The sequence below is a fragment of the Mesorhizobium hawassense genome, assembly GCF_003289945.1.
Lineage (GTDB): Bacteria > Pseudomonadota > Alphaproteobacteria > Rhizobiales > Rhizobiaceae > Mesorhizobium > Mesorhizobium hawassense.
Genome location: NZ_QMBP01000005.1, coordinates 51841 through 101976 on the forward strand (window position 1 = coordinate 51841; position 50136 = coordinate 101976).

General features: G+C 63.1%; 73 protein-coding genes (2 of these 73 cut by a window edge). 37 read left to right on the forward strand and 36 right to left on the reverse strand.

The window, feature by feature from the left end:
- Positions 1-424 carry the 5' portion of a YciE/YciF ferroxidase family protein gene (locus DPM33_RS12690; protein ID WP_112097785.1) on the reverse strand. It extends 89 nt beyond the left edge of the window, so 424 of the gene's 513 nt are visible here — the first part of the coding sequence; it begins with the start codon at positions 422-424; its stop codon lies off the left edge, out of view.
- Positions 425-699: 275 nt separating this feature from the next.
- On the opposite strand from DPM33_RS12690, the gene DPM33_RS12695 reads away from it, so the two are divergent.
- The 3 genes from DPM33_RS12695 (at position 700) to DPM33_RS12705 (ending at position 1883) form a co-directional block, all read left to right on the forward strand.
- Positions 700-972 carry a hypothetical protein gene (locus DPM33_RS12695; RefSeq protein ID WP_342634337.1) on the forward strand — a complete coding sequence of 91 codons (273 nt, stop codon included), beginning with the start codon at positions 700-702 and terminating at the stop codon, positions 970-972.
- A gap of 384 nt (positions 973-1356) precedes the next feature.
- Complete coding sequence (locus DPM33_RS12700; protein ID WP_112097787.1) at positions 1357-1566, forward strand: cold-shock protein; 210 nt, start codon at positions 1357-1359, stop codon at positions 1564-1566.
- Positions 1567-1688: 122 nt separating this feature from the next.
- Entirely contained in the window at positions 1689-1883 is a 195-nt protein-coding gene (locus DPM33_RS12705; RefSeq protein ID WP_112097788.1) for a hypothetical protein, read from the forward strand.
- Between the two features lie 236 nt (positions 1884-2119).
- Here the strand turns inward: DPM33_RS12705 and DPM33_RS35805 are convergent, their stop codons facing one another.
- The 4 genes from DPM33_RS35805 to DPM33_RS12720 form a co-directional block, all read right to left on the reverse strand.
- Entirely contained in the window at positions 2120-2326 is a 207-nt protein-coding gene (locus DPM33_RS35805) for a hypothetical protein (protein WP_146770233.1), read from the reverse strand.
- Between the two features lie 92 nt (positions 2327-2418).
- Complete coding sequence (locus DPM33_RS12710) at positions 2419-2982, reverse strand: cysteine hydrolase family protein (protein ID WP_245442110.1); 564 nt, start codon at positions 2980-2982, stop codon at positions 2419-2421.
- 46 nt (positions 2983-3028) lie between these two features.
- A complete protein-coding gene (locus DPM33_RS12715; RefSeq protein ID WP_112097789.1) occupies positions 3029-3568 on the reverse strand; it encodes an inorganic diphosphatase in 540 nt (179 codons plus the stop codon).
- Between the two features lie 129 nt (positions 3569-3697).
- Complete coding sequence (locus DPM33_RS12720; protein ID WP_112097790.1) at positions 3698-3901, reverse strand: CsbD family protein; 204 nt, start codon at positions 3899-3901, stop codon at positions 3698-3700.
- A gap of 442 nt (positions 3902-4343) precedes the next feature.
- Between DPM33_RS12720 and DPM33_RS12725 the strand changes: the two genes are divergently transcribed.
- The gene (locus tag DPM33_RS12725; RefSeq protein WP_112097791.1) at positions 4344-4757 is read left to right on the forward strand and encodes an HD domain-containing protein; all 414 of its coding nucleotides are present in this window, start codon (positions 4344-4346) and stop codon (positions 4755-4757) included.
- 3 nt (positions 4758-4760) lie between these two features.
- On the opposite strand, the gene DPM33_RS36190 is transcribed toward DPM33_RS12725, so the two are convergent.
- The gene (locus tag DPM33_RS36190; protein WP_167449043.1) at positions 4761-4937 is read right to left on the reverse strand and encodes a hypothetical protein; all 177 of its coding nucleotides are present in this window, start codon (positions 4935-4937) and stop codon (positions 4761-4763) included.
- Positions 4938-5042: 105 nt separating this feature from the next.
- The gene (locus DPM33_RS12730; RefSeq protein WP_146770234.1) at positions 5043-5375 is read right to left on the reverse strand and encodes a hypothetical protein; all 333 of its coding nucleotides are present in this window, start codon (positions 5373-5375) and stop codon (positions 5043-5045) included.
- A gap of 274 nt (positions 5376-5649) precedes the next feature.
- Here DPM33_RS12730 and DPM33_RS12735 point away from each other — a divergent pair, with 274 nt between their 5' ends.
- Positions 5650-5895 carry a hypothetical protein gene (locus DPM33_RS12735; protein ID WP_112097793.1) on the forward strand — a complete coding sequence of 82 codons (246 nt, stop codon included), beginning with the start codon at positions 5650-5652 and terminating at the stop codon, positions 5893-5895.
- Between the two features lie 59 nt (positions 5896-5954).
- On the forward strand, positions 5955-7028 hold the full coding sequence (locus tag DPM33_RS12740; protein ID WP_112098039.1) for a sensor histidine kinase: 1074 nt from the start codon (positions 5955-5957) through the stop codon (positions 7026-7028).
- Here DPM33_RS12740 and DPM33_RS12745 read toward each other — a convergent pair.
- The gene (locus DPM33_RS12745) at positions 7018-7302 is read right to left on the reverse strand and encodes a hypothetical protein (protein WP_112097794.1); all 285 of its coding nucleotides are present in this window, start codon (positions 7300-7302) and stop codon (positions 7018-7020) included. The genes DPM33_RS12740 and DPM33_RS12745 overlap by 11 nt on opposite strands.
- Positions 7303-7454: 152 nt before the next feature.
- On the opposite strand from DPM33_RS12745, the gene DPM33_RS12750 reads away from it, so the two are divergent.
- The 3 genes from DPM33_RS12750 to DPM33_RS36195 all read left to right on the forward strand — a co-directional run bounded on the left by DPM33_RS12750 (position 7455) and on the right by DPM33_RS36195 (position 8690).
- Complete coding sequence (locus DPM33_RS12750; protein WP_112097795.1) at positions 7455-7808, forward strand: SPW repeat protein; 354 nt, start codon at positions 7455-7457, stop codon at positions 7806-7808.
- A gap of 299 nt (positions 7809-8107) precedes the next feature.
- Positions 8108-8371 carry a hypothetical protein gene (locus tag DPM33_RS12755; RefSeq protein WP_245442111.1) on the forward strand — a complete coding sequence of 88 codons (264 nt, stop codon included), beginning with the start codon at positions 8108-8110 and terminating at the stop codon, positions 8369-8371.
- 151 nt (positions 8372-8522) lie between these two features.
- On the forward strand, positions 8523-8690 hold the full coding sequence (locus tag DPM33_RS36195) for a hypothetical protein (RefSeq protein ID WP_167449044.1): 168 nt from the start codon (positions 8523-8525) through the stop codon (positions 8688-8690).
- 23 nt (positions 8691-8713) lie between these two features.
- On the opposite strand, the gene DPM33_RS12760 is transcribed toward DPM33_RS36195, so the two are convergent.
- The 3 genes from DPM33_RS12760 to DPM33_RS12770 all read right to left on the reverse strand — a co-directional run bounded on the left by DPM33_RS12760 (position 8714) and on the right by DPM33_RS12770 (position 9597).
- Positions 8714-8920, reverse strand: coding sequence for a hypothetical protein (locus DPM33_RS12760; protein ID WP_112097797.1), 207 nt, complete (start codon positions 8918-8920; stop codon positions 8714-8716).
- A 71-nt stretch (positions 8921-8991) separates the two neighbouring features.
- The gene (locus DPM33_RS12765) at positions 8992-9276 is read right to left on the reverse strand and encodes a DUF982 domain-containing protein (protein ID WP_112098040.1); all 285 of its coding nucleotides are present in this window, start codon (positions 9274-9276) and stop codon (positions 8992-8994) included.
- Positions 9277-9297: 21 nt separating this feature from the next.
- Positions 9298-9597, reverse strand: a complete 300-nt coding sequence (locus DPM33_RS12770; RefSeq protein ID WP_112097798.1) for a DUF982 domain-containing protein — start codon at positions 9595-9597, stop codon at positions 9298-9300.
- 442 nt (positions 9598-10039) lie between these two features.
- On the opposite strand from DPM33_RS12770, the gene DPM33_RS36935 reads away from it, so the two are divergent.
- Entirely contained in the window at positions 10040-10426 is a 387-nt protein-coding gene (locus tag DPM33_RS36935) for a DUF768 domain-containing protein (RefSeq protein WP_245442112.1), read from the forward strand.
- A gap of 100 nt (positions 10427-10526) precedes the next feature.
- Positions 10527-10835 (forward strand): hypothetical protein, encoded by a 309-nt coding sequence (locus tag DPM33_RS35810; protein WP_146770235.1) that lies wholly within the window; start codon positions 10527-10529, stop codon positions 10833-10835.
- A 257-nt stretch (positions 10836-11092) separates the two neighbouring features.
- Here the strand turns inward: DPM33_RS35810 and DPM33_RS12785 are convergent, their stop codons facing one another.
- Complete coding sequence (locus DPM33_RS12785; protein WP_112097800.1) at positions 11093-11644, reverse strand: DnaJ domain-containing protein; 552 nt, start codon at positions 11642-11644, stop codon at positions 11093-11095.
- Between the two features lie 255 nt (positions 11645-11899).
- On the opposite strand from DPM33_RS12785, the gene DPM33_RS12790 reads away from it, so the two are divergent.
- The 3 genes from DPM33_RS12790 to DPM33_RS12800 are packed head-to-tail and all read left to right on the forward strand — an operon-like array spanning position 11900 to position 14368.
- Positions 11900-12340 carry a hypothetical protein gene (locus tag DPM33_RS12790; RefSeq protein ID WP_112097801.1) on the forward strand — a complete coding sequence of 147 codons (441 nt, stop codon included), beginning with the start codon at positions 11900-11902 and terminating at the stop codon, positions 12338-12340.
- The gene (locus tag DPM33_RS12795; protein WP_167449045.1) at positions 12324-13205 is read left to right on the forward strand and encodes an HTTM domain-containing protein; all 882 of its coding nucleotides are present in this window, start codon (positions 12324-12326) and stop codon (positions 13203-13205) included. Before DPM33_RS12790 ends, DPM33_RS12795 begins: the two co-directional genes overlap by 17 nt.
- Positions 13202-14368 carry an SdrD B-like domain-containing protein gene (locus DPM33_RS12800; protein ID WP_112097803.1) on the forward strand — a complete coding sequence of 389 codons (1167 nt, stop codon included), beginning with the start codon at positions 13202-13204 and terminating at the stop codon, positions 14366-14368. Before DPM33_RS12795 ends, DPM33_RS12800 begins: the two co-directional genes overlap by 4 nt.
- A 39-nt stretch (positions 14369-14407) precedes the next feature.
- Here DPM33_RS12800 and DPM33_RS36200 read toward each other — a convergent pair whose 3' ends face one another.
- Together DPM33_RS36200 and DPM33_RS12810 are read right to left on the reverse strand one after the other, a co-directional pair.
- Entirely contained in the window at positions 14408-15205 is a 798-nt protein-coding gene (locus DPM33_RS36200; RefSeq protein WP_208648394.1) for a hypothetical protein, read from the reverse strand.
- A gap of 181 nt (positions 15206-15386) precedes the next feature.
- Positions 15387-15872, reverse strand: coding sequence for an Lrp/AsnC family transcriptional regulator (locus DPM33_RS12810; protein WP_245442114.1), 486 nt, complete (start codon positions 15870-15872; stop codon positions 15387-15389).
- A gap of 140 nt (positions 15873-16012) precedes the next feature.
- Between DPM33_RS12810 and DPM33_RS12815 the strand changes: the two genes are divergently transcribed.
- Both DPM33_RS12815 and DPM33_RS12820 read left to right on the forward strand, forming a co-directional pair.
- Positions 16013-16768 (forward strand): tryptophan 2,3-dioxygenase family protein, encoded by a 756-nt coding sequence (locus DPM33_RS12815; RefSeq protein ID WP_112097805.1) that lies wholly within the window; start codon positions 16013-16015, stop codon positions 16766-16768.
- A gap of 293 nt (positions 16769-17061) precedes the next feature.
- Positions 17062-17484 (forward strand): DoxX family protein, encoded by a 423-nt coding sequence (locus DPM33_RS12820; RefSeq protein ID WP_112097806.1) that lies wholly within the window; start codon positions 17062-17064, stop codon positions 17482-17484.
- Positions 17485-17584: 100 nt separating this feature from the next.
- Here DPM33_RS12820 and DPM33_RS12825 read toward each other — a convergent pair whose 3' ends face one another.
- The 7 genes from DPM33_RS12825 to DPM33_RS12855 all read right to left on the reverse strand — a co-directional run bounded on the left by DPM33_RS12825 (position 17585) and on the right by DPM33_RS12855 (position 21072).
- Entirely contained in the window at positions 17585-17890 is a 306-nt protein-coding gene (locus DPM33_RS12825; RefSeq protein ID WP_112097807.1) for a hypothetical protein, read from the reverse strand.
- Between the two features lie 86 nt (positions 17891-17976).
- Positions 17977-18732: a hypothetical protein gene (locus DPM33_RS12830; RefSeq protein ID WP_112097808.1), complete on the reverse strand. Its 756-nt coding sequence runs from the start codon at positions 18730-18732 to the stop codon at positions 17977-17979.
- A gap of 42 nt (positions 18733-18774) precedes the next feature.
- Complete coding sequence (locus tag DPM33_RS12835) at positions 18775-18975, reverse strand: hypothetical protein (protein ID WP_146770238.1); 201 nt, start codon at positions 18973-18975, stop codon at positions 18775-18777.
- 15 nt (positions 18976-18990) lie between these two features.
- Positions 18991-19344: a hypothetical protein gene (locus tag DPM33_RS12840; RefSeq protein ID WP_112097810.1), complete on the reverse strand. Its 354-nt coding sequence runs from the start codon at positions 19342-19344 to the stop codon at positions 18991-18993.
- A gap of 226 nt (positions 19345-19570) precedes the next feature.
- Positions 19571-19840: a hypothetical protein gene (locus DPM33_RS12845; protein ID WP_112097811.1), complete on the reverse strand. Its 270-nt coding sequence runs from the start codon at positions 19838-19840 to the stop codon at positions 19571-19573.
- A gap of 230 nt (positions 19841-20070) precedes the next feature.
- On the reverse strand, positions 20071-20601 hold the full coding sequence (locus tag DPM33_RS12850; RefSeq protein ID WP_112097812.1) for a hypothetical protein: 531 nt from the start codon (positions 20599-20601) through the stop codon (positions 20071-20073).
- A 147-nt stretch (positions 20602-20748) separates the two neighbouring features.
- Entirely contained in the window at positions 20749-21072 is a 324-nt protein-coding gene (locus DPM33_RS12855) for a hypothetical protein (RefSeq protein WP_112097813.1), read from the reverse strand.
- A 525-nt stretch (positions 21073-21597) separates the two neighbouring features.
- Between DPM33_RS12855 and DPM33_RS12860 the strand changes: the two genes are divergently transcribed.
- The 3 genes from DPM33_RS12860 to DPM33_RS12870 are packed head-to-tail and all read left to right on the forward strand — an operon-like array spanning position 21598 to position 23000.
- Positions 21598-21960 carry a hypothetical protein gene (locus DPM33_RS12860; protein WP_112097814.1) on the forward strand — a complete coding sequence of 121 codons (363 nt, stop codon included), beginning with the start codon at positions 21598-21600 and terminating at the stop codon, positions 21958-21960.
- Entirely contained in the window at positions 21953-22366 is a 414-nt protein-coding gene (locus DPM33_RS12865; protein ID WP_112097815.1) for a hypothetical protein, read from the forward strand. The genes DPM33_RS12860 and DPM33_RS12865 overlap by 8 nt, the downstream gene beginning before the upstream one ends.
- Positions 22314-23000, forward strand: coding sequence for a terminase large subunit domain-containing protein (locus DPM33_RS12870; protein ID WP_245442115.1), 687 nt, complete (start codon positions 22314-22316; stop codon positions 22998-23000). Before DPM33_RS12865 ends, DPM33_RS12870 begins: the two co-directional genes overlap by 53 nt.
- An 87-nt stretch (positions 23001-23087) precedes the next feature.
- On the opposite strand, the gene DPM33_RS12875 is transcribed toward DPM33_RS12870, so the two are convergent.
- Positions 23088-23909 carry a HEAT repeat domain-containing protein gene (locus DPM33_RS12875; protein ID WP_112097817.1) on the reverse strand — a complete coding sequence of 274 codons (822 nt, stop codon included), beginning with the start codon at positions 23907-23909 and terminating at the stop codon, positions 23088-23090.
- 233 nt (positions 23910-24142) lie between these two features.
- Here DPM33_RS12875 and DPM33_RS12880 point away from each other — a divergent pair, with 233 nt between their 5' ends.
- From DPM33_RS12880 to msrA, 5 genes are all read left to right on the forward strand, one after another.
- A complete protein-coding gene (locus DPM33_RS12880; RefSeq protein WP_146770239.1) occupies positions 24143-24697 on the forward strand; it encodes a hypothetical protein in 555 nt (184 codons plus the stop codon).
- A gap of 5 nt (positions 24698-24702) precedes the next feature.
- The gene (locus DPM33_RS12885; protein WP_112097819.1) at positions 24703-25056 is read left to right on the forward strand and encodes a hypothetical protein; all 354 of its coding nucleotides are present in this window, start codon (positions 24703-24705) and stop codon (positions 25054-25056) included.
- Between the two features lie 220 nt (positions 25057-25276).
- Entirely contained in the window at positions 25277-25528 is a 252-nt protein-coding gene (locus tag DPM33_RS36205) for a hypothetical protein (RefSeq protein ID WP_167449046.1), read from the forward strand.
- Positions 25525-25734: a hypothetical protein gene (locus tag DPM33_RS12895; RefSeq protein ID WP_112097820.1), complete on the forward strand. Its 210-nt coding sequence runs from the start codon at positions 25525-25527 to the stop codon at positions 25732-25734. The genes DPM33_RS36205 and DPM33_RS12895 overlap by 4 nt, the downstream gene beginning before the upstream one ends.
- Before the next feature lie 166 nt (positions 25735-25900).
- Positions 25901-26422 (forward strand): peptide-methionine (S)-S-oxide reductase MsrA, encoded by a 522-nt coding sequence (gene msrA / locus DPM33_RS12900; RefSeq protein WP_112097821.1) that lies wholly within the window; start codon positions 25901-25903, stop codon positions 26420-26422.
- A gap of 210 nt (positions 26423-26632) precedes the next feature.
- Here the strand turns inward: msrA and DPM33_RS35815 are convergent, their stop codons facing one another.
- The gene (locus tag DPM33_RS35815) at positions 26633-26827 is read right to left on the reverse strand and encodes a hypothetical protein (RefSeq protein WP_127235553.1); all 195 of its coding nucleotides are present in this window, start codon (positions 26825-26827) and stop codon (positions 26633-26635) included.
- Positions 26828-26996: 169 nt separating this feature from the next.
- On the opposite strand from DPM33_RS35815, the gene DPM33_RS12905 reads away from it, so the two are divergent.
- The gene (locus tag DPM33_RS12905) at positions 26997-27266 is read left to right on the forward strand and encodes a hypothetical protein (protein WP_146770240.1); all 270 of its coding nucleotides are present in this window, start codon (positions 26997-26999) and stop codon (positions 27264-27266) included.
- A 17-nt stretch (positions 27267-27283) separates the two neighbouring features.
- Here the strand turns inward: DPM33_RS12905 and DPM33_RS12910 are convergent, their stop codons facing one another.
- From DPM33_RS12910 to DPM33_RS12925, 4 genes are all read right to left on the reverse strand, one after another.
- Complete coding sequence (locus DPM33_RS12910) at positions 27284-27793, reverse strand: PAS domain-containing protein (RefSeq protein WP_167449047.1); 510 nt, start codon at positions 27791-27793, stop codon at positions 27284-27286.
- Between the two features lie 585 nt (positions 27794-28378).
- Entirely contained in the window at positions 28379-28822 is a 444-nt protein-coding gene (locus DPM33_RS12915; RefSeq protein ID WP_112097824.1) for a GFA family protein, read from the reverse strand.
- Between the two features lie 173 nt (positions 28823-28995).
- Positions 28996-29289 (reverse strand): hypothetical protein, encoded by a 294-nt coding sequence (locus tag DPM33_RS12920; protein ID WP_112097825.1) that lies wholly within the window; start codon positions 29287-29289, stop codon positions 28996-28998.
- A 45-nt stretch (positions 29290-29334) separates the two neighbouring features.
- Positions 29335-29496 (reverse strand): Thivi_2564 family membrane protein, encoded by a 162-nt coding sequence (locus DPM33_RS12925; RefSeq protein WP_112097826.1) that lies wholly within the window; start codon positions 29494-29496, stop codon positions 29335-29337.
- 140 nt (positions 29497-29636) lie between these two features.
- Here DPM33_RS12925 and DPM33_RS36210 point away from each other — a divergent pair, with 140 nt between their 5' ends.
- A complete protein-coding gene (locus DPM33_RS36210) occupies positions 29637-29774 on the forward strand; it encodes a hypothetical protein (RefSeq protein WP_167449048.1) in 138 nt (45 codons plus the stop codon).
- A gap of 94 nt (positions 29775-29868) precedes the next feature.
- A complete protein-coding gene (locus DPM33_RS12935) occupies positions 29869-30033 on the forward strand; it encodes a DUF3309 family protein (RefSeq protein ID WP_112097828.1) in 165 nt (54 codons plus the stop codon).
- A gap of 25 nt (positions 30034-30058) precedes the next feature.
- Here DPM33_RS12935 and DPM33_RS12940 read toward each other — a convergent pair whose 3' ends face one another.
- Positions 30059-31921, reverse strand: a complete 1863-nt coding sequence (locus tag DPM33_RS12940; protein ID WP_245442117.1) for a CHASE3 domain-containing protein — start codon at positions 31919-31921, stop codon at positions 30059-30061.
- A 639-nt stretch (positions 31922-32560) separates the two neighbouring features.
- Here DPM33_RS12940 and DPM33_RS12945 point away from each other — a divergent pair.
- The gene (locus DPM33_RS12945; RefSeq protein ID WP_112098044.1) at positions 32561-33784 is read left to right on the forward strand and encodes an anion transporter; all 1224 of its coding nucleotides are present in this window, start codon (positions 32561-32563) and stop codon (positions 33782-33784) included.
- A gap of 50 nt (positions 33785-33834) precedes the next feature.
- Here the strand turns inward: DPM33_RS12945 and DPM33_RS12950 are convergent, their stop codons facing one another.
- Positions 33835-34425, reverse strand: coding sequence for a TetR/AcrR family transcriptional regulator (locus tag DPM33_RS12950; protein WP_167449049.1), 591 nt, complete (start codon positions 34423-34425; stop codon positions 33835-33837).
- A gap of 82 nt (positions 34426-34507) precedes the next feature.
- On the opposite strand from DPM33_RS12950, the gene DPM33_RS12955 reads away from it, so the two are divergent.
- A complete protein-coding gene (locus DPM33_RS12955) occupies positions 34508-35374 on the forward strand; it encodes a crotonase/enoyl-CoA hydratase family protein (RefSeq protein WP_112097830.1) in 867 nt (288 codons plus the stop codon).
- 59 nt (positions 35375-35433) lie between these two features.
- On the opposite strand, the gene DPM33_RS12960 is transcribed toward DPM33_RS12955, so the two are convergent.
- Positions 35434-36519: an HPP family protein gene (locus DPM33_RS12960; RefSeq protein WP_112097831.1), complete on the reverse strand. Its 1086-nt coding sequence runs from the start codon at positions 36517-36519 to the stop codon at positions 35434-35436.
- On the opposite strand from DPM33_RS12960, the gene DPM33_RS35820 reads away from it, so the two are divergent.
- Entirely contained in the window at positions 36518-36709 is a 192-nt protein-coding gene (locus tag DPM33_RS35820) for a hypothetical protein (protein ID WP_146770241.1), read from the forward strand. The two genes, DPM33_RS12960 and DPM33_RS35820, sit on opposite strands and share 2 nt — an antisense overlap.
- A gap of 53 nt (positions 36710-36762) precedes the next feature.
- Here the strand turns inward: DPM33_RS35820 and DPM33_RS12965 are convergent, their stop codons facing one another.
- The 4 genes from DPM33_RS12965 to DPM33_RS12980 form a co-directional block, all read right to left on the reverse strand.
- Complete coding sequence (locus DPM33_RS12965) at positions 36763-37065, reverse strand: cupredoxin domain-containing protein (protein ID WP_112097832.1); 303 nt, start codon at positions 37063-37065, stop codon at positions 36763-36765.
- Entirely contained in the window at positions 37062-37586 is a 525-nt protein-coding gene (locus tag DPM33_RS12970) for a DUF4142 domain-containing protein (RefSeq protein WP_112097833.1), read from the reverse strand. The genes DPM33_RS12965 and DPM33_RS12970 overlap by 4 nt, the downstream gene beginning before the upstream one ends.
- 90 nt (positions 37587-37676) lie before the next feature.
- Positions 37677-38375: an RNA polymerase sigma factor gene (locus DPM33_RS12975; RefSeq protein WP_112097834.1), complete on the reverse strand. Its 699-nt coding sequence runs from the start codon at positions 38373-38375 to the stop codon at positions 37677-37679.
- A 141-nt stretch (positions 38376-38516) separates the two neighbouring features.
- Positions 38517-39689 carry a cystathionine beta-lyase gene (locus tag DPM33_RS12980; protein WP_112097835.1) on the reverse strand — a complete coding sequence of 391 codons (1173 nt, stop codon included), beginning with the start codon at positions 39687-39689 and terminating at the stop codon, positions 38517-38519.
- A 482-nt stretch (positions 39690-40171) separates the two neighbouring features.
- On the opposite strand from DPM33_RS12980, the gene DPM33_RS12985 reads away from it, so the two are divergent.
- The 5 genes from DPM33_RS12985 (at position 40172) to DPM33_RS13005 (ending at position 45205) form a co-directional block, all read left to right on the forward strand.
- Complete coding sequence (locus DPM33_RS12985; RefSeq protein ID WP_112097836.1) at positions 40172-41200, forward strand: amino acid ABC transporter substrate-binding protein; 1029 nt, start codon at positions 40172-40174, stop codon at positions 41198-41200.
- A 57-nt stretch (positions 41201-41257) separates the two neighbouring features.
- Positions 41258-42445 (forward strand): amino acid ABC transporter permease, encoded by a 1188-nt coding sequence (locus tag DPM33_RS12990; protein ID WP_112097837.1) that lies wholly within the window; start codon positions 41258-41260, stop codon positions 42443-42445.
- A gap of 4 nt (positions 42446-42449) precedes the next feature.
- Positions 42450-43607 (forward strand): amino acid ABC transporter permease, encoded by a 1158-nt coding sequence (locus DPM33_RS12995; protein WP_112097838.1) that lies wholly within the window; start codon positions 42450-42452, stop codon positions 43605-43607.
- Between the two features lie 16 nt (positions 43608-43623).
- Entirely contained in the window at positions 43624-44427 is an 804-nt protein-coding gene (locus DPM33_RS13000; protein WP_112097839.1) for an amino acid ABC transporter ATP-binding protein, read from the forward strand.
- Positions 44428-44539: 112 nt separating this feature from the next.
- The gene (locus tag DPM33_RS13005) at positions 44540-45205 is read left to right on the forward strand and encodes a TIGR02117 family protein (protein WP_112097840.1); all 666 of its coding nucleotides are present in this window, start codon (positions 44540-44542) and stop codon (positions 45203-45205) included.
- 238 nt (positions 45206-45443) lie between these two features.
- On the opposite strand, the gene DPM33_RS13015 is transcribed toward DPM33_RS13005, so the two are convergent.
- On the reverse strand, positions 45444-46676 hold the full coding sequence (locus tag DPM33_RS13015) for an FAD-dependent monooxygenase (protein ID WP_112097841.1): 1233 nt from the start codon (positions 46674-46676) through the stop codon (positions 45444-45446).
- Positions 46677-46691: 15 nt separating this feature from the next.
- Entirely contained in the window at positions 46692-46937 is a 246-nt protein-coding gene (locus tag DPM33_RS13020) for a zinc-finger domain-containing protein (protein ID WP_112097842.1), read from the reverse strand.
- Between the two features lie 249 nt (positions 46938-47186).
- On the opposite strand from DPM33_RS13020, the gene DPM33_RS13025 reads away from it, so the two are divergent.
- Positions 47187-49382, forward strand: coding sequence for an RNA degradosome polyphosphate kinase (locus DPM33_RS13025; RefSeq protein ID WP_112097843.1), 2196 nt, complete (start codon positions 47187-47189; stop codon positions 49380-49382).
- A protein-coding gene (ppx, locus tag DPM33_RS13030) for an exopolyphosphatase (protein WP_112097844.1) crosses the window boundary here: on the forward strand, positions 49379-50136 show its 5' portion. 778 nt of this gene lie beyond the right edge of the window; the window shows 758 of its 1536 coding nt (coding positions 1-758); the start codon lies at positions 49379-49381; the stop codon falls past the right edge of the window. The genes DPM33_RS13025 and ppx overlap by 4 nt, the downstream gene beginning before the upstream one ends.

Genomic DNA, 50136 nt, shown 5'->3' on the forward strand with positions numbered 1-50136 from the left:
CGAGCAAGGTGACCGCTTCGGTCAGGCCGAGCTCCTGCGCCCAGGTCCTGAGCGTGCCGTAGCGCGAAATCTCGTAATGCTCGACGGCTTGGGCGGCGGCCAGGAGACCGGCATCGAGCGAAGGCGAGCCCTTGTATTCGTCCATGATCTCGGCGCCTTCCTCGGTGATGCCCATGATGGCGGCGCAGGTCTTGCCTACCGGCTTCTTGTCGATCACCTCGAAGACCTCCTCGAGACGCGCGACATGTTCCTCGGTCTGGGTGCGATGCTTTTCGAAGGCTGCCCTCAACGCGTCGTCCTGCGCGGCCTTCGCCATCTTGGGCAGCGTGGCGAGAATCTTCTTCTCGGCGAAATAGATGTCCTTCAGCGTGTCGTGGAAAAGTTCGTTCAGGCCTTTGTTCGAGGCCGCTTTCGTCGTCGCCATTTCCGCATCTCCTGGCTGGGGTTGGATCACTACCAACACGAAGTCACGGGACTTGTTCCACCAAGAAAATCCGTGCGCGCCTGGCTGCAAATGATCAATTGGCATTTTGACCTGGGCGAAGGTTCGGACGCCGCGGATTCTCCGGTATGCGCGGAGCTGCTCGCCTTTGCATTTCTTTGATTTCGTTTGGAACTTTTTGCCAGGGCAAGCGCTGTTCAAAGCAGTTGTTTCTAAAACTGGCAGGGAGTAAGCAAATGAATACCAAAATGCTTTGCATGAGCGCGATCGTGTTTTCACTCGCCACCGGCGCGGCGATGGCCAGCAGTGCCAAGGGCACGTCGGCACTGGACGACCCGCAAAAGATGTCGCCCTTCTTCACCGACGCCGGCATGAAGACGATGAGATCCGGCGACGAGTTCAAGAAGGCCTGGCTGGCCATGACCGAGGAAGACCGCACCTCGATCAAGAAGGACTGCGGTGACGACACCATCGCCAAGCAGCACGACGATTTCTGCAAGATGACCAAGCAACTCGGGGGCGCCAACTGACGATGCCAGCCGATCGGTGGTAAGGAACGGCGGCTGTCTCGGCCGCCGTTTCTGTACGCGGAAAGGCGCGGCCCGGGATGCCAGAGCCGCCGCCGCGCATCAGCAGCCGGCAATCTGGCGCGGGCCGCGCGCAGCTGTCGCGGGGAGGCGGCGCGGGAATGTCGAGCGCCCGCCCTAAGCCGTTGTACGAGGCGTACGGAAATATTACGCGGCCTTACCTTGCCGTGAATGAAATCGAGCGCTATATATCCGCTATCGATCTTGTTGAATGAACGTTGTTTTTCGGGCGCTGCCCTGACGATTTTTCCTCTCAATTTCGAAGATTGTGACGTCCGGCGAGTGAGCCGGGCGGAAAGATTTGGCGTCGATTTGAAAGGAAATCGCATGACTACTGGAACAGTAAAGTTCTTCAACGCAACCAAAGGCTTCGGTTTCATCGAGCAGGGCAATGGGCAGCCTGACGTGTTCGTCCATATTTCGGCGGTTGAGCGCGCTGGCATGCGTTCGCTGGTCGAGGGCCAGAAGGTGAGCTTCGATGTCGTCAAGGATAACCGCAGCGGCAAGAGCGCGGCGGAAAACCTCCAGGCGGCCTGAACCCAGGTGGCCTAAACCATGCGTCGGCGCCCTTGATCACGGATGTACTGACATCGGCGCCGAGGTTTTGAGGGAAGGTCGGGTTCGCCCGGCCTTTTTCATTTTGCACAGCGAGGTAACACATGGCTGAGATGAATGTGTTCAAGCCGAAAGGCGACGCCAAGAACGACGCCACCACGAAAACCGCGCGCGCCATCATCGATGGCGAGTCGGCAGCCAGGATTGCAAAGACCGCGCGTCTTCGCGAGGCCCGGCTGGCGCAAGGATCGATCGAAGAGGCGCCAAGAAAAGCGAAGAAAAAGGTGGCAGGCAAGTAAGCCTGGCCTTCCGATCCTGCCGCCTTCAGGCGCGGTCCGCGCATCTTCGGAGATGTCGGAGCGGTCACCGTCACATCGGGCGATCAAGGCAATTGGTTCCGAAGGGGCTGACCTTGCCGATGTTCACGATGAACTTGAGCTCATGCTTGGGCCAATGCCCATCGGGCAGAGCCGATCGCGCTTCGCGTGGCAGGTCGCGACATCAGCGGCGATCATCGTGCCGAACGGGTCTTGCGTCACCGGAAGCCGAGGAAGCCCAATATGAAAAGGACGATGACGACCGCTCCGACGAGCCAAATGATGTTGTTCATGTCTTCTCTCCAATGTTTGAGCGCCGCGTAGCCGCTGAAGTCGATTCCTGCGGCGACGCGCAGCTTGTCCCCTTCAACCAACGGGAGCAGGTTGCTTGCGTTCCCGCCTTCGGCCCACGGTCCAGCGCGCATCGGACCGAAGTCTTAGCGGCGGCCGTCACGGCCGTTCTTGGCAGTCGATACGGCGGACAGATGGCGTGCCGCTTTCGCTATGCAGTCGTGGTCTAGATCCAGAAGTCCAGGATTTCATCCACGGGAGCGACCTCGACGTGATGAGAGTATCGTTTGGTGAATAGCCTGAGGATGCTCTCATAGGCTTCGTCGGAGGTGCTGCAGATCGCGTCTGCGGCTAGGACCGTGCGGAAGCCGAAATCGATGGCTCCGAGCAGCGTGGCCAGGACGCACATGTCGGCCTCGCCGCCACTGACGATCAGGGTGTCGACATGGTCTGCGGTCAGTGCGCGTCGCAACGTTTCGCCGAACCACGGCGAATAGACGGGTTTGTCGAACTGGAGTGCTGGCGGGACGAAGACCTGCAATTCCTGCGCCAGTTCAATGATTTCGGCTCCGGCATTTTCCAGCGTCATCTCGCTCCAGCGTTCGTAGTAGCTTCGCCATTGGCCATGTCCGTCTCCGGGACGCCGCGCGGGAATGAACCGCGTGAAGATGGTTCGCGGCGGCCTCTTTTCGATAAGCCGGACCACTTTAGGCAGGGTCTGGGGAAACCACTCGACCGCCCATGGCCCTGGAGGCATGAACATGCGTTGCATGTCGACGCAGATATGCATCGCGTTCAATGGGATAGGGCGAGAGATAGGCATAGGCTGCGCGCGCTCAGCCAGCAAATTTGCGTTTGAAGGATTTCATCCCCTTCTTCAGCGACGTCCGCGCCTCGGCGGCATCCTGCCAGCCCTTGACCTTGATTTTCTTGCCGGTGCCGAGCACCGAAGAAAGGAAGAACTGCTCGATCTCGCGGCGAAGCTCCCCGGGCACATCGGCCGCTGCCACCGGCTCATCCGGCGCGTCTTCCTTGCGCGGGCAGAAGATGAACCTGTCGTTGCGGACCTTCGAGCCGTCGGGATCGCGCTGCCTCAGTCTCAAGGCGCCGAGCAAGTCGCATTTTATGACCACGCCCGGCGCCGTGGCGGCCTGATGGATGACCAGTCCGTCCAGCGGGTCACCATCGTCCCCTAGGGTCGAAGGCACGAAGCCCCAGTCGTACGGATAGGTGTTTCCGACGGGAAGAGGGCGGGAATATTCGAACACGCCTGTTTTCGGCTCATAGGCCAGCTTTACGGCGGAGCCGCGGGGTGTTTCCACGACGACGCGAAACAGCTTGCGGCTCGTCGTGGGAAGTTTCGAATAATTGGTCATAGCGCACCGCAAACCGCCAAAGTGATGCCAACTTGAACCTCTGAAACGGCTGAATGTTCCGGCGCCGAGAGCTGCTCGCAAAAAAGGGCGCTGCCGCGCGGCAGCGCCCTTCGCTTCAGGGCTCGGCTGCTACCAGCCCTGCATGCTGTACCAGTCGTCGATGTCGCGGCGTACGCGATCCTTCTCGAGACCGTAACGCTCCTGGATCTTGCCTTCTAGCTGGTCGCGCTTGCCCGCGATGCGGTCGAGGTCGTCGTCGGTGAGCTTGCCCCACTGTTCCTTGACCTTGCCCTTCATTTGCTTCCAATTGCCTTCGACGCGGTTCCAATCCATTGCCGGACCTCCTGTTGAACACTGATGGCTAACGGCAGCGCGGTCGCGAGGTTCCTGCCCAAAAGCTTTTCTCCGGCGTGTCAGACCCAAGATACGGGAGTCCGGCGAGGCTTCATCCGGCCGTCGCAATGATCCGGCAAATTAGCAGATGCTGAAGGAATGACCTTCCGGTCGGCATGTTCCCAAGACCTCTCTGCCCGGCGCCTGGTCCGGGCTTCTTTTTGGGCGCCGGTTGGAGCGGGTCCGTGGATGGCCACGGCGTCCTCAAAAATCCGCGAGCGGCGGAACATTCGCCCGGTGCCTTTGTTCTTGCATGCAGGATGGCGCGCAGCCCCGCTCCCCCCGCGAAGACGCGCCACCGGACCGGGTCCAGACCCGAGCAAGCCCGCCTCGGCCGTCCCTCGCCGGGGCGGGCTCCATTTGTCAGGAGATCAGAAGGATTATGCTTCATCAGGCAGCGCAGATCGCTGAGCAGGCCCACAGGGGCCAGAAAGACAAGACCGGCAGACCCTATATCGAACATCTGCGGCGCGTCGCCGATGCGGTTGAAACGCTCGACGAAAAGACCGTCGCCTATCTGCATGACGTCGTCGAGAAGGGCGAGGGCTGGAGCCTCGACCGGCTGCACGGCGCCGGCTTCGGCCTGCCGGTGGTGGCGGCGGTCGATGCGCTGACCAGGCGCATGGACGAGAGCGAGGAAGGCTTCATCTGCCGTGCGATTTCCAATGAACTGGCGCGGCCGGTCAAGAAGGCCGATCTCAGGGACAATCTGTGGCAGGCTCACCAGGCAGGCATGGCGCCGGACAAGTACGAGACCGGCCTGACGATACTGGATCGTCTCGACACCAGGTCCTGAGCCTCAGTGCCGAGAAGCGATTGCCTTTGCCTCGCGAACCAGTGAGCTCCAATTCAGCCCGATAAGATAGATAAGTTCGAGCGCCTGCGCCTCGCTGATGCCGGTCTCGTCGACCAGCCGCTTCACGAATTCGTCGAGGCTAGGTTGGTTTTCGTTCCAGACCGGATCCTTGTCAGCCATCGCGTCTTCCCTACGGGATCAACGCGACGTCAGATTGCGAGTTCCGTGTCTCGGCGACGATGATGGCGACCAGGATGGACTTTCGGTCCTTCAACCGGCAACAGGCTATCCGTCCAGCTGAAGCAACTCGGTCGGCAATTCCGCCGACGTCCGCTCCCGCAACGCCTTTTCGAGGTCGTTGCGATTGTCGGGGCCAAGGACCTCGGGCAGGTCGAGCGCCGTCAGCACGTGCTCGTCGAACTCGATCGGCGCCCCGTAGAGCTGTGAAATCTCCATAACCAGGCTTTCAATGTCCTCGCGTGCGATGTTCTCGGCGAGGTTCTTCAGCCTGATTTCTTCCGACAATCCGATGATGTTGACGATGCCCTTGGTCCGCAAGGCGTGCTGGACCTTGCAATGGGCGTCATCGCGCAACCGGTTGGAAAATCGTCGTGACATTGGAAAACCCTCCCTTTCGCGGACGGTTTGTCCCTCTGTCCGGCACCATGCGCCTGCAGCCGCTCAATGGCAATACACAAATGTTAAAACACATAAATAAATCAATGAGTTAGCATAAGGCAACAAATGTGATTTCGTAACATGATGGGGATCGTTAGCGTGCCGCGCTTTTCTCGGTTTGACCGTTCTTGACGTTTTATGGGGTAAACCCTACTTTTACTCACAGTGAGACACTTACTCATTTGTAGCACTGGTTGTCTTGAGGGTGGCAGGGATGGCGGAGCTCGAACGGCCGCAAAGGCTGCAGATCATGCTGACGGAAGAGGAATTGGCGGCGCTGGAGAACTGGCGCTTCGAGAAGCGCATGCCGAGCCGTTCGGCAGCGGTGCGCGAGCTGTTGCGCCGCGGGCTGGCGGTGGAAGGCTTCCTGACCGCCGACGCGGGTACGAAATCGCAGGATTTCGGCGTGATATCGCCGGAAAACAGGGCTGTTGACGGCCCCAACAACTCAAAGCCGTAGCGGATGCGATTTCGCCTCGCCATGTTGCCCCGATTTTCACCGGCCCTAATTAAATGCGCATGATCAGTTCCGGGGGGATCTTTCGACCCGATGCGAATGCCGACGCGCGGCTCGCGGCAATCGTCGATTCCTCTTATGACGCCATCATCGGCAAGACCCTGAACAGCGTCATCACCGACTGGAATCACGCGGCTGAGCGCATGTTCGGCTACAGCGCCGAGGAGGCCATCGGCCAGTCGATCCTGATGCTGATTCCCGAGCATATGCAGGGCGAGGAAGTCGAGATCATCGCCAAAATCCGAGCGGGCGAGCGCATTCCCAGCTTCGAGACGACCCGCAGGCGCAAGGACGGATCGCTGATCGCCGTTTCGCTGACCGTATCGCCGATCAAGAACGGCGCCAGTGAGATCGTCGGCGCCTCCCAGATCGCCCGCGACATCAGCGCCGCCAAGGAAAGCGAGCGCCGCATCCGGCTGTTGATGCGCGAGGTCAACCATCGCGTGAAGAACCAGTTCGCGGTGATCCTGTCGATGGTCAGGGAAACCAGCAAGCGCTCGACCGACCCCGCCGAGTTCGAGCAGATGATCCGCTCGCGCATCATGGCGCTGTCGCGCTCGCACGATCTTCTTGTCACCTCGGAATGGGCCGGCGCCAGCCTGTTCGACCTCGTCCAGGAGCATCTGAAGCCGTTCGGCCATGAGGAGCGCATCTCGCTATCCGGGCCGCTGCTGACGCTGCAGTCGAACGCCGTGCAGAATCTCGGCATGGCCTTCCATGAGCTCGGCACCAACTCGTCCAAATATGGCGCGCTTGCCGCCGAGGGCGGCCATGTCGAAATCACCTGGAAGGTCGAGACGGACCCCGAGGCGCGGCGGCGCTTCCATCTTTTGTGGCACGAGACATCCGGCGCGGCGGCCGTTGAAGCCACGCCGAAGACGGCCGGGCGGAAGGATGCCGGCGAGCGCAAGGGTTTCGGCACGGTGGTGCTGCAGCGTGTGGCGCCGCAATCGCTGAGCGGTTCCTCCACCCTCGAACGCACGCCCGGCAGCGTGAAATGGCAGCTCGACGCCCCGCTGGAGGCAATCGTCGTGCCGCAGCTCGGCGCCGATACCGAGAGCGACTTCAGCGTGTGAGGGGCCGGCCCTGCCAGTTGGCAGATGTCAACGCCGCCGCCGATTCATCGACGGCATACGCCCGGTTCGTCCCGTTCTCGCTCGGCGCGGCATGTGTCGGCACGCCGTCAGGCTCGTCCAGCATCGGTGGCGGAGCACCGCTTCCGCGGTTGCGGGCCATCGATGCCGTCTCGCGGTAATCCCAAAACAAGCTTGCGATCTCGACGATCGCCAGCACCCAAAAGCTCGTGAACGCGACGATAGCCAGCACACAGAGCGCAAGGAGCTTTCTCATGCTTTGCAGGTAGGTAGGCGCCGGGCAGGGCGCAAGCCACAGTTGCCGGCACCTCCTTGCGGAGCGGTAAAAGCGTAATTACATCAATGCTGAGCGTGCGATGTCCACGCGGATACGGTTGCTTTGGTCAAGCTTCATCTATGGAGGTTGTCATGGCAATGATGGAAGCAAGAAAGAGCCTGGACTGGATCACCTTGGTCCTGGCGATTTGCCTGTTTATCTCACCTTGGGTCATCGGATTCACCGCGGCGATGGTGCCCGCGTGGAACGCCTGGATTGTCGGCGTTCTGCTCGGCGCGCTGGCGCTGGCGATGTTTTCAGTGTTCGCCGAGTGGGAAGAATGGGTAAGTCTGGTCCTCGGGCTCTGGCTGATCGTGTCGCCCTGGCTCTTGGGCTTCAAGGCTGACACGAATATCATGACCACGCACGTCGCCCTCGGCGTGCTGGTGGTCGTGGCTTCGGCCTGGGCCGTCTGGGACTTCCGTCATCCCCACGCCCATGCGTGAGCGGTGACTGAACGGGAGCCCGCCGCGCGAGCGGCGAGCTCCTGTGGAAGCAATTGTCCGGCGAGAGTGACGCGCTTGCACGGGCAAAGCAGACGTTGTCGGCCGGCCGCCTGGTTCTCTCGAAAATGTGTTGGAACGGACCGCACCGAAACTGCCCGCCGCTATGGTGATCGTCGGTCCCTCGACATACCTTTTTTGCGGCAAGGTCGATCCAGGAAGAGGGAGCATTTCCGATGCAGCCGATCGTAAGGGTATCCATCCTTCGATGCCCACCGGACAGGTTCGGCGAAATGCGGCAAATGATGGTCGAGCTCGAGCAGACGCTCCGCCCCGGCATCGAAGAGATGCCGGGATTCCTCGCATTTTATACTGGCGCGGACGAGGCGACCTCGTCGCTCTCGAACGTGAGCCTATGGGTCGATCTCGACGCGGCGAAGCAGTTGGATCGGTTTCAGCCGATGCTGGATTCCGGCAAGCCGTTTGTCGACAAGGGCGCGACTTTCGAGCGGCCGGTCATGAACTATTCGACGCTTTGGCAGATGCAATCCGCGTCAAGGAACTGAGGTCCGCAGCGGGGCGAGCGGGCTTGGCCCAAAATCGCGAACAGGCGGTGCGGCGGTTTTCCGTTCTGCGTCAGGAACCCTATCGGCCTGAACGGCGGCAGCGTCTTCACGCAATTGCTGCAACTGGAAACGATTTCGTGCATTCTTGGGAATGGCCTCGATGCTCAACCCCGACACACCCGCCAAATGCTGCTCCTATTGCGGCGGCCGCGACCATGATTTCGAGGAATGCCCGAAGCGCAAGGCCGACGCCGAGAGGGAGCAGGAGACGGCGCGCAAAGACCTTAATCCGGCTGGCGAAAGACTTCCTTCGAATTAGGTGAGGGGACCCCTTAGGGAGGGTCAGGTGCTTCGACGATCACCACTATTTAGCCTTTTAGCGGCAAGATACATCAGCGCCGACGCGGCCCGTCTCCTGTCCCATCCGGCGGCCTCGGCTTGCTCCAGCAAATTGTCGATGTGAGCAACCAACGCTTCTTGGCAATCATCGTCGTAGCGGGCTGCGTTTGCCTCAAGGGACGGGGATTTAATCGCGAGTTCATTTGCCATGGAAATTGCTCGATCAGGTGGAAATGGCTTGGAGCATGGTTGAGGCGGCGTTGGCCGCCGCCTCAACCAGTTCAGACGTGCGAGGGCCGAGCCTTCCAATAAGGTGGCGGCATATTTCCGTCCTCGATAAGGATGTCCTTCTTGCGGGCAAAGGCGGCAAAGATTCCCCTGGCCGTCTCCGCCTCGATGTCTCCGACCAGCGCCGCTTTGCAGGCGCGGATGGCAGCTTTCTGCTCGGGACTGTTGCCACACCAATCGGTGGCAAACTGATATGCGTCAACCACGGTGTTGAGCTGACGAGGAAACCCCATGCCAACCCAAACCCGGATCGGATTTTCGAACGGTTTTGAAAGCATCGCGACCTCCATCGCGAGACTTCAGGCGGCTAGCCCGCCGCGGCCGCCAACGCTGACCATCCAAGGCGGCGGTGCGCTTACTTCTTCAAGAATCTTGGCTGCTTTTGCGAAGCCGGAGAAGGCGTCTCTCGCGGCCTTTCGCGGGAAGTCGCTGTCGAATGCCCTTTGGCAGGCTCGCAGCGCCGTGTGGTAGATCGGGCCGCGCCTGTTTTTCGGCCATTCGTAGAGAAATTCCAGGGCGTCCTCAATGCATGCAATCTCCTGGATAAGGCTGCTTCCGCTCTTTACGAAAAGAGGGCTGTCAAACATACGATCGTTCATAGGATCCTCCAATTCGAACGAACAATTGAGTTTTCGGAGAGCCGAAACCTACAGCAGCGGTTTCGACCTAGCGGCGATATGGGTTCGAGGATTTTGGTCGTCAAGAGGATTCGCAAAGGCGTTTTTCCATGGCTCTCGCTTGAACCAGCGGCAGCTACGCTCACTGCCAATCCTCTACGCCGTCTTGTCGAGCGCCTTACGATCCACGAATTGAAATTTGAGCTCACGCAGATGCAGGTGGACGTGGCTTCTGCATCTTTAGAGGATGGAACATAAGCCATCGGGCCGGCTTAATCCGTGGGTGGCACAGCCTCGCCAGATGGACGCGCTACCTTCGGGCTGCCCACAGTTCGAGAGCCCGCTATCGTCCCTCAACGGTGGCGAGCTCAAATCGCACCTTCCCTCAGCGGAACCTAATGTGTTGCCTCCCGCTTATGCCGAGATGAGCACACGCGGCATTGACTTCTTCGACAAGTGGATGGCGGAACACCTGCCCAACGCCATGACTGACGATCCGGTCGCGGTGAGCGACCTTGCCGACGAGATGATGAACGCCGCAGCGCGCGAAGGCATCCCAGCCAGTGAGATCAACGAGGAGGTCGAGAGCGTATACCAGGTGATTTTCGAGGCGATGTTTCATCCGGAAGGCAACTTGCCCGAGGGCGAGGAAGCCGTGTTGAATTTGTTGGCGGCTCGGCTGGCGAGGGAATCCAGCATCTCGAAGGACCAGGCCGGCGAACTGATCAAGCGCATTGGCACCGACTGGAATTCACTGCTTAATGAAGCTCACTTCCTGAAAGAGCTTGAAGGACGGTTGGCGCAGGAATAATGCCTCAGCCGCTGATTGATCGCAGCACAACCCGTCGACCAGTCTTCCCGCCGACGGGTTTTGTTTACCATGCGCAACCGATGTTATCGCAGGATCTGTCGTGATGGTGCCTAATGGCTATGCCTTAGTCCCCGAGACGACGGCAAAGGCCCGCGCCATCATAAGCGGAGCTCACCCGCTCGGAACATTTAAAACCATTCCACGTTGCCGGTCGATGACCAAGAAACAATCCAAAGACCAAATTCCAGCATTCGAACTCGACGTTATGCGCACGGCATTCAGGCGATGGGTGGTCGAGGACAACGTTCCCGAGGATCAATGGCGACCGCGCGCCAGGAAGCTGGTCCGCATCATGACCGGCGACGACTACGTTGATCCCAACAAGGTGGAATGGATCATCCGCAAATAAGTCTCCGTGCGCCGAGGACGGCAATCAAGCATCTGCTAATGGAACGATCGGGACGCGGCCAAGTTGGTTCTCAGGCGGCGCGAACTGGGCTGCCCTGGCGTGCCGCGTCGGGTGGGGTGTCATCGCAACCAGGCCCACACTGGAAAAGCGTATCCACAGGGAGGCCCGATAAAGAGCCCGTTCGCTCCCCATGGCGTGCGGGCTCTTTCAATGCTTGCACATGCCGGGACACGAACCACGCGATGACGCCTGCATGATCACTGGGACCGTGCGCTCTCCAGAAGTCTCGTAGCGGCCGGCCGGCCGTCCTGCCGTTCCGAATAGGCGCGATCAATGCCATGCACGGTGATCGCGAATGTCCCATTCTCGGTCCTGCCGATAAAGCCCTTCGCCTTGAGGTACCAGAGGTGGAACTCGAGGTGATCGCGAGGGCAACCTGACAGGCGTTCCAGCTCTTCGTCGCCGATGCCAGGATTGTTGACGTCTTGCCGGCGCCGCGCGCAAAGCAGCGACAGCACTTTGGCCTGAACGATCGCATCCTTCTCTACGACGAGTGGATCGCTGGCTTCCTGGGTCAACTCACGGCTGTCGCCCAGATGCTGTCCGTATAAAATGTCGTACTGCGCGCGAGCGGCGGGATCTTTGAGTGTATTGTGCGCCTCGACGAGATCGCTAAAGCGCCGCTCGTCGCCAGTCTCCCGATTGTCCGGGTGGTAGCGTTTAGCGAAGTAGCGGAATATTCGCTCTATAGTTTCTGGTGCCGCCCTCGGGCTGATTTCCAGCAGATCATAGTAGTCAACAAATGTCATCGTGGCGCTTCCCCAAGCCACCACCCCCAAAGATAGATTCGCGTAAGGTCGCCACGCAGGCAAGCAACCTATCGATGAATTCAACCGGATAGTTAATTTCAAAAACAGAGCCGGCGGGCCGAGACGTGGGTTGTGGTGTCCAGTCTCGGCCCTAACCACGATACGGCATGGGCGGCGGCCCGAACCCTGACTTTTTCTGGGATGGTCTGCGGAACAGACCCTGATCCGGTCTATAGTCCCGGAGGGGGTGCGCGGGTGGCGGACATCATCTCGATTGAAACAGGCGCGGGGCCTGCCGGACGGCTGTCGGCGGGACGCCTGCGGTTTTGCGTTTTCATCGCGATTGCCGCCTTCATGATCGCCGGTCCGGCCGCGGAGCAGGTCTTCGGGGTTCAATCGCCGTGGCTGCGCTCCTGGACCATGTTCAGCGCGATCGGGCTCGGCGTCATCGACGCTTCCTTCGAAATCCGCCAGCCCGACGGCGCGCTCGTCCCGCTCGACCGGTTCGCGATGCTCGATGCTCCTCGCAACGGCAAGCTGAAGTGGATCCAAAACCCCGAGGAGTTGGCTTCCGTCATCAAGCGGCTCTGCACGGCCGCCGGGCAGGGCTCCGACATTCGTGTCCGCGCGCGGCTGGCCACACGCGACGGCTGGCAGATCATCCATACCGATGCCGAAAATGCCTGCGCCGACTGACGCCGCCGGCTTGCGTCCGATGCACGCTCTTGCCGCAAGCTTCGTGCACTGGGCGGTCGGCACCGAGGGCTCGTCGCGCTCGTCCGCGCTGATCCGCATCGGCCTGGCGATGCTGTTCTGGTCGCGCTGGGCCGGCGAGCTGCTGTTTTATATGGACCAGTCGCCGATCGGCTTGTTCCTGGCGGCCAACTTCTTCGTCGCCACGACGCTGCTCTTCGTCGGCTACCAGAGCCGCGCCGCCGCCGTCTGGACCGGCGCGGTTGGCCTCGCGATGTACTATTATTTCGGCTTCCAGTTCGGGCGCGAGCCCTGGACACATCATCATACCTATCTGCTTGCCGTCGCCGCGCTGTTGATCGCGCTCACCCCCTGCGACCGCTCCTATTCGCTGGACCGCTATCTGGCGGTGATGCGGGCCGAACGCGCGGGCCTGCCGGCGCCTGCGGAGCGCGGCAATCTGTGGGGCCTGCGGCTGATCGTGGTGCAGCTCTGCGTGCTCTATTTCTTCGCCGCCTTCGACAAGTCGAGCTACGCCTTTCTGAGCGGCGCGCGGATCGAGGCGATATTCCTCTGGTACTATGCGGGTTCGGATTATCCGGCCGGCCTTGCCTGGTTCGCCACGATCGCATCCGTCGCCGTCGTCGCGCTGGAATACAGCCTTGCCTTCGGCCTGCCGTTTCGCGCGACGAGGCGCTACCTGCTGCTGCCGGGCCTGGCCTTCCACGCCATCATCTATGTGACGCTGCCGGTCTATACGTTCAGCGCCACGATGGTGTTGCTCTATCTCGCCTATTTCGATGCCGATGCCGTCGACAAGGTCATCGCGCGTCTCCAGGGGATCGGATTGAAAGAGGAAATTTCGTGAAGCGTGATTTGTTGTTTTCAGGCGTCGCCGCGGCGGCCCTCGGTTTGGCCATGGCCTGCGGCGCGGCGCATGCCGGCACTGCTGACGACTATTATCCGAAGCGCGCATGGGGCTCCTTCGAGGGCGGCCAGATGAACACGTCGCTGCTCGTCTTCCGCGACCTCAACAGGAACGGCGTCTACGATATGGGCGACCGCCCGATGTCGCGCGTGGCCGTCGAGCTCGACAAGCCGAACGGCAGCACCATCATGCGACTGACCAATGCCGGCGGCTTCGCCAATTTCCGCATGTCGGTCATGCAGCGCGATTTCGAAGTGGTCGATCCCGGGCACTACGCGTTCCGCGTCGTGCCGCCGCCGGGTTATTCCGTCACCACCGGCAACGCCGCGCAGGAGAGCGACTATGTCGTTTCGCCCGGATCGCCGGGCGACATGATCGCCACGCGCACCACGCATCCGGTCGGCATCGCGGCGGATCTGACGATCAGCGGCGCGGTCGCTGCCGGATCGAGCGTTTCCCTGACGGGGCCGGGCGGCGCCTCGTCCGTCGCCAAGGTCGGCCCGGACGGGCGCTTCAGCGCGGCCGTGACTTCAGGCGAATGGCTGGTCGATTTTTCGGCCAACGGGGCGACCGAGCGGCGGCATGTCGTCGTCGGCGCGGCCCCGGTGGTGATCTCGGCATTTTCGGGCAAGGGCGGACCGGCCGAGGCGCCGCTGACGATCGAGCATGTCGTCGGCTTCGACGACCTGATGACGTCGCCCGGCGTGTTCGAAGTCCCGTCCGGCTATGGCGGCCTCGACTGGTACAATCTCGTCGCCATGCACCAGCGCTTCACCGACGGCCCAGGCTACGTCAACACCACCATGTCGGGCGAATTCATCGCCTATAACAGCTCGGGCCACCCGGCGCAGGTGTTCAGCGACAAGCCGTTCGATTTCACCGGCGCCTATTTCGGCGCCGGCTGGGACGACGCCGAGGGCGAGACGCTCATCCTCAAGGCCTGGCGGGGCGATCAGCCTGCCCATGAGGATCAGCTGGTGTTGTCGGCGAACGGACTGGTCTATTTCGCGGCCGACTACAGGCGCATCACGCGGCTCGAAATCCGGACGCAGCATTACTGGCAGGCCGCGATCGACGATTTCGCTTACCGCACCGGCCCTTAGCACCAGGCAGCATTCGAGGGCGCCTGAGGTCAAGCCGCCTCAGCAAGATGATCTCGTGGAGGTTCCGCAAGAGCGGGGGCCTCCGTCCGAATGGCCGGCGGTGGTGTCGTGATGGCTGGGGCCATGGCCGCCGTTGCCGCCCGAGCTACCATTGCCGCCGGAACTGCCATTGCCGCCCGAGCTGCCATTGCCGCCCGAACTGCCATTGCCGCCGGAACCACCGTTCCCAGCGGAGCCGCCATTGCCGCCGGTTCCACCAGAACCACCGTTCCCGCCGCCATTTCCGGCACCGCCGTCTCCGCCATTTCCAGCGGAGCCGCCATTGCCGCCATTCCCGGCGGAACCGCCGTTGCCGCCCGCGGAGCCGCCGTTACCGCCTACGGAACCACCGTTCCCGCCGTTACCGCCCGCGGAACCGCCATTTCCGCCGCTGCCACCGGCGGAGCCACCATTGCCGCCGTTGCCGCCCGCGGAACCGCCATTGCCGCCGTTGCCACCGGCGGAGCCACCATTGCCGCCGTTGCCGCCTGCGGAACCGCCGTTGCCACCATTGCCGCCCGCGGAACCACCGTTGCCGCCGTTCCCGGCATTGCCGCCGTTGCCGCCTGCGGCGCCGCCATTGCCTCCATTACCGCCATTGCCACTGGCGGCTTGCGCCAGAAGGGCGCGCTTGGCCTCCTGCAGCATGGCCTTCGGATCCATCGGCCGGTGGAGGCCGTCTCGCGGCTCCGGCAGGACCGACGCCGCGCGCGTTGCCATCGGCAGCAGCATGGTCGATGCGAGCAGCGCCGCCGCCAGAATGCGGCAGGAGCGGCGCGCGACACCGGCATTCGCCATGACGGCGAAAAGCCCCGAGCGTCCCGCCGATCCGGCAGGCTCCGCGCCTGTTTTGATTGAGATGATATCAGCCACCCGAATACCCCCGGGCGCGACTATAGACCGGTTCGGCATCCGGTCTTCGACCATCCCAGAAATAGTCAGGGCCCGGCGCCGCGCCCGCCCGCCCGGCGCCCATGGCTCACTTGGTCTGCGCGCCTCTCACCATGCGCCCGGCCGCCTCGGCGAACGAGATGTCGCCCTTGATCTCGCGCATCGCCATCGACGTCACGGTCCGGCGCACGCCGGGCAGGCGGCTGAGCTCCTCGCGCAGCATCCGGTCGAGCGCCATCATGTCGACGGTGACGATCTGGAGCAGATAGTCGGCCTCGCCGGTGGTGGCGTAGCAGCGGCGGATCAGCGGATGCTTCTTGACCGCCGCCTCGAAGGCGTCCGACACCTCGAAGTCGATCGACACCTGGATGAAGGCCTCGATGCCGAAGCCGATCCTGGCCGGGTCGATGCGGGTCGAATAGCCACGGATGATGCCGGCCTCCTCCAGCGCCTTCACCCGTTTCCAGCACGGCGTCTTGCTCAGGCCGACCTCCTCGGCCAGTTCGCCGAAGGAGAGGCGCGCGTCGCGCTCGAGCGCGGCGACTATTCTGCGGTCGAGGGTATCCAGCATCATTCGTTCTCCTGCTTGGCATGAAAGACCGAAATCCGTCCTTCATTTAATGCCATTTGGATAACAGAAAGGAACAATGTTCAAGCCGAAAGCGCTATCCTCTTTGCAACATCCCAAACCATGCCCGCGCGAGGAGATGAGCCATGGACAAAAAGGACTATCACGCCCGCATCGAGATGCCGGAGATGCGCGACTATGGCGTCTACCTCCAATGCGACAAGCTGCTGACCTGCCAGAAGCCGCTGTCCGAAATGGTCAACGCCGACGAACTGCAGTTCCAGATCGTGCACCAGGTCGAGGAGCTCTGGATGAAGCTCATCGCCTACACGCTGGTCGACGTGCTCGATTATCTGGAGAGGCAGGACACGCACCGCATCGTCACGCTGATGGGCCGCGTGCACCGGCTGATGCGCATGATGACGGCGCAGCTTGATCTTCTGGAGACCATGTCGCCCAAGGAGTACCAGCAGATCCGCCTGCAGCTCGGCAATGGCAGCGGCCAGGAATCGCCGGGCTTCAAGTTTCTGCTGCGCCTGCCGCCGGATCTTTGGCGGACCTTCAAGCATGCCTATCTCGATGGCCGCGGGCTCTCCGTCGAGGACATTTATGACGCCCGCTACGACCACGGCGATTCCTACGTCGTGGCCGAGGCGCTGATCGAGTTCGACGAACTGTTCCAGAAATTCCGCGCCAACCACCTTTATCTCATCCACCGCTCGATCGGGCTCGGCTCGAAGTCGCTGAAGGGCAGGCCGGTGGAGATCCTCGAAGGCGGCGCCCGCCACCGCTTCTTCCCCGAGCTCTGGGATATACGCTGCGACATGACCGACCGCTGGGGCGCCGAGTACGGCACCGTGCGCGACTCGATCAGCCATCCGCCGCAGGCGAAGGTCGGCTGAGCCTCCTTCCTCGCCCCGCGCGAAGCGGGGGGAGAGGTGGCCGCGAAGCGGCCGGAGAGGGGCCTTCATAGAGTGCCGAGCCGGACGGGAAGGGCTCGTCGCGTGGCGTTCATCCTGCCATCGCCGGCGCTGCCCCCTCTCCGTCGCGGCTTCGCAGCGCCACCTCTCCCCCGCCTGCGGCGGAGGCGAGGAAACCGAGCCCCTCCAACAAAAATCGCACCCCCTGTCGGAACCACCACGGCTCGTCCGTCCTTGGGACACATCACCCGCTTCAACAATCCGGAGGGATACTCGTGGAAAGCACCCAATCGACCTGGCGGACCATTGCCATCCTAATCGCCCGTCTGATCTTCGCCGCCATGTTCGCGATGGGCGTCGCCTTCAAGTTCATGGATATGGGCGCCACCGCCGGTTACATCGCCGCCGCCGGCTTCCCGTTTCCGCTGTTCCTGGCCTGGTGCGCGGCGATCCTCGAGACGCTGCTGGTGATCGCTTTCCTCACCGGCGCCTTCCTGACGCCGCTGGCGCTGATCGGCGCGGTCTATGTCACCTTCCTCGGCTTTGCCTTCCACGGCCCGTCGCACTGGGCCGCCGAGCAGGCTGAGTTCGGCGCCTTCATGTCGCATTTCCCCTTCGCCGCCGGCCTGCTCTACGCCGCCGTGCACGGCCCGGGCAGCGTGCTTGCGCTGCGCCAGGGCTGGCCGGGCCGGGCGTGACCCTTATTTCCTTCTCCCCGTTCAACGGGGAGAAGGTGCCCCGAAGGGGCGGATGAGGGGCGGTGCCGGCATCTCCAGGCAAGGCGCCTTCCCACACGCCTCACATCTGGTCGTTATACGGCTCCTTCATCTGGCCGACCATGCGCGCCAGCTTGGAGAAGGACGGAATGTCTGCCTCGGGCTGGCACTGGTTGGCGAGTTCCAAGAGCCGGATCGGAAAATTGACGGCGTCGCGGCTCGACGCCGACATGCCTTCCGAGCGCTCCTCATTGGTTTCGCTGGCCTCGGCCTTGCGCAGCGCGATGTCGATCTCCTCGACGCTCAGCACGCCTTTCTTGACGAGCACGTGGTTTATAGCGGCGACGGCCATCAGCAGGCCCTCGAGCTGAAGATTGGCGACGTTCATGGTGCTTCCTCCCATTGACCTCGCCTCAAGAACGCATGAGCGGCATTTCCGATCCGGAGGCGACGATGCGGCCGCCAGGCAGGAAGCTAGCGCGGTCTGGCCGGGCTCAGCGCGTTGAGCGCCAGCAGCGCTTGGTCGATCCGCCACTCATCCCCTGACCCGACCGTGCCGCCCGCCGACAGCAGCCGGTCCACCACCGGTTCGCTGGGCAGCCAGCGCCGCATGGTTTCGATCGCCTCGTCACCCGCTCCCTGCCAGAAATCGCGGTTGGCCCTGTCAGAGAAAAGCCGCTCAGCGGTACCGCGAAAGAACTCCGCCAGTTGCAGCGTCGCGTTGGGCGACGGCGACGAAAGCCAGGCGGCCAGCGCCGCATCGAGGTCGCTATCGATAAGCGCGATGCCGTTGAGCCAGCGTTCGGGATCGTAGTCGTCGGGGTGCTGCTTGAGCGCATAGCGCCATGCGCCGGCAAACACGGCCTGCACCGCCGCCCGCTCCTCGACCGACCAGGTCGGCCACCCTCCATATCTCAGCTTGCCGGCGATGGCGGGCGGATCGATGCCGGGATGGCTCTGGTCGCCGATCGCCAGCTCGAGAATGCGCGGCAGGAAATGCTTGTAGTCGTCTTCGCCGCCGACGGTCGTCATCGCCCAGGAGGCGTAAGGCCCGAGCTGATCGCTGGTGAGCTGGCGCAGCGGTGCCGAACTCAGTGTTGCCAGGATCGCGGCTGGATCGCGATAAGGCGGCGCGTCCAGCCAGCGCGGCGGCCGGTAGGAGGCGAACGCCTCGTAGCAGTCGTCGATCACATCCTGAAGTTCAGGTGGCGTTCCGATCTCGTCGAACATGGCTTCCTGCTTCCACCCGGCCCATGGGCCTCCTGGTGGATTTCACTCGCGCGCCCCTTCGCCCGATCGCTCCTCACGCCGCGCCAGGCGGGCATCGATATCGCCGAGTTTCCGCGCGATCGTTTCCAACGCCGCCGCCGAGGTCCGCTGGACGCGCACCAGCTTCATGCCGAAATAGACATAGATCCACAGGATCAGCACCATCGGCAGCCACGAGATGACATAGCCGAGCAGGGCCGTCATGCCTTCGCTCATCGGCTAGTTGCCCTGCATGATCTTGATGACCTTGCTGTTGTCCGCCGTCGACGACCAGAGCTTGAGGTAGTCCGCATAGCTTATGCGGCCCTTGGCGAAGGCGTTCCAGAGGCGGTTGCAATATGTCGAGGGAAGGCGCTCCAACCCGACGTTGAAGACCTGGCTCTCGAGCTTTCGCTCGGCAAGTGGCTTGGCGGTCTGGCGCGCCACGCAGCCTTTGATCACATCCCGCTTCACCGCCGGGCTCCCGTGCATCACGGCCTGCGCGGTGTTCCATTGGCCTTCGGTGACTGTGTTGCAGCCCGCCAGCATCGCGGCGCCGAGCAGCACCGCGCCAAAACGCATATTGAAACGCATGTATCCCCCTGAAATCAAATCGCGCCTGAACCAAGCAAAATTCCGTGACGCGGACAAGACGGACGAGAACAGTTTCAAACAAATAGTCTTGGTCCACTGCTTCGATTTGGATGTTCGAAGTCCGGGCTAACTTGATAGCGGCGCACAGGGGAAACGATATCGGGTCGATTGCGTGATGGAACCGGGCGCGGAAGGTCTTCGAAGGATCACTTCCCGAGGAGCCGGCTCAAGCCTCCATGAGCTGTTCGCCATATTCACTCCAGATCTGCCTGACTTCGCGGTTGCCGAGGGGCGGCGTCTGGCGGTCGCCATAGAAGATGGCGACGGCGCTGAGGTCGTACTGGCCCTCGGCCTGGGCGATGAATCGGATCGCTTCGCCGAGCGGCCTCGAATTGAAGATCGGATCGGCCTGGCCCTGGCCAAGGCTGCGAACGCCCGAAATGCTTGCAGGCACATGCCGCATCCGAAAGACGGATGCCATGGCAGGTCTGTCCATGCCGCTCTCCGCGATTCCCTAACGGAATGATCCCATAAGCTCCGGCTAATGACCAGCCCGGGACAACCGGCCACAACAGAAGGGCAGGGGCGGCACAACCTTGGAACGAAAAGACCTGCAACAGAAAGGCCGGGCGCAACGGCCCGGCCCTTCTTTCCGCGCGGCCGCTACAAGGCGCCTACGCTCACTACTGCGGGCGGTCCCGGCCGGATGTTGCCGTGACCGAAATCTTACCGATGCCAGCGACGGAGCCAGTCCGGCTCGGGGTCGGCACTGCGGCTGATCGCCATGCCTGCCAGCAAGCCGACCAGGCCGCCGATCAGCATCGCCGTCGAGAAGGTACCGGGGTTCTGCTGCACGGTTTCCGACACGCTATGCGCCTGGCTGCGCAACTGCCTGGCCGTGCGGGAAGCACGGTCCGACGCGCCGCTATACAGGTTCGAAGCACGATCCGTGGCGCCGCTGTAGAGGTTCGACGCGCGGTCGGCCGCGCTCTGGTACCAGCCTTGCGCGGTCTCGGCGGCTTCCTCGGCCTGGTCGGAAAGCGCGCGGTTCAGCCGGCTCACCTCTCGCTTCAACTGCGCGATCTGCTTCTTCGTGGCATCTTCGGATGCCTTGGAAGAACGCGTGCTGCCGCGCGAGGCGGCGCTACGCGACGCGCCACTGCCGCGCGACGTGGCGCTGCGGGGACGCGCCGAGCTTGTTGTCGACGTTCCGGTGCCGTTTGCAGCGCTGCCGGTAGTGCTTTCGTTGTCAGCCATGGGGTTTCTCCTTTTCGCCCTTGAAACGGCCGGGGAGCCGCATGGTTCCCGCCCGAAATCTCCAAATGCCGAGCTGTCGGACCTGGTCATAAACCGATGGCCGCGGAGCTCACTCCACGGCCATTGCTCGATGAATGCGGCGTGAACCTACTTGCCGCAATTCTTGTCGTTCACGTTCGGCTGCACGGTGGTGGCCGTGGTGTTGTTGGCATTGCCCTGCGCGCCCTGCGGGCTGTTCGGGCAGTTCTTGTCGGCGTTGGAATTCATGTCGCCGCCGGTGATGCTGCCGGTCGTGCCGGTATCCGGCGCCATCTGGTCAGGCGGTGTCGCGGCCGGCGTCCTCGGCTCGACGGTGATGCTCTGGCCGCTGCCGCCCGCGCCGTCGTTTCCGGTGGTGCCGGCTGTCTGGGCCAGCGCCGCGGTGGCGAGGCCGATGGTCAGGGCCGAAGCCGCAAGGATCCTCGTAAGCATGATTCTTCTCCTCTGTTGCGAGACGCTCTTGCAGGGTCTGTCGCGTTGGCGACTAAGGGTGGAACCCGTCGCATCACGGTTGGTTCCGACAAAATTCGCCCGGATTTCGGCTGGCGGTTCAACCCATGGCTGTGGCGCGCGGATGGCCTCGCCCTGCATGGCCTTCAGAAAGATAGGAAAATATACCTGTAACCTGTTGCCCGGTGAGGGCAGCTATGCTACTATTTTGTCCATGGTGCTGATTTGCGCCAACGACCCGCCGCGAGGCGGGTTTTTTGTCGCCGGTGCAAACAATTGCTGAAAGGCTGGCGGGACAGCGCCCCCCTCTGTCCTGCCGGACATCTCCCCCACGAGGGGGGAGATTGGCAGTTCCGCCGACGGCGCTCTTTCTTTGCAAGGTTGGCGATTGGCGAAAGCCGAGGCGACATCTGATCTCCCCACCTATGGGGGAGATGTCCGGCAGGACAGAGGGGGCGCGAAGGAACGCAACGCTTCCGATTGCCAACGTTTTTGCCCGAGGCCCAGATGCCACGCTACGCCACCATCATCACCGCCGATGACGGCGCCGAGATCGTCAGCGCCATCGGCGAGTTCGAGAACGCGCACCCGCCACGCCGCCATGGCCGCGTCGAGCAGGTCGCGCCGGGTGTGCTGATCGGCATGGCGCGCGGGGGTCCCGTCGAGGCGGTCGCCGGCTTCGGCTTTCCGCGCCAGGGCCTCGACCCATCGGCGGTCCGTGCCGCGACGGCCAAGCTGAAGGCGATGGCCGCGCCGGCCACCGATAGCGAGCCTCCGAAACCCGTCCGCGCCAAACCGCGAAAAAAGCCGGCGCGCAAGGTCCGCAGGGCGAAGCCGGCAAAGCCATCCGATGCGATCGCCCATGGCTGACGAAAGCAAGGCTGTGCGCCGCATGCCCGCCGGCGCGAAGCGGGCAGGGCGAAAGCCGAAGGCTCCTCGAGTCGAGGCCGCTCCGCCCGCCCGCCCGAAGCGTGCGCGAAAAACGCTCGTCGACGACTTCGCCGCCGCGCTGCGCGCCGATTTTCGCGCCCATGGCGCCGGCGTCATCGCGGCGGTCAGGGCCGAAAAGCCCGATCAATATCTCAAGGTCGTGCTGACCCTGCTGCCTAAGGATTTTTCAGAAAATCTCGATGCCGACAAAAACAATCTCGAGCAACTGAGCGATGAGGAGATCCGCAGCCGTATCCGTGGCCTCGAAGCCAGCCTCCGCCCGTTCCTCCTTGATGCGAACCTACCTGGCGCTGCTGGAGGAGGTGGAAAGGCGGCGCAACCGTAATCGGCTGGCGGCCTATCGGCCGTACGAGCGCCAAGCCTATTTTCACGCGGCGGGCGCGACGCACCGCGAGCGCCTGTTCATGGCTGGCAACCAGCTCGGCAAGACCAGGGCAGGGGGCGCGGAATGGGCCATGCACCTTACCGGCCGCTATCCCGACTGGTGGGTGGGCAAGGTTTTCGACACTCCGGTGCGGCTCTGGGCCGCCGGCGTCACCGGTGAAGGCACGCGCGACAATCCGCAGCGCGTGCTGGTCGGCCCGCCGCAGCAGCAGGGCGCATGGGGCACCGGCATGATCCCCGCCGATGCGATCGCCGGCACCGTGATGGGCCGCGGCGCCCCAGGCGCGCTGGACAGCGTCATCGTGCGCTGGGGCGGTGGCGGCGACATACAGGCCGGCGAGAGCGTGCTCTCCTTCAAGAGCTATGAGAAGGGCCGCGAGAAATGGCAGGGCGAGACGCTGCACGGCGTCTGGTTCGACGAGGAACCGCCGCTGGATATCTATTCCGAGGGGCTGACGCGCACGAATGCCACCGACGGCATCACCATCGTGACCTTCACGCCACTGCTCGGCATGAGCGATGTGGTGCTGAGGTTTTTGAGCGCCGGCGAGGTGGAGAGGATTGGCAAGAGGTGACGCCGGTTCGCCGGCGGACTTCGTTCTTCGCTCCATCCCGCAATTGTCAGGATGGAGCGTCGCCTTCGCGTGCCCGGACGCGAAAGTTCAGAGGGGCGCCGGCAGTGACGACTGCCATATCGCATGCTGCGATATGGTGTTGTGCTCGATGCAATCCGCGGCCAGTTTGCTGATCTCAGGATCGGCGGACGCCTTCGCCCATTCGACATAGGCGTCAACGACCACCAACCTCGCTCGGCCGGCCAGGCCCAGACCGTAACGCCGCACGACTGGCTCGGCATGGTCCAGCATCGCGCGGATCATGCCTGATGCATCGTCGCGCCGCTGCCCGGTAATGTCCGCTATCGCCGAAAACGGCGTCTGTGGCCTGAGCGACGCGGCGCGCTGGCGGGCAAACTTCAACTGCCAGTCCTTTGCAAAGCGCACGAACTGGACGGCTCCCATGCGCACGCCTGGGTGCTCATCATCCAGAGCAAACAGGGCTTGCGCGAGATAGTCGTTCTGGCCGCGCGTGCTGCATCGCAGGATAGACTCCACGGCATCGAAGCGCGTTCGCGGGTTGTCATCCGCCAGCAGCGCCGCCAGTTCGCCCACCATCGAGCTGATGTTCTGGTTCTGAAACGTGGCTAGAAATGCGCCTGTCGCTCGCGTCCGGGGATTGGCCGATGTGAGCAGGCGACGCAGGCTTTCCAACGGAACCGTCTTGCCGAGCTCACCGAGAAAGTCGTTGGCCAGTGTGCCGTCGTCGTCATCGGGGGGCGACAGCAGCCCCTCCAGCATCTCCTGACCTGTCATGGCATTTGTCGATTTGCGGAGCGGCACCAGGATCTTGCCGGCTTCGCTGAAGAAAAGATGAGCGGTCTCTCTGTCCTCGGCGGACAGGCGCATCGCCTCGAATAGATCTGTCATGGCAAAGGGTGGCTTTCCCACCCGCGTAGAGTAAAGGCCGCGCACAATGCTGAGGCCCAACAAACATCGGTGTCGCCGATGCGGGGCAAGACCTACCGCACAAGGCCGAAGATGAAAAGACGAGTGGCCAAAATTTTGCGGTGCAAGGCCCGACCTGAGCAATACGCTCCAGGGTTGCGAAATATCGCTCCCCAATTAGACTGCATGCCGAATGATTTCACAGGGCGGCAACCGTGAACAGACGAGTGGTTTTGACCGGTGCTCTGTCGGCGCTCGCTCTTCAACCGGCTCTGGTCCGCAAGGTGCTGGCAATGGACCCGCCGGTGCCGAAATGGCGTCCCTCCTTTTCCCAGCCGCTCGACCGCATCGAGGACCGCTTCAGCTATTACTTCAATGGCGGACGTGATTTCGCCGTGCTGCGGAACGGCACCTGTGTGTTGCTGGACGACGGCTTGTCCGACGGCGCCGCGTCCATGGCCGCGGTCGGAACCCTGTCGCGGATAATCAACTATCACCCCGACATGCAGCCGTCGCCCATGGATGACGGCAATGTCCTGGTCGGCTACGACCATCCCGCCTTCAATGTGGTGCTTTCCGATATTGCCAAGGCGCACTGGGCCGAGATCGAGGCGCGCCATCTGGATGGCCTGGCCAAGGATGAAGTGCTGGTCACGCCGCTTGGCGCGAACGTCTTCGACGAGGTCGGCAAGAAGGCGCTGCTTGGCCGCTGTTACATGTTCATGGATGCGCTGGCGCCGAAAGTGATGCACATCCATCGCCGGTCGTGACAGGCATGCGCAAAGCGTCAAAACTGCTTCTTCTTGGCGTGCTGCTCTCGGCCTGCACCGGCTCCAGCGGCGACTGGCGCGCCGAGGCGATCGCGTCGGCCGAGGCCAAGATGCGCGGCCTGATCAACGATCCGGCGGTGACCTTCGCGCATGTCGACCTCACCGGCGACAGCGCCACCGGCCAGACCTGCGGCGTCATCATTGCCAAGATCGGCATCTACACCAAGGAAGCGCGCTTCATCGTCTATATCGACGGTGCCGGCCCCTATGTCGAACCGGGCCTCGGCTCGTCCATGTCGCAGGCCGATTTCGACTGGGCCTGGAAGAATGATTGCGTGAATGAGGGGTATAAGGGCTGAGCGCTTTCCTCGCCCCGCGCGAAGCGTGGGGAGAGGTGGCCGCGCAGCGGCCGGAGAGGGGCCTTCGTAGGGCGACAGCTTCGCCGCTCTCGCCCGTTGATCGAACACCGGCGCCGTCCCCTCTCCGTCGCGGCTTCGCCGCGCCCACCTCTCCCCGCTCTCGCGGGGCGAGGAACTGGAGCTGCCATGTCCCGACACGTCACCTTCATGACCATCGACGATGCCGGGCATTATTCGCCGCAGCAGCGCGCCGCGATCGTCGCTGCTTTTCGGACATCGTCTTCGAGGTGGTGATCCGAAGGTTCAAACCGACTTCGGATTCCTGATCGCGCAGCGTGAAGGCGAGGCGGCCGATTTTCTAAACACTGACGTCATCGCGACGGTTTTTTTCGAAACCTCCGTGAACCATTTCATGTCTCCAGGCGACATATCGCTGCAAATGGACGTTCATTGCACGGAGAAACTCGGATGACCAAAGTGCTTCGCAATACTCTTCTTGCCGTTGTCGCCGGCGCTGCGTTTGCCGGTTCGGCAATGGCCGACCAGCAGAGCGCCAAACAAGGATGCAGCAACCCCACGAACGACCTTTGGAGCGGTCGCTGCTGCGGCACCAGCGCCAATAGCTGCCTTGGCGGCGGCCATGATCACGACCACGGTGGCCGGGGCCGGGAGCGCTGATCTCCGTAAATCCCGAACACCCGCCGCGCATATGCAGGGGGGTGCTCGCCTTCGGTGGCTGACTAATCATCGCGAAATCCGCCAAGCCTTGGCGGACAGCCACTCGAGCCGCTGGAAGAAGCCGGCCGTAACGCCTATCTATGGAGCAATCCAAAGGAGGTGTGACATGGCTTTATCCACCGAACGCGCGGTCCTTGCCGGCGGCTGCTTCTGGGGCATGCAGGATCTGATCCGACGCTTGCCCGGCGTGGTTTCAACGCGGGTCGGCTACAGCGGCGGCGATGTCGCCAACGCCACCTACCGCAACCACGGCACCCATGCCGAGGCGATCGAGATCATCTTCGACCCGGCAAGGACCAACTTCCGCACGCTGCTCGAATTCTTCTTCCAGATCCACGATCCGACGACCAGGAATCGCCAGGGCAACGATATCGGCATGAGCTATCGCTCGGCGATCTACTACACCAGCGATGAGCAGAAGCGGATCGCCGAGGATACGATCGCCGACGTCGACGCGTCCGGCCTGTGGCCGGGCAAGGTCGTCACCGAACTCGCCCCGGTGGGCCCGTTCTGGGAAGCCGAGCCCGAGCACCAAGACTACCTCGAGCGCTATCCCAACGGCTATACCTGCCATTTCGCACGGCCGGGGTGGAAGCTTCCCGTTCGCCAGAAGGCCGCCGCGTCATAGGCCGGCAGCGGAACTATCGGATAGCGCCGTCACTTCAGATCCAGCCCGCCATGCCGGAAGGCATGGCGGGCTTTTTTGCGTTCCTGGGGTGCCTTGGCGGCGAAGGCGGCGCCGTTTCACGGAAACAAGGAAACCGCTCTATCCATTTGTTTTGGCGCAAATTCTGTACGGAAAGCCGCTACGCGCTTTCCCGTAATTGCCTTGCGCGCCTCAGCCCTTGGCGCGGCGGCCCTCGTGCTCGTGGCTGCCGATCCAGTGCGCGCGGATACGGTCGCTGGCTTCGAGATAAGCCATGTCGATAAGATATGTCAGGAGCTTCTCGCCATCGGCTTCCGCCTTCTGGCGAAGCTCCCGCAAGATCCCCTGCGCAAACTGCAGGTTTTCCATTTTGCTAGGCTGGTCCATGGGTGCCCCCCAAATGTCTGCGCGGTAAGTTTGGCTCACTATGCTTGTATGAAGATTGTTGCGTCACTCGCGGTGAAGCTGCACTCGGTTGCACTGTCGCCCGATCAACGAACCTGTTGGACATTGGGCCGAAATGTCGATATTTTACGCGCCCAATCGGACAGCGACCATGCACGAAGATGAGGGCAGCACTCCTGACAAGTTTCAAGCCATGCTTGACGTGATTGCCAGAAGCGAGCCCTCGAATGCGAGCGGGCAGGCCGATTTTGGCCGGTTGAGAGCCGATGCCGCCAAAGCCGCCGGCGTGCTGATCGAATTTTATGGCGATGCGGCCCTGGAGCGGGCCAGGCTTATAGAGCGCCGATCGCCCCAGTCGCATTTCGCGCGCTTGGTCACGGCTGAAGTCGGCAGGCGCGGCAAACCGCAGCCTGGAAGCTAGTCCGGAAACGATCGGCCTCAGGACGATCTTCGCCTCCTAAGTCTTCCGTCAAGCCGCTGCTCGACCTCTTCCTCGATATTGTCCAGAAGATAGGACAACATGTCGTGTCCGATAGCCTGCGCGATGTCCTTGGCCTGCCCGACATGGTTGTGGATCTCGCGCAGCGCCTGCTCCTCGCACGCGGCATCCTTCGTCAGATCGACGAACCAGCCGGGATAGAGCGCTGCCTCGCCCACCTCGTCGACATAACATTGGCCGACGGCCAGGATCTTGCGCAGCCCCATCTTTTCCGAGCGGACCCTGTAGACTTCCCTGAAACCGGACCTGCGCTCTATCGCCTTGCGGATAGCCAATCGGACCCTTGGACGGTCATCCCGGTCGATGCTTTGCATCCATCGTTCCAGCGACGCGCCATGCGAGAATTCGTCGAGCGTCAGGCCAAAATAATCTGAAAGATTGGCGTCGCCATAGACACGGTCACGCTTGATGTCCCAGGTCCAGAACCCGTCGATCGGTGGATACCGCATATGCATGTTTCGGCCGTGTTCAGTCGCCGACGTCATGAAAACCGCCCCGTCCGGTTTCAAGATTCGGCAACACTATGTAGCAAAAATTGAAAGAAACAAAGATGGCCTTTTGTACAAGGAACGAAGTCATAGGGCTTATTGGTTGCGGCAATTTCGAGCTTCATATTCGACATAACCAGAAAGACCATGCTTAAGAAAATTTCTTGAGCCGAAAGAAATTTCACTTGGCGTTGCAACTGCTGCTTGGTACTTCACGCGATAAGAACAGAGAATAGCAAGCGAAACAATCCCAGAGGTTGTGTTGCCCCAAGAAACATGGTTGAAAATTCTTATATTTGTCAGGCGGATAAAACTCTATGCGTGCTGCTTTCCGAAACCGAGCCGGTCCACGGCCTCGCACTTTGCCGCGTTGCAAATGCTAGCGGCAGCTGGTTGGCCGGCAAACCGACCGGTGGTTGAAAACCGCCAAACCCGGGAAAAGTCCACGCGGATCAATCGCCAGCCGTCTGTTTCCCGGACATTCCGGGAGGCTCCGTTAGACTGAAGATCGCCGTCGTTCAGACTTAAGTCCGCCAGGAACTCGACCTAGGCCGACCTTTGCTGCGGTTCCCGGCCGACGTCATCGCCGGCAGCCGAATCATCGGCGATCCGATCATGTTCAAACTGCTGAGCCTCGGGCACGACCTGCAACCAGGACTCGCGGCGTCCGGTCCAGAGCTCGTAGCTCGGCATCAGCCCTTCGGTTGGCGCGATGTCCAGGCTGCCGATCGTGACCTCTGCCTCGTCCTCGCCGATGAACGGAACCCGGCTTCCGCAGGTCGGACAAAAACTTCTGGTGCCATAGCTGCTGGTGATGCCGGTCGTTTCAAACGCGTTGAGCGGCCACACCGCATACGCATGAAACGTCGATCCGCTCGTCTTGCGGCAGTCCTTGCAGTGGCAAAGGCCGACCCGCAGTGGCTCGCCGGCCACCTTGAACCGCACGCCGCCACACAGGCAACTGCCGCTACGCATGATATCGTTGGACATGGCCGTTCCTCCTGCAGCCTGATCCGGCGCGGCACGCCGTTCGTTACAATTCACGGGGGTCGAAACGGTTCCGCGCGCCATGCATGTCGCCCAAGAGTGCCTGGCGGTTTTGGGAAGACGACATGCAAACACCCAAAGTGCGTCGGCGCGACGCGTTTGCGAGCGTGCGTCGTTCAGTCGGGAAAATCGAAGACCGGCTCCTGGCATCGATAGAGGCGGCATTCGCCATCGCGGGTAGGAACGGGGATCGATACCGGCACCTCCGGCCAGTCGCATTCGTTGCCGAACTGGCGCACGAAACGGTCATAGGTGTTAGGCCCGGTGGTGAGCACCGCGGCGTGCCGGCTTTGAATCAGCGCCTGCGCCTGGGCGCAACTCATGACGCGCGTGTCCTGCCGGGTAGCATCGGCGGTGCCGGTTGCGCACGCGATGATACCGGCAAAAAGTGCGATCGACAGGTTTCTCATGGGACACCAGGCCTCTCAGTTTCCGGTGTCAAATATGGATCGCGGCTAAAACACCGCAAGATATTTCAGCAACGAGATGATGCCGATGATGATGACGATTATCTGCGCGATCTGCCGCGCGCGGGCATCGAGCGGCAGGCGCTGCACCAGATAGAGCACCAGGATGATTACCAGGAAGGTGATCAGAATGCCGATAAGTACGCCCATGTCTGCCTCCGTTCTGTCCCATGATCACCCTAAGCGGGCTGCCTCAAACGTCGCGTGTGCGAAAATGGTTCCACAGGGGTGAGGTGGAACAGGAGATGAGGCCGATCGTTGTTCAGCATCTTCGAATATTGAGGTCGAACATGAAGGACATATTCAGCACGGCTACCATCATCGCTTCGATCGCAATTGCCATTGCGCTGATGTTTCTGGTCCCCATCAAGCTCGAGGCCAACCCTGGGTCGCCAGTTGTTTCATCCCATTCGGTCAGCGGTGAATAGAAGGCCCGCATGTCAGCGGAACATGCGTGCCGCTTGCGAGTTGATCTCGTCATAACAAGCGCGCGGGATCGCACAGTCACAAGAGGAAGAAACCATGGGCCTCGGCACAATTCTCATCATCATTCTCATTCTCGCCCTACTTGGCGGCTTCAGCGGCCTGGGCGGCGGTCCATTTTACGGCACCGGCTATTATGGCGGCGGCGGTCTAGGGCTGGTTCTTGTTATCATCATCATTCTGGTGGTGCTTGGAAGGATCTGATCGCAGACCGACCAATTGAGCGGGCTCAGTCAGCCAGCGCGTCCCTGAGCTTCGCCGCCAATTGTTCCAGCGTGAACGGCTTGGCGATGAAGTGCACATCGTGGTCGAGCACGCCATTGTGCACGACCGCGTTGCGCGTGAAGCCGGTCATGAAAACCACTTTCACCGAACGGAAGTTTTTGCGGGCCTGTTCGGCCAACTGGCGGCCGTTCATGCCGGGCATGACGATATCCGTCAGCATCAGCGCGATGGCCGCGTTCTCGCCGAGCTTGCGCAATGCCTCGTCGCCGCCGGCGGCCTCGATGACGGTATAGCCGAGCTCGAGCAGCGTGCCGGCCGTCGAAGCACGCACGCGGGCGTCATCCTCGACGAGCAAGACGGTTTCGGTAGCCGGGACATCGCTTCTGCCGCTAGCCCTTGCAGGCGTCGCCGCTTCTTCCGAACCGGTGAAGCGGGGAAGATAGATTTTGATCGTCGTGCCTTCGCCGGGTTCCGAATAGATTTTGACGTGTCCGCCGGACTGCTTGACGAAGCCGAACACCTGGCTGAGGCCAAGTCCCGTTCCTTTGGCCGCCGGCTTGGTGGTGAAGAACGGCTCGAAAGCCTTGCCCATGATGTCCGACGACATGCCAGCGCCGGTATCCGTCACCGCCACCATGACATACTGGCCGGCCTTCACTTCCGGATGCGCCGCCGCATAGGCCTCGTCGAGATGGCAATTGGCCGTCTCGATGGTGAGCCTGCCCTTTTCGTTCATGGCGTCGCGCGCGTTGACCGCCAGGTTGATGATGGCGTTCTCGACCTGGCTGGGGTCGGCATGCGTTTTCCAGAGGCCGCCCGCCAGCACCGTTTCAATCTCGACCGCGTGACCGAGCGTGCGGCGCAGAAGATCCGACATGCCGGTGACCAGGCGGTTGGCGTCGACGATCTGCGGCGCCAGCGGCTGCTGCCTGGAAAAGGCAAGCAGCCTCGCCGTGAGATTGGCGGCGCGCGCCGCGGCATCGGCAGCGGCCTCGACGAAACTCTGCACGTCGTGCTCGCCGCGGGAGAGCTTGCGCTGCGCGAGGTTCATGGCGCTGGTGATGACCGCCAGCATGTTGTTGAAGTCATGCGCGATGCCGCCTGTGAGCTGGCCCACCGCCTCCATCTTCTGCACCTGGCGAAGTTGCGATTCCGCCTGTTCACGCGTCTCGATCTCGTTGAGCAGTGCCGCGTTCTTGGCGCTCAACGCCTCTTGCGCGGCGGCCACCTCCCTGAAACGGCGGCTGGATTGGCGGATTGTGAAGATGCCGAGCAGCAAGATGCCCAGCAGCGCCGCGAACGAGCCGGCGCGCAGCCACCCTTCGATCTGTTCCATACGCTCGCCGCGGGCGGCGAGGCTTGCGCCGTCGATGCGCCGTATCGCGTCGATATTGGCGCGGATCTGGTCCATGTCCAGCTTGCCCCTGCCGCCGCGCACGATATCCAACGCCTTCGCCGTGTTGCCCGTGTCGTAGAGCCTGATCGTCTCGGCGAGCTCCGCCTGCTTGCGGGCAAGCGCGTCCTTGATGCCGACGACCTGCTGCGCCCGATCGCTGCCGGCCGGAAACATCTCATCGGCACGCTTGAGCAGCGCCGGCAGCGCCTCGACCGCATGTTGATAAGGCAAGAGATAGTTCTTCTCGCCCGTCAGCAGATAGCCGCGCTGGCCGGTCTCGGCGTCCTGGGCGAGCGAAAGCAGGCTCGCGAGCGTTTGCTGGGCTTCGATTGCTTCGAGGCTGGCGTCGCGGTCGGCGATCTGCGTTTCGGCCAGGATGGCGCGTCCGCCGATGATCAGCGAGACGATGGCAAAGCCGGCAAGGAGCGGGAGCGCTTGCCATCGCAGGGCGCGTCGCAGTCGGGCAATCATTGCTTTGTCGGGCCTGAGGAAACCGTGAGTCTCGGCAAGTGGTAGGCGGCGGCAAAGCGCAAGGCAAGAGCGTGGTCCACAACGCAATGATTGCAGCACGCTGGACCTATTTGGCTACGTCCAACGTTAATGATGGCGGCCTTGATCAATGTCAGAATACCGGACTGCGCCGCGGCGTCGTTTTGCGGCCGGCAGCTGCCTGTTCCCGTAAAATTGCTAGCTGCCGCGCTCGCTGCATTCGAGGCAGACGATGCTGTGTCCCGGGCAGTTGAGCCGGTGCGTGCCGCCAGGGCAGCAATGGCCGTTCGAGCTCAGCCAGCGCGCGCAAACGAAAACCTTTTTCGCACCGTGACAGCGGGAGCATTCCTGCGGACGCATCAATTCCTCCCGTGATGGGACGCGATGTTCCGCTTCAACGACCGTACTCATCCGTTTAGTCCCCAACCCCCTGGATTATCGGTCACAAATGTTAATTCACTATTCTTTACATTAGGGTTTATGAATGTGAAAGCCGCGAAAGCGACATAAGGCTTTCCGGCGGTTGCGCGCTTTCCCTTTGCGCTGCCCTTGCTAAATGTGATGCCGCCGGATGCGCCGGCGGATTCTGCCGGCAGGGCAGGCAACGGGAAGCTTTTTGCAATGACATGGACCGGCGCGGGCGCGCTTTTCACCCTGGTGCTCACCTATGCCGGCGTCGCCGTCGGCCGTATTCCGGGCCTGCGCCTCGACCGTGCCGGCATCGCGCTTCTGGGCGGCGCCGCCATGATCGCCATCGGCGCGATCAGCATCGAGGATGCCTACAAGGCAATCAATTTAGACACCATCACGCTGCTGCTCGGCATGATGATCGTGGTCGCGCATCTGAAGGTGTCTGGCGCGTTTAGGGCGCTCGGCGGCTTCGCCATCGAGCATGCCCATGCGCCCTTCATGCTTCTGGTCATGGTGACGCTGTTGACCGGCGTGCTTTCGGCCTTCCTGGTCAACGACGCGATCTGCCTGGTGATGGCGCCGATCGTCGTCCACGTCACGCGCGTCATCAATCGCAACCCGGTGCCTTACCTCATCGCCACCTGCACGGCCTCGAACTGCGGCAGCGTCGCCACCATCACCGGCAACCCGCAGAACATGGTGATCGGCGCGCTGTCCGGCATTTCCTATCCGGCCTTCACGCTGGCGCTCGCGCCGGTGGCGCTGTTCGGCCTGCTCTGCGTCATCGTCATCGTGCGCGTCGTCTACCGCGCCGAATTCTCCCGCCCCGCCGAGCTCAGCCCGGAAGTTTATCGCGGCCGCATGCTGCCGGGCCAGGTGCTGAAGGCGACCATCGTCTGCGTGCTCCTTGCGCTCGCCTTCTTCGCCGGCGTTCCCGTCGCCAAGGCGGCGCTGATTGCCGGCGCCTTCCTGCTGGTCACCCGGGCAATCAAGCCACGGCGCATCTACCGCGAGATCGACGGGCCGCTGCTTTTCATGTTCGCCGGCCTGTTCGTGGTGGTGGCGGGCGCCGAGCGCACGCTGCTCACGCCCGACATGATCGCCTGGGCCAAGAACATTGGCCTCGACGATGTCTGGCGGCTCTCCGGCTTCACCGCGGTGCTTTCCAACATCATGAGCAATGTCCCGGCGGTACTGGCGCTTCGCCCCTTCATTCCCGGCTTGGAAAATCCGGAGCGCGCCTGGCTGGTCGTGGCGATGAGCTCGACCCTTGCCGGCAATTTCACGCTGCTCGGCTCGGTCGCCAACCTGATCGTCGCCGAGCAGGCGAAGGCGGCCGGCAAGGAGCTTTCCTTCTCCGCCTTCTTCAAGGTCGGTCTGCCGCTGACGCTGGTGACGCTTCTCGCCGGCACCGCCTTGCTGGCCTGGTCCTGAAGACGGCTGCCCCTCGGACCACTCAATTGACCCGACGGGAGCATCACGCTCTAAGCTTGGTGTTTGCCTGCCATCCTCGCCCGTATCAGCGTCGCGGCGGCATGGCCGGCGGCGTTGACGTAGTCGGGATTGGGATGGATCAGCATGCTGGAAAAAGCGCCGTCCATCAGAAGCACGATCTCGCGCGCCAGCATCTTCGCCGCGCCGACATGGTGGCTTGAAAGTGCGCTGGCCAGCCATTTTTCGAAATTGGTCTTGTGGCGCGCTCCAGCCTTCACCGCCGGATGCCCCGGCGTTGCAGCGAGCTCGGCCGCCGTGCGCAGGAAACCGCAGCCCTTCCATTTGGGGTGGCGCGCCACCCGCGCCAGGTTGGTGAAAATTGCTTCCACCTTTTTATCCGCGCCGCCCTCCGCCGCGTCGAACCAGCCGGCCATCTGCTCGAGATTGGGCTGGTCGCGGCCGTCGAGATAGGCCGCGATCAGGTCGTCCTTGCTCTTGAAATGATAGTAGAGCGTGCGCTTGGTGAGCCCGGCTTTCTCGGCCACCGCATCGACGCTGACGCGGCCGATGCCTTCGGCATAGAACAGCTTGGTCGCCGCGTCGACGAGGCATTTTCGCGTGGGATTGGGCTTTTCGTTCATCCTGTAAGTATACCGACTAGTGAATATACAAGCAATCGAAAGCCTGCTCCTTGTCCCGCGCAATCGCTGGAAAGGATAAGTCATGACCGACCTTGTGCTGAGCGAGACGCGCGACCGCGTCGCCATCCTCACCCTCAACCGCCCCGACAAGCTGAACGCGCTGAATTACGCGCTGATCGACCGGCTGCTTGCGCTCCTCGACCAGATCGAGACGGACGATGGCGTGCGCGCCGTCATCCTGACCGGGGCAGGCGAGCGCGCCTTCTCCGCCGGCGCCGATATCCGCGAATTCTCATCGAGCGTGACCGAAGGCACCGATGCCGCCCTGCGCGATTTCGTCATGCGCGGCCAGCGCCTGACGGCGCGGCTGGAAGCGTTCCGCAAGCCGGTCATCGCCGCCGTCAACGGCCTTGCCTTCGGTGGCGGCTGCGAGATCACCGAAGCAGTGCCGCTGGCAATCGCCAGCGACCGCGCCTTATTTGCAAAGCCCGAGATAAAACTCGCAATGCCGCCGACCTTCGGCGGCACGCAGCGCCTGCCGAGGTTGGCGGGGCGCAAGCGCGCGCTTGAGCTGCTGCTCACCGGCGATGCGTTCTCGCCCGCGCGGGCGCTGGAGCTCGGCCTCGTCAACCAGGTCGTGCCGCACGCCCGGCTGATGCAGGCCGCGCTCGACCTTGCCCGGCGTATCATCGGCCATTCCCAGGCGGCGGTGGCGAGCATCCTCGCCGCGGTGACGCGCGGCATCAACCAGAGCATTGCAGAAGGCCTGCTGGTCGAGGCCGATCAGTTCGCGCGCGTGGCGCCTACGGCCGATTTGCGCGAGGGGCTCGACGCCTGGATCGAGCGGCGCCAGCCGGCCTATGACGGCTCACGGACGCACAGGCCAACGGAAGCGGGTGCTCCAGGCTCGGCACCGGGTCGGAACCAACTCCTGACGACACTGCTGTAGGCGAGGCGATGGAGGACGCGAGGCCCAGCTGGATGGCTCGCGCCTCCCGGGGCGCAGCGTCAGGCAGCCGATTTCAAGTTCGTTCCGTCTGTTGGCCGCACGCGCGCCGCCGCCGCGAGCAGATCGGTCTGGGTGATCAAGCCGAGAATGTGCCGCTCGCCATCGACGATCACCACGGCATGGCTGCGCCCGTCGGTCAGCACTGGCAGCAGGCCCATCGCCGGCGTGTCGGGTGAGGCGGTACCGGCCTTCGACATCACTGCTTTGACCGTGTCGGTCGCCCTCGTCAGCTCGCGCAGGCCGACCGCGCCGATGAGCCGGCCGTCCGCGTCGACCACCGGCAAGGTGCGGATGTTGTGGTCGATCAGTTGCTGGCGCGCCTCGTCGGCCGAAGCGGTTTCCGGCACCGAGATCACATCGCGGGACATGATGTCCCGGCACAGCAGCGTGCGATGCGAACGCACCATCGCCTGCAGCTCGACCTGGCGCAGCAGGCGCTCCAGGTCGTCGCGGTCGATGTCGAAGGTCTCGTCGAGCGCGGAGAGCGCCGCGTCGACATCCTCGGGCCGGAAGCCGACGCGCTCGGCAGGCGGCCGGTCGGCGGTGCCGTGGCCGCTGGCGGCGGGTTGATGCGCATGCGGATAGTTGCGCCGCGACAGCTTGTGGAACAGGAAGCCGAGCGCCACCAGGAGGATCGAGTTCAGTGCCACAGGCACGAAAGGGAACAGGAAGCCAGCGGCCGCCACGGCCGGGCCGCCGATTACGCCCGTCAGCGCGGCGGCGCCGCCGGGCGGATGCAGCGAGCGCGTGAATGACATCGCGGCGATCGCCAGCGCAACGGCAAGGCCGGATGCGATGACCGGATCATGCACGAAACGCGCGACCGTGACGCCGACAAGCGCCGAAATCGTGTTGCCGCCGATGATCGACCAGGGCTGTGCCAGCGGGCTCGATGGCACGGCAAAGAGCAGCACCGCGGACGCGCCAACCGGTGCCACCAGCATCGCCACATATTCGCCCTTGCCCATCGCCAGCCCGCTGACCACGCCGGTCAGCGCGATGGCGACCACGGCGCCGAGGCAGGCGATCATCCGCTCGCGCAGCGTGGCGCCTGCAAGGATCGGAACGAAGAGGCGAAACGCCATGGCAGGTCCTGGTTCGAAAGGGTGGAATTGCGCTGCACGCAATGCCGCTGAAAACACGGATTTGGAAGCCAAGCCAATCCGTATTTTTGAGGCCGAAGAGAATATTATTGCGCTGCCGGCCATACAGCATGGCCGCCTGCGGCAACCGGGCAAAACAGGCCGCGCACCGGCACCGCCACAAGGATCATGATCATCATTAAGTCGAGCGAGGCGCGGCGCACCTCACTCGACAGGCAGGTCGGATTAAGGGGTCACCTCGATACGGCCCTTCATGTTGGGATGGAAGCGGCAGAAATAGTCGACCGCTCCCGCCGCTTTCAGCGTGACCTTGCCCTTCGACTTTGCCGGGATCATCACGTCCCAGCCGCCTTTGACCGTGGCGGTGTGGGCGAGGATGTCATTGTTCGTCCACTCGATCGTGTCACCGACCTTGGCCTGAACGTTGGCGGGCGAGAACACCAGCTTGTCGATCGTCACCTCGATGGTCGCCGCGAAGGCCGGCGATGCGCCGAGCGCCAATGCCAGCGCTAGAAGCAGCGGTCTCATTTCAGCATGCCGGCGACATGTTCGGCATGCTGTTCATGCCCCTGGAAGATCTTGAGGCCGGTCTCCAGCAGGCTTTTCAGCTCGGCATTGCTGGCCGAGGGGATGAGCAGCGTTTCGAGCGCTCCGTCGACCTGCTTGTGATAGGCCACTTCGTTCTCGATATAGGCCTTGTCGAAGTCGGCACCCTTGAGCTTCGCCAGCTTGGCGCGCTCTTCCTCGGCGGCCTTGGCCAGCGCCTTGCTGGTGTCATTGTCCTCGGGCGTGACCTTCAGCTTCTTCACCAGGTCGAGCGCCTGCTTGTTGACCGCCGCATGGTCGCGCTCCATGTCCTTGGCGAAATCGACGACCTCCTTGTTCTTGGACTTCTTGATCGCCAGCTTGGCAGCTTCGATGTCGATCGAGCCTGCCGTATAGGCGATATGGGCGATTTGCGGGTCGGTGGGCTTCTCGGCGGCTAGGGCCAGCGGCGCGGTGCTCATCAGGAAAAGGGCGGCGAGGGCGGCGGTCGGTCGCTTGAACATGGCATCTCCTTCGCCCGGCGCGTGGCCTCGGGCTTTGTCTGGGGTTAACGGCCATTGGATGCGGAGAGGCGCGAAACGTTCCCGGGAAAATCAGCCCTCGAAACCCAGACGCTTCATCACCGCCTGGGTCAGCCGCTCGCAGCGCCGGCCGGCGAAGGGGAAGGCGTCGAGCAGCACCGGACCGATCTCGTCATCCAGCGCCTTGCGCACCAAGGCGCGCGCCCGGTGCAGCCGCGTCTTCACGGTCTCGGGCCGCACGCCCAGAAGGTCGGCGGTCTCCTCGATGCTCAGCCCCTCGATGACGCGGGCGACGAAAACGCCGCGGTAGACATCGGGAAGGCTGTCGGTCGCCCGTTCGACGAGACCGAGGATCTGCCGCTGCGCCATCGTCCGCTCCGGATCGTCGCCTGGATTGAGGTGGGTTGGGTTCAAGGGAAACCGGATGATCTGCGCCTCCGGGTTTTCGGGCATCGCCACGAAGCGCTTGCGCTTGCGCAACCGGCCGAGCGCCTCGTTGATCACGATGCGCGACAGCCAGGTGCAAAGCGACGCCTCGCCGCGGAAGGCGTCGAGACTGGCGAAGGCGCGCATATAGGCCTCCTGTACGATGTCCTCGGCCTCGACATCGTTGCGCACCACGCCGCGCGCTATGCGGTAGAGCCGCTGGTTGTGCGTCTTGATGATGGCGCGGCACGCATCCGGATCGCGCGCCAGCGCCCGGCGCACCAGCGCCATGTCGCCGGCCTCGACCGCGCCGATTCCGGCGGCTTCAATAGCAGGCCTTCTCATCTCGCTTCGATCTCCCGGCAGCCGTTGCATCCGCGATTGGATGCGCCTGCCGGCAAAAGGTTCCCGAACTGGTTTTGCGCGGCCATGCTATCGCTTCAGCAGTGGCTTGTCCGCGGCCGCTGGCGCCTGCCGGTCGGCCTGTCAGCCGGCGGCGGCCGCCGCGGCCAGCCCGCGCAGAATGTCGGCCTTGAGATCCTCTACATCCTCCAGCCCGATCTGCAGGCGGACCAGCGGCCCGGCATAGGAGCCTTTGGCAAGGGTGCGGTCGCCGAGGAAGACCGGAACGGCGAGGCTCTCATAGCCGCCCCAGGAATAGCCGAGGCCGAAGATTTTCAGCGCGTCGAGGAAGGCGTGCTGCGCCTTCTGCCCGCCGCCGGCGAGCACGATCGAGAAGATGCCGCTCGAGCCGCAGAAGTCGCGGTTCCAGAGCGCATGGTCGGGATGGCTTTCCAGCGCCGGATGCAGCACCTGCGCGACGCCCGGCTGCGTCTCCAGCCAGCGCGCGATATCGAGCGCGCTCTTGCGGTGATGCTCGAGCCTTACCCCCATGGTGCGCAGGCCGCGCAGCACCTGGTAGATGTCGTCCGGTCCCGAACAGCAGCCGAGCGTGCAGAAGCCCTCGTAGAGCTGCTTCCAATAGGTCTCGTTGGCCGACACCGTGCCAAGCAGCACGTCCGAATGGCCGGCCGGATATTTCGTCGCCGCATGGATCGAGATGTCGACGCCGTGGTCCAGCGGCTTGAAATAGAGCGGCGTCGCCCAGGTGTTGTCCATCATCACGATGGCGCCCGCGTCATGCGCCGCCTTGGCGATCGCCGGGATGTCCTGCACCTCATAGGTGTTCGATCCCGGCGATTCGGTGAACACCACCTTGGTGTTGGGCTTGAGCAGCGAAGAAATGCCGGCGCCGATGCGCGGCTCGTAATATTCGACCTCGACGCCGAGCCGCTTCAGTATCGTGTCGGCGAAGTGGCGCGTCGGGTGGTAGACGCTGTCGACGATCAGCAGGTGATCGCCGGCGCCAAGGAAGGTCAGCAGCGGCACGGTCACCGCCGCCAGCCCCGAGGGCACCGCGATGGTGCCGGCCGAGCCTTCCAGCGCGTCGACGGCGAGCGTCAGCGCGTCCATCGTCGGCGTGCCGCGCGTGCCGTAAGTGTATTTCTGGCTGCGGCTGGCCATCGAGGCGGCGTCCGGATAAAGCACCGTCGAGGCATGCACGACCGGCGGGTTGACGAAGCCGAAATAGTCGCGCGGGTTGTTGCCGGAATGGGCAAGCCGCGTGTTGATGCCCATTTCGATGCCGTCTTTAGCCATGGTTCGTCGCCAGCCAATTGATGTAAGGGGTCGAATGATGTGAGGGGACCAGCCATAAAGCGGCGGCAAGGCCCGCGCAACCGCGCCGGGTCCGCCAAAGCCGGTCTTCCGCTAGGCCAATCCAGCGGCGCACGCGCCCAATAAAGCACCGCTATTGTCGAAGCGGATTTCGGCCTCCGACGAGGGATTCGCGACGACGCGACTTGACTGATTTGTTCGCAGCGTCTGCCGGTTTCATGGTGCTCTTGTCCGCAATTCAGGCATTTGCGGCAATTGCTTTTCAAACGTGTCGCAATTCGGTCATTTCCCTTGACCTCACGGGAATAATCGCCTTCGATGCGTTTCGTGAATGGGAGGCAGCGCATCGGCAACCGATGCGGGTCCGGGAGCGGACCTTAAGTGGGAGCTGCATTCACAAACGAAAAAAGATCAAGCGTCGCCTGGCAGCAGGGGCGCCTGTAACAGAAAAGGGTCTGTGGGTCATGAAACACATTGCAATCGGCATCCTTGGCGCCGCCGCGCTCGGGTTCATGGCGTCCGCCGCTTCGGCCGGGACGCTCGATACCGTGAAGCAGAAGGGCTTCATCCAGTGCGGCGTCTCGACCGGTCTCGCCGGCTTCTCGGCACCGGACGACAAGGGTGACTGGAAGGGCATCGACGCGGATTTCTGCCGCGCCGTCGCGGCCGCCGTGTTCGGTGACGGCACCAAGGTCAAGTTCACGCCGCTCAGCGCCAAGGAGCGTTTCACCGCGCTGCAGTCGGGCGAGATCGACATCCTGTCGCGCAACACCACCTGGACCAGCAATCGCGACAGCGCGCTCGGCCTCGATTTCGTCGGCGTCACCTACTATGACGGCCAGGGCTTCATGATCAACGCCAAGAAGCTGCCGGGCGTGAACTCGGCTCTGCAGCTTTCGGGCGCCGCCGTCTGCGTGCAGAGCGGCACCACGACCGAGCTGAACCTCGCCGACTACTTCAAGAAGAACAAGATGGAGTACAACCCCGTCGTGTTCGAGAAGCTGGAAGAGGTCAACGCCGCCTATGACGCCGGCCGCTGCGACGCCTACACCACCGACCAGTCCGGCCTCTACGGCATCCGCCTGACGCTCTCCGCTCCGGCCGACCATGTCGTGCTGCCCGAGATCATCTCCAAGGAGCCGCTCGGCCCGGCCGTGCGCCAGGGCGACGACCAGTGGGCGCATATCGCGCGCTGGACCTATTTCGCGCTGCTGAACGCCGAGGAAGCTGGCGTCACGCAGGCGAATGTCGATGAGATGAAGACCTCGACCGACCCGAACATCCAGCGTCTCTTGGGCACCGAGCCCGATGGCAAGTACGGCGCCGATCTCGGCCTCTCCAACGATTTTGTCGTCAACATCGTCAAGGCCGTCGGCAACTACGGCGAAATGTTCGAGCGCAATGTCGGCTCGGGCAGCCCGCTCAAGATCGCCCGCGGCATCAACGCGCTGTGGACCAAGGGCGGCCTGCAATACGGCCCGCCGATCCGCTGATCGAAACGTGATCCGGGAGGCAGGTGCCTCCCGGTTTCTCTTTCCAGGGGACGGTCCATGGCTTCGCAGGAAATCCTTCGCGAGGAGCCGAGCCGCGGCTCCTTCATCAATGACCCGAGAATACGCAGCCTGTTCTTTCAGACGCTGGTCGTGATCCTACTGTTCAGCTCGATCTGGTGGATCGTCCACAACGTCATCGAAAACCTCCAGCGCCTGCACATCGCGTCAGGCTTCGGCTTCCTCAGGAGCAGGGCCGGCTTCGACATCTCCGACACGCCGATCGCCTACACGTCCGACTCGACCTATTTCCGCGCGCTGGTCGTCGGTTTGCTCAACACGATCATCGTTGCCGTCGCCGGCATCGTGCTTGCCACCGTCGTGGGCTTCACCATCGGCATCGGCCGCCTCTCGCAGAACTGGCTGATCCGCAAGATCTGCACGGTCTATGTCGAGATCTTCCGCAACATCCCGCCGCTGCTGGTCATCTTCTTCTGGTATTCGGGCGTGCTCGCCGTGCTGCCGGCGCCGCGCGAGAGCATCCATCTGCCCTTCGGATCCTTCCTCAACCAGCGCGGTTTCTATTTGCCGCGCGCCGTCTGGGGGGATGGCTCATGGCTGATCGGCGTCGCATTGCTGCTGGGCATTGCCATGGCCTGGTTCGTCGCCCACAGGGCGCGGCAGCGGCAGCGGGCAACCGGACAGCAATTCCCGGTGTTCTGGACGTCGGTGGCTCTCATCGTCGGATTGCCGGTGCTCGCCTTCCTGCTGAGCGGCATGCCGCTCACCTTCGATTTCCCGAAACAGTCGACCTTCAACCTGACCGGCGGCTTCTGGATCAAGCCGGAGTTCCTGTCGCTTCTGCTGGCGCTTTCCTTCTACACGGCGGCTTTCATCGCCGAGATCGTGCGCGCCGGCATCAGGGGCGTCAGCAGGGGCCAGAGCGAGGCGGCGGCAGCGCTTGGCCTGCGTTCCGGCCCGATCCTGCGGCTGGTGGTCATTCCGCAGGCGATGCGTATCGTCATCCCGCCGCTGACCAGTCAGTATCTGAACCTGACCAAGAACTCCTCGCTGGCCATCGCCATTGGCTATCCCGATCTGACAGCCACCGCCGGCACGGTGCTGAACCAGACCGGACAGGCGGTGGAGGGCGTGTTCATCATGATGATCGCCTATCTGGTGCTGAGCCTCGTGACGTCCTTCGTCATGAACATCGTCAACGCCAGAATGGCGCTGGTGGAGAGGTAGGGCCATGCAGGAACACGATATGTCCTGGGTGCGCACCGAGATGGCGCTGGCGCAGCCGGCGCCGGCGAGGGAACGCGGCGCCTATGCCTGGGTGCGCAAGAACCTGATCGGTTCGGTCGGCGACACGGTCCTCACCGTGTTGGGCGTCGCCATCGTCCTGTGGATTGTGCCGCAGGTGATCAACTGGGCCTTCATCAACGCCGTGTGGACCGGACCGGACCGCACGGTATGCACCACCGCCTCGCAGGGCGGCATCCAGCCCGACGGCTGGACCGGCGCCTGCTGGGCCTTCGTCAACGCCAAGTTCGGCCAGTTCATGTTCGGCACTTATCCGATCGAGGAGCGCTGGCGGCCGATTCTGGTTGCCATCCTGTTCGTGGCGCTGCTTGTGCCGATGCTCATCCCACGCGTGCCGCGCAAGGGGCTGAACGCCATTCTGCTCTTTGCGGCGCTGCCGGTCGTCGCCTTCTTCCTGCTGGTCGGCGGCGTGTTCGGTCTGCCGCATGTCGAGACCCCGCGCTGGGGCGGCCTGCTGGTCACGCTCAGTCTGTCTTTCGTAGGCATTGCGGCATCCTTGCCGCTCGGCGTCATCCTGGCTCTGGGCAGGCGTTCGAAGATGCCGATCGTCAAAATACTAAGCGTCGTCTTCATCGAGACGGTGCGTGGCATTCCGCTGATCGTCGTGCTGTTCTTCGCCAGCGTCATGCTGCCGCTGTTCCTGCCTGAGGGCGTCAGTTTCGACAAATATCTTCGGGCACTGATCGGTGTCTCGCTGTTTGCCGCCGCCTATATGGCCGAAGTGATCCGCGGCGGCCTGCAGGCGATCCCGAAGGGCCAGTATGAGGGCGCCGATTCGCTCGGTCTCGGCTACTGGCAGAAGATGAGCCTGATCGTGCTGCCGCAGGCGCTGAAGCTGGTGATCCCGGGCATCGTCAACACCTTCATCGGCATGTTCAAGGACACCAGCCTGGTGCTGATCATCTCGATGTTCGACCTGCTGGGCGTGGTCAAGCAGAATTTCGCCGACGCCAACTGGGCGACGCCGCAGACCGCGAAGTCCGGCCTGATCTTTGCCGCCTTCGTATTCTGGCTGTTCTGCTTCGGCATGTCGCGCTATTCAATGTACACGGAACGCCGGCTCGACACCGGCTACAAACGATAAAAAAGGGGAATTGGCCATGTCCACCGAAAACGCCGTCAGCGCGGAAGACCTCAAGGTCAATACCGGCAAGATGCATGTCTCGACCACCGATGTCGCCATCGACATCGTCGGCATGCACAAATGGTATGGCGAGTTCCATGTGCTGAAGGACATCAACCTCAAGGTCATGCGCGGCGAGCGCATCGTCATTTGCGGTCCGTCCGGCTCCGGCAAGTCGACCATGATCCGCTGCATCAACCGGCTGGAGGAACACCAGAAGGGCAAGATCATCGTCGACGGCAAGGAGCTCACCAACGATCTGAAGAAGATCGACGAGGTGCGCCGCGAGGTCGGCATGGTGTTCCAGCACTTCAACCTGTTCCCGCACCTCACCATCCTGGAGAACTGCACGCTGGCGCCGATCTGGGTGCGCAAGATGCCGAAGAAGCAGGCGGAAGAGATCGCCATGCATTTCCTCAAGCGCGTGAAGATCCCGGAGCAGGCCAACAAGTACCCTGGCCAGCTCTCAGGCGGCCAGCAGCAGCGCGTGGCGATCGCGCGCTCGCTGTGCATGAACCCGCGCATCATGCTGTTCGACGAGCCGACCTCGGCGCTCGATCCCGAAATGATCAAGGAAGTGCTGGAGACGATGGTGGGCCTGGCCGAGGAAGGCATGACGATGCTGTGCGTCACCCACGAGATGGGCTTTGCGCGCAAGGTCGCCAACCGCGTGATCTTCATGGATCAGGGCCAGATCGTCGAGCAGAACACGCCGGCCGAGTTCTTCGATCATCCGCGCCATGAGCGCACCAAGCTGTTCCTCAGCCAGATCCTGCACTGAACGGACGCGCCATATCGATTTCGAGAAGCCCGGCCGCCTCGGTCGGGCTTTTTTGCGTTCGGACGATCGGGTAAGGATCGCTCCGTCAAATGCGACGGAACCGCCGCGCCCGATGAGAAAATTCCTGCGTTTCCTGGCGATGCTGGTTGCCGCGATGGCGCTCGCCGCCGGGCTCGGCACGCTGGTGCCGCGTCCGCTCTGGCCCGCCGCCGCGGGAGGCGAGGGCACGCGGCACATCCTGGTGCTGAAGAACCCGATCCACACCGATATCGCCGTTCCTCTCGATGACGGCGTGCGCCGGCGCTTCGCCTTCCTCGCCGATGCCGGCCTGCCGATAGAGGCCACGGATGCGCGCTACATCGTCTTCGGCTGGGGCGGCCGAGCCTTCTATCTGCAAACGCCGACCTGGTCGCAAGTGAAGGCCATGCCGGTGGTGAAGGCGCTGACCGTCGACGCTTCGGTGATGCATGTCGATATCGCGGGAGCGATCAAGGAGCCGCATCCCGATGTCGCCGGCTTCGACATCGACGCGGCGCATTTTTCGGCGCTGCTCGATTATATCGCGGCGAGCTTCCAGCAGGGGCAGAACAGGCCCGTGGTCATCGAGGATGCAGGCTATTCAACCTATGACCGTTTCTACCAAGCCAACGGCCATTTCAACGCGCTGGTTGGTTGCAATACGTGGACGGCGGGAGGTTTGCGCGTGGCCGGCCTGCGTACGGGATGGTGGAACCCGTTGCCGGTATCGCTTTGGTGGTCGATGGGGCTGTATAACTAAGCGCTTGAGGCAGTTTGCTAACGCCTCGTTCCTTCGCGCCCCCCTCTGTCCTGCCGGACATCTCCCCCACGAGGGGGGAGATCAGATGTCGCGCCGGATTTCGCCAATCTCCGACATTGCAGGACGAGCGCCAGCGCCAAGGCTGCCAATCTCCCCCCAAGTGGGGGGAGATGTCCGGCAGGACAGAGGGGGGCGCTGTCCCGCCAGCCTATCCAACTTTTCGCCCGCTAGGCATCCGCTACCGCCGCACCACCTTCCGCTCCTCCCACCCGTACAGCCAGTCCAGATCGGCCGCGAGCTTCTCCGCCGGCCGGGCCGTCAGCACCAGGTTGCGGGCAACCGCCACCGGCCCGCGGGCGTGCCAGGCGAGGCGATTGAGCGCGCCGCGCTTCAGCACTCTTTCGACGCGCGGCCGTCGAAGATTCTCCCACACGGTCAGGCTCTGCTTCAGGTCGCCCGGAAAATCGGCGACCAGATTGGCGAGCATCGAAGCATCCTCGATCCCCATCGCCGCGCCCTGCGCCGCGAACGGCGTCATGGCATGCGCCGCGTCGCCGATCAGCGCGATGCCCTCCGGCATCGTCCAGCGCCGCTGCTCGACCGTATGGATGGGGAAGGCCGTCCATGGGCCGGCGAGCGCCACCAGCCTCGACAGCGATGCCGCCGTGCCGCGCATGGCGCTTGAGAGGATGGCGGGGTCGGCGTGGCCGGACCAGCCTTCGGCGATGCGCTCACCCTTGGTGAAGGCGGCAAGGTTGAAGGCGCTGCCCTTGCTCACCGGATAGGCGACCATGTGGAAGCCGGGATGCAGGAAGGTGGTTACGCAGTTGTTGGCCCCGATTTGCGCAAAGGCCTGGCCGGCGGTGCTCTGTGCCGCAATCGTCGCGCGCCAGGCGAGCTCGCCGGAGAAGCGGCTTGCCGCGAAGCCGGCCGTCCGGGCAAGTCTCGCGCGAACCGAGGACCACACGCCGTCCGCGCCGACCAGCATGCCGCCCGCGACCTCGGTGGCCTTGCCGTCGGTCTCGACCGTCGCGGTCACGCCTTGCGGGTTGATCGCCATGCCGGTCACCCGCGCACCGGTGACAAGCTCGATGTCTGGGCGTTCGGCCACTGCTGCCATCAGCGCCGCCTGGAGATCGGCGCGATGCGCGGCGAGATAGGGGGCGCCCCAGCGGCTTTCGCCAGCCGCTCCAAGCGGCACGCGCGCCAGCTCGCGCAGGCTTCTTGCGTCTTTCAGCACCACCGCTTCCGGCCGGATCGCGTTGGGCAGCAGGCAGTCGAGCACGCCGAGCCGGCGCAGGATTCGGGTCGCGTTGGGGGAAAGCTGTAGGCCGGCGCCGGCCGCTTCGAGCTGTTTTGCCTGCTCGAACAATGTCACCGGGAAGCCGCGCTCGGCAAAGGCTAGCGCCGCCGTCAGCCCGGCGATGCCAGCCCCGGCGATGACGACTTGCCGGGACCGTGTCTCAGTCATGAGCGGGGAAGGAGGTCAGGCGGCCTGGTCGACATAGAGGCAGCCCGCGGGCTGCGTTTCCGTCGCCTTCAGCGACGGCGAATAGCGGTAGAGCGTCGAGCAGTAGGGGCAGACCTTTTCATTGTCGTCGCCCATGTCGAGGAACACATGCGGGTGGTCGAAAGGCGGATTGGCGCCGGTGCACATGAACTCCCTGACGCCGATCTCGATGACCGGATGGCCCGCGTCGTTCTGGAAATGGGGGATGCTACCGCCTGCCATCGTCGTCTCCAATTGGGTTCGGCCAGTGGGTGTGACCAGCCTGCATCTGGAGCATAACAGGCCAGTTTGCAAGATCGATGAAATCAAACTGTCGCAAAAGGCTGGCAGAGGATAAGTTGAGCCGGTTAAGCGCATGCGGCTGGGCACGGAGCGATTCCGTGACCGATCATGCGTCACAAACAAATGTTAGAGCGTCGCCGGACGGCAATATGCGGCGCTCCTGGAAAGTTGCGGGCAGAGCGGGAAACCATGAACGAACTGAAGCCGGTGCAGAGCGAGTTCATCACCGTCGAGGCTGCGAGCCCCGATGGCGGCAATCCCGACCGTTTCGTCAACCGCGAGTTCTCCTGGCTGCAGTTCAACCGCCGCGTGCTGGAGGAATCGCTGAACGAGCGTCACCCGTTGCTCGAACGCGTCCGCTTCCTGTCGATCTCGGCCGCCAACCTCGACGAGTTCTTCATGGTCCGCGTCGCCGGCCTCGCCGGCCAGGTGCGCGAGGGCATCGCTCTGAAGAGCCCGGACGGACGCACGCCCGAGCAGCAGCTCGAGCAATTGCTGCGCGAGGTCGAGCGCCTGCAGGAGGACCAGCAAAAGAGCCTGTCGGCGCTGATGGTCCTGCTCAACAAGGAGGGCATCGAAAGCATCACCCGCGATGCGCTCACCAAGGATGAGAAGGCCTGGCTGGAAGATCATTTCCAGGAGCAGGTTTTTCCGGTGTTGACGCCGCTGTCGATCGACCCGGCGCATCCGTTCCCGTTCATCCCCAATCTGGGCTTCTCGATCGCGCTGCAATTGCGCCATCGTAAGAACGGCGAGGAGATGAGCGCGCTCTTGCGTCTGCCGGTGGCCCTCAAGCGTTTCATTCGCTTGCCCGACCGCAAGCATCATATCCGCTTCATCCCGCTGGAGGAGGCGGTTGGCATCTATATCGGCAAGCTTTTCCCCGGATATGAGGTCAAGGGCTCCGGCACGTTCCGCATCATCCGCGACAGCGATATCGAGGTCGAGGAAGAGTCCGAAGACCTGGTGCGGCTGTTCGAGACGGCGCTGAAGCGCCGTCGCCGCGGTTCGGTGATCCGCATCGAATTCGACACGCTGATGCCGGCTCAACTGCGCGATTTCGTCGCCGGCGAGCTCGGCGTCTCGTCGAGCCGCATCAGCGTCTTGACCGGCCCGCTGGCGCTCAACCAGATCTCCGAGATCGTCGCCATCCCGCGCGACGACTTGAAGTTCACGCCCTACAATCCGCGCTTCCCCGAGCGCATCCGCGAGCATGGCGGCGACTGCCTTGCCGCCATCCGCGAGAAGGACATCGTCGTCCACCACCCTTACGAATCCTTCGACGTGGTGGTGCAGTTCCTGCGCCAGGCGGCCGCCGATTCCGAAGTGGTGGCGATCAAGCAGACGCTCTACCGCACCTCCAACGACAGCCCGATCGTGCGCGCGCTGATCGACGCCGCCGAGGCCGGCAAATCGGTGACGGCATTGGTCGAGCTCAAGGCGCGCTTCGACGAGGAGGCCAACATCCGCTGGGCGCGCGACCTCGAACGCGCCGGCGTCCAGGTCGTGTTCGGCTTCCTGGAGCTGAAGACGCACGCCAAGATGTCGCTGGTGGTGCGCCGCGAGGACGGCAAGCTGCGCAATTACGTGCATCTCGGCACCGGCAACTACCACCCGGTCACCGCCCGCATCTACACCGACCTGTCCTTCTTCACCACCGACCCGACGATCGCGCGCGATGTCGCGCAGATCTTCAACTTCATCACCGGCTATGCTGAGCCGGCCGAGGAGATGCGCCTTGCGGTGTCGCCGTTCACGCTGCGCAATCGCATCCTGAAGCATATCGCCGAGGAGATCGCCCATGCCCACGAAGGCCGGCCCGCGCGCATCTGGATGAAGATGAACGCGCTGGTCGATCCGACCATCATCGACGCGCTCTACGACGCCAGTCGTGCCGGCGTCGAGATCGACCTCGTCGTGCGCGGCATCTGCTGCCTCAGGCCGCAGGTGCCGGGCCTTTCCGAGAACATCCGGGTGAAATCGATCGTCGGCCGTTTCCTGGAGCACAGCCGCATCTTCTGCTTCGGCAACGGCCACGGCCTGCCGTCGGACGAGGCGGTCGTCTACATCTCGTCGGCCGACATGATGCCCCGCAATCTCGACCGCCGTGTCGAGACCCTGGTGCCGATCACCAATCCAACTGTGCATGAACAGGTGCTTGGCCAGATCATGCTGGGCAATATCATGGACAACCAGCAAAGTTTCGACGTGTTGGCTGACGGGACCTCCCGGCGCGTCATGCTGGAGGAGGGCGAAGAGCCGTTCAACGCGCAGGAATATTTCATGACCAATCCGAGCCTCTCCGGACGGGGTGACGCGCTGAAATCGCATGCACCCAAGCGCATTGCCCAGTTCAAGCGCCGCAAGAAGAACGGCGCCGCGTGATCTCAGTTTCCCAGGGCCGGCTTCAGGACCGGCGGCCGCTGTCGATCATCGACATCGGATCGAACTCGATCCGCCTTGTCGTCTATGAGGGGCTGGCGCGCTCGCCGACGCTTTTGTTCAACGAAAAGATGCTGGCCGGCCTCGGTCGCGGCATCGTTTCGACCGGCAAGCTCGACCCCGAAGCGGTGACGCGCTCGATGGAGGAATTCCGCCGTTTTCGCGCGCTTTCGGACCAGGCGGGCGCCGAGCACATATATGTGCTGGCGACCGCCGCCGCGCGCGAGGCGGGCAACGGCCCCGATTTCATCCACCGTGCCGAGGATGTGCTGAAGACCGAGATCCGCGTGCTGACCGGCCGCCAGGAAGCCTATTATTCGGCGCTCGGCGTCATTTCCGGCTTCCATCCGGCCAACGGCATCGCCGGTGACCTTGGCGGCGGCAGCCTCGAGCTGATCGACATCAGCCGCGAATCGATCGGCGACGGCATCACGCTGCCGCTCGGCGGCCTGCGCCTGCAGGACATGGCCAAGAACTCGCTCGTCCAGGCGCAGAAGATCGCGCGCCAAGAACTGGCGCGGGCAAAGCTGCTCAAGGGCGGGCAGGGCAGGGTCTTCTACGCCGTCGGCGGCACCTGGCGAAACCTCGCCAGGCTGCATATGGAGATGACCAACTACCCGCTCGGCGTCATGCATCACTACGAGATATCGGCCGACAGCGCGCTGACGTTTCTCAAGCAGGTGGCCAGGGGCGAGGT

What these genes read in the sequence shown, in the direction of transcription:
- DPM33_RS36935 (WP_245442112.1), top strand. Translation starts at nt 10,040, where the DNA reads ATGAGCACACGCGGCATTGACTTCTTCGACAAGTGGATGGCGGAACAC.
- DPM33_RS12830 (WP_112097808.1), bottom strand. Translation starts at nt 18,732, where the DNA reads ATGTTCGACGAGATCGGAACGCCACCTGAACTTCAGGATGTGATCGAC.
- DPM33_RS12740 (WP_112098039.1), top strand. Translation starts at nt 5,955, where the DNA reads ATGATCAGTTCCGGGGGGATCTTTCGACCCGATGCGAATGCCGACGCG.
- DPM33_RS12885 (WP_112097819.1), top strand. Translation starts at nt 24,703, where the DNA reads ATGCGCAAAGCGTCAAAACTGCTTCTTCTTGGCGTGCTGCTCTCGGCC.
- DPM33_RS36205 (WP_167449046.1), top strand. Translation starts at nt 25,277, where the DNA reads ATGCCGGGCATTATTCGCCGCAGCAGCGCGCCGCGATCGTCGCTGCTT.
- DPM33_RS13005 (WP_112097840.1), top strand. Translation starts at nt 44,540, where the DNA reads ATGAGAAAATTCCTGCGTTTCCTGGCGATGCTGGTTGCCGCGATGGCG.
- DPM33_RS12935 (WP_112097828.1), top strand. Translation starts at nt 29,869, where the DNA reads ATGGGCCTCGGCACAATTCTCATCATCATTCTCATTCTCGCCCTACTT.
- DPM33_RS12875 (WP_112097817.1), bottom strand. Translation starts at nt 23,909, where the DNA reads ATGACAGATCTATTCGAGGCGATGCGCCTGTCCGCCGAGGACAGAGAG.
- DPM33_RS12985 (WP_112097836.1), top strand. Translation starts at nt 40,172, where the DNA reads ATGAAACACATTGCAATCGGCATCCTTGGCGCCGCCGCGCTCGGGTTC.
- DPM33_RS12960 (WP_112097831.1), bottom strand. Translation starts at nt 36,519, where the DNA reads ATGGCGTTTCGCCTCTTCGTTCCGATCCTTGCAGGCGCCACGCTGCGC.
- DPM33_RS12725 (WP_112097791.1), top strand. Translation starts at nt 4,344, where the DNA reads ATGCTTCATCAGGCAGCGCAGATCGCTGAGCAGGCCCACAGGGGCCAG.
- DPM33_RS12695 (WP_342634337.1), top strand. Translation starts at nt 700, where the DNA reads ATGAGCGCGATCGTGTTTTCACTCGCCACCGGCGCGGCGATGGCCAGC.
- DPM33_RS12870 (WP_245442115.1), top strand. Translation starts at nt 22,314, where the DNA reads ATGCGAACCTACCTGGCGCTGCTGGAGGAGGTGGAAAGGCGGCGCAAC.
- DPM33_RS12705 (WP_112097788.1), top strand. Translation starts at nt 1,689, where the DNA reads ATGGCTGAGATGAATGTGTTCAAGCCGAAAGGCGACGCCAAGAACGAC.
- DPM33_RS12895 (WP_112097820.1), top strand. Translation starts at nt 25,525, where the DNA reads ATGACCAAAGTGCTTCGCAATACTCTTCTTGCCGTTGTCGCCGGCGCT.
- DPM33_RS12980 (WP_112097835.1), bottom strand. Translation starts at nt 39,689, where the DNA reads ATGGCTAAAGACGGCATCGAAATGGGCATCAACACGCGGCTTGCCCAT.
- DPM33_RS12995 (WP_112097838.1), top strand. Translation starts at nt 42,450, where the DNA reads ATGCAGGAACACGATATGTCCTGGGTGCGCACCGAGATGGCGCTGGCG.
- DPM33_RS12865 (WP_112097815.1), top strand. Translation starts at nt 21,953, where the DNA reads ATGGCTGACGAAAGCAAGGCTGTGCGCCGCATGCCCGCCGGCGCGAAG.
- DPM33_RS12990 (WP_112097837.1), top strand. Translation starts at nt 41,258, where the DNA reads ATGGCTTCGCAGGAAATCCTTCGCGAGGAGCCGAGCCGCGGCTCCTTC.
- DPM33_RS12975 (WP_112097834.1), bottom strand. Translation starts at nt 38,375, where the DNA reads ATGAGAAGGCCTGCTATTGAAGCCGCCGGAATCGGCGCGGTCGAGGCC.
- DPM33_RS12825 (WP_112097807.1), bottom strand. Translation starts at nt 17,890, where the DNA reads ATGAACGTCGCCAATCTTCAGCTCGAGGGCCTGCTGATGGCCGTCGCC.
- msrA (WP_112097821.1), top strand. Translation starts at nt 25,901, where the DNA reads ATGGCTTTATCCACCGAACGCGCGGTCCTTGCCGGCGGCTGCTTCTGG.
- DPM33_RS12965 (WP_112097832.1), bottom strand. Translation starts at nt 37,065, where the DNA reads ATGAGACCGCTGCTTCTAGCGCTGGCATTGGCGCTCGGCGCATCGCCG.
- DPM33_RS12855 (WP_112097813.1), bottom strand. Translation starts at nt 21,072, where the DNA reads ATGCTTACGAGGATCCTTGCGGCTTCGGCCCTGACCATCGGCCTCGCC.
- DPM33_RS12970 (WP_112097833.1), bottom strand. Translation starts at nt 37,586, where the DNA reads ATGTTCAAGCGACCGACCGCCGCCCTCGCCGCCCTTTTCCTGATGAGC.
- DPM33_RS12915 (WP_112097824.1), bottom strand. Translation starts at nt 28,822, where the DNA reads ATGTCCAACGATATCATGCGTAGCGGCAGTTGCCTGTGTGGCGGCGTG.
- DPM33_RS36210 (WP_167449048.1), top strand. Translation starts at nt 29,637, where the DNA reads ATGAAGGACATATTCAGCACGGCTACCATCATCGCTTCGATCGCAATT.
- DPM33_RS12750 (WP_112097795.1), top strand. Translation starts at nt 7,455, where the DNA reads ATGGCAATGATGGAAGCAAGAAAGAGCCTGGACTGGATCACCTTGGTC.
- DPM33_RS12925 (WP_112097826.1), bottom strand. Translation starts at nt 29,496, where the DNA reads ATGGGCGTACTTATCGGCATTCTGATCACCTTCCTGGTAATCATCCTG.
- DPM33_RS35815 (WP_127235553.1), bottom strand. Translation starts at nt 26,827, where the DNA reads ATGGACCAGCCTAGCAAAATGGAAAACCTGCAGTTTGCGCAGGGGATC.
- DPM33_RS12845 (WP_112097811.1), bottom strand. Translation starts at nt 19,840, where the DNA reads ATGGACAGACCTGCCATGGCATCCGTCTTTCGGATGCGGCATGTGCCT.
- DPM33_RS13015 (WP_112097841.1), bottom strand. Translation starts at nt 46,676, where the DNA reads ATGACTGAGACACGGTCCCGGCAAGTCGTCATCGCCGGGGCTGGCATC.
- DPM33_RS12745 (WP_112097794.1), bottom strand. Translation starts at nt 7,302, where the DNA reads ATGAGAAAGCTCCTTGCGCTCTGTGTGCTGGCTATCGTCGCGTTCACG.
- DPM33_RS13000 (WP_112097839.1), top strand. Translation starts at nt 43,624, where the DNA reads ATGTCCACCGAAAACGCCGTCAGCGCGGAAGACCTCAAGGTCAATACC.
- DPM33_RS12715 (WP_112097789.1), bottom strand. Translation starts at nt 3,568, where the DNA reads ATGACCAATTATTCGAAACTTCCCACGACGAGCCGCAAGCTGTTTCGC.
- DPM33_RS36190 (WP_167449043.1), bottom strand. Translation starts at nt 4,937, where the DNA reads ATGGCTGACAAGGATCCGGTCTGGAACGAAAACCAACCTAGCCTCGAC.
- DPM33_RS12795 (WP_167449045.1), top strand. Translation starts at nt 12,324, where the DNA reads ATGCCTGCGCCGACTGACGCCGCCGGCTTGCGTCCGATGCACGCTCTT.
- DPM33_RS12785 (WP_112097800.1), bottom strand. Translation starts at nt 11,644, where the DNA reads ATGACATTTGTTGACTACTATGATCTGCTGGAAATCAGCCCGAGGGCG.
- DPM33_RS12760 (WP_112097797.1), bottom strand. Translation starts at nt 8,920, where the DNA reads ATGGCAAATGAACTCGCGATTAAATCCCCGTCCCTTGAGGCAAACGCA.
- DPM33_RS12720 (WP_112097790.1), bottom strand. Translation starts at nt 3,901, where the DNA reads ATGGATTGGAACCGCGTCGAAGGCAATTGGAAGCAAATGAAGGGCAAG.
- DPM33_RS12755 (WP_245442111.1), top strand. Translation starts at nt 8,108, where the DNA reads ATGATGGTCGAGCTCGAGCAGACGCTCCGCCCCGGCATCGAAGAGATG.
- DPM33_RS12700 (WP_112097787.1), top strand. Translation starts at nt 1,357, where the DNA reads ATGACTACTGGAACAGTAAAGTTCTTCAACGCAACCAAAGGCTTCGGT.
- DPM33_RS12810 (WP_245442114.1), bottom strand. Translation starts at nt 15,872, where the DNA reads ATGATGCTGGATACCCTCGACCGCAGAATAGTCGCCGCGCTCGAGCGC.
- DPM33_RS12945 (WP_112098044.1), top strand. Translation starts at nt 32,561, where the DNA reads ATGACATGGACCGGCGCGGGCGCGCTTTTCACCCTGGTGCTCACCTAT.
- DPM33_RS12955 (WP_112097830.1), top strand. Translation starts at nt 34,508, where the DNA reads ATGACCGACCTTGTGCTGAGCGAGACGCGCGACCGCGTCGCCATCCTC.
- DPM33_RS12730 (WP_146770234.1), bottom strand. Translation starts at nt 5,375, where the DNA reads ATGTCACGACGATTTTCCAACCGGTTGCGCGATGACGCCCATTGCAAG.
- DPM33_RS36195 (WP_167449044.1), top strand. Translation starts at nt 8,523, where the DNA reads ATGGCCTCGATGCTCAACCCCGACACACCCGCCAAATGCTGCTCCTAT.
- DPM33_RS35805 (WP_146770233.1), bottom strand. Translation starts at nt 2,326, where the DNA reads ATGCGCGCTGGACCGTGGGCCGAAGGCGGGAACGCAAGCAACCTGCTC.
- DPM33_RS12860 (WP_112097814.1), top strand. Translation starts at nt 21,598, where the DNA reads ATGCCACGCTACGCCACCATCATCACCGCCGATGACGGCGCCGAGATC.
- DPM33_RS12710 (WP_245442110.1), bottom strand. Translation starts at nt 2,982, where the DNA reads ATGCATATCTGCGTCGACATGCAACGCATGTTCATGCCTCCAGGGCCA.
- DPM33_RS12765 (WP_112098040.1), bottom strand. Translation starts at nt 9,276, where the DNA reads ATGCTTTCAAAACCGTTCGAAAATCCGATCCGGGTTTGGGTTGGCATG.
- DPM33_RS12920 (WP_112097825.1), bottom strand. Translation starts at nt 29,289, where the DNA reads ATGAGAAACCTGTCGATCGCACTTTTTGCCGGTATCATCGCGTGCGCA.
- DPM33_RS12940 (WP_245442117.1), bottom strand. Translation starts at nt 31,921, where the DNA reads ATGATTGCCCGACTGCGACGCGCCCTGCGATGGCAAGCGCTCCCGCTC.
- DPM33_RS12835 (WP_146770238.1), bottom strand. Translation starts at nt 18,975, where the DNA reads ATGACGGCCCTGCTCGGCTATGTCATCTCGTGGCTGCCGATGGTGCTG.
- DPM33_RS35820 (WP_146770241.1), top strand. Translation starts at nt 36,518, where the DNA reads ATGGCAGGTCCTGGTTCGAAAGGGTGGAATTGCGCTGCACGCAATGCC.
- DPM33_RS12815 (WP_112097805.1), top strand. Translation starts at nt 16,013, where the DNA reads ATGGACAAAAAGGACTATCACGCCCGCATCGAGATGCCGGAGATGCGC.
- DPM33_RS12770 (WP_112097798.1), bottom strand. Translation starts at nt 9,597, where the DNA reads ATGAACGATCGTATGTTTGACAGCCCTCTTTTCGTAAAGAGCGGAAGC.
- DPM33_RS36200 (WP_208648394.1), bottom strand. Translation starts at nt 15,205, where the DNA reads ATGGCGAATGCCGGTGTCGCGCGCCGCTCCTGCCGCATTCTGGCGGCG.
- DPM33_RS12735 (WP_112097793.1), top strand. Translation starts at nt 5,650, where the DNA reads ATGGCGGAGCTCGAACGGCCGCAAAGGCTGCAGATCATGCTGACGGAA.
- DPM33_RS13020 (WP_112097842.1), bottom strand. Translation starts at nt 46,937, where the DNA reads ATGGCAGGCGGTAGCATCCCCCATTTCCAGAACGACGCGGGCCATCCG.
- DPM33_RS12905 (WP_146770240.1), top strand. Translation starts at nt 26,997, where the DNA reads ATGCACGAAGATGAGGGCAGCACTCCTGACAAGTTTCAAGCCATGCTT.
- DPM33_RS12840 (WP_112097810.1), bottom strand. Translation starts at nt 19,344, where the DNA reads ATGCGTTTCAATATGCGTTTTGGCGCGGTGCTGCTCGGCGCCGCGATG.
- DPM33_RS12950 (WP_167449049.1), bottom strand. Translation starts at nt 34,425, where the DNA reads ATGAACGAAAAGCCCAATCCCACGCGAAAATGCCTCGTCGACGCGGCG.
- DPM33_RS12910 (WP_167449047.1), bottom strand. Translation starts at nt 27,793, where the DNA reads ATGCGGTATCCACCGATCGACGGGTTCTGGACCTGGGACATCAAGCGT.
- DPM33_RS13025 (WP_112097843.1), top strand. Translation starts at nt 47,187, where the DNA reads ATGAACGAACTGAAGCCGGTGCAGAGCGAGTTCATCACCGTCGAGGCT.
- DPM33_RS12850 (WP_112097812.1), bottom strand. Translation starts at nt 20,601, where the DNA reads ATGGCTGACAACGAAAGCACTACCGGCAGCGCTGCAAACGGCACCGGA.